Annotated in this window: 39 protein-coding genes and 1 pseudogene (1 of these 40 cut by a window edge); 18 read left to right on the top strand and 22 right to left on the bottom strand. The window is 61.2% G+C overall.

Features of this window, described 5'->3' with window-relative positions; genetic code table 11:
* Positions 1–202 precede the first annotated feature (202 nt).
* Together ercA and AC1RS8_RS07590 are read left to right on the top strand one after the other, a co-directional pair.
* Positions 203–1,366: an alcohol dehydrogenase-like regulatory protein ErcA gene (gene ercA, locus AC1RS8_RS07595; protein ID WP_057715188.1), complete on the top strand. Its 1,164-nt coding sequence runs from the start codon at positions 203–205 to the stop codon at positions 1,364–1,366.
* Complete coding sequence (locus AC1RS8_RS07590) at positions 1,350–3,086, top strand: PAS domain-containing hybrid sensor histidine kinase/response regulator (protein ID WP_489340486.1); 1,737 nt, start codon at positions 1,350–1,352, stop codon at positions 3,084–3,086. Before ercA ends, AC1RS8_RS07590 begins: the two co-directional genes overlap by 17 nt.
* Here the strand turns inward: AC1RS8_RS07590 and AC1RS8_RS07585 are convergent.
* Positions 3,062–3,952 (bottom strand): aldose 1-epimerase, encoded by an 891-nt coding sequence (locus AC1RS8_RS07585; RefSeq protein ID WP_489340487.1) that lies wholly within the window; start codon positions 3,950–3,952, stop codon positions 3,062–3,064. The genes AC1RS8_RS07590 and AC1RS8_RS07585 overlap by 25 nt on opposite strands.
* A 394-nt stretch (positions 3,953–4,346) precedes the next feature.
* On the opposite strand from AC1RS8_RS07585, the gene AC1RS8_RS07580 reads away from it, so the two are divergent.
* On the top strand, positions 4,347–4,967 hold the full coding sequence (locus AC1RS8_RS07580; RefSeq protein ID WP_008046717.1) for a TetR/AcrR family transcriptional regulator: 621 nt from the start codon (positions 4,347–4,349) through the stop codon (positions 4,965–4,967).
* Positions 4,968–5,109: 142 nt separating this feature from the next.
* On the opposite strand, the gene preA is transcribed toward AC1RS8_RS07580, so the two are convergent.
* The 3 genes from preA to hydA form a co-directional block, all read right to left on the bottom strand.
* Positions 5,110–6,384: an NAD-dependent dihydropyrimidine dehydrogenase subunit PreA gene (preA, locus tag AC1RS8_RS07575; protein WP_489340488.1), complete on the bottom strand. Its 1,275-nt coding sequence runs from the start codon at positions 6,382–6,384 to the stop codon at positions 5,110–5,112.
* A complete protein-coding gene (locus tag AC1RS8_RS07570; protein WP_489340489.1) occupies positions 6,385–7,752 on the bottom strand; it encodes an NAD(P)-dependent oxidoreductase in 1,368 nt (455 codons plus the stop codon).
* Positions 7,753–7,914: 162 nt separating this feature from the next.
* On the bottom strand, positions 7,915–9,354 hold the full coding sequence (hydA, locus tag AC1RS8_RS07565) for a dihydropyrimidinase (RefSeq protein WP_489340490.1): 1,440 nt from the start codon (positions 9,352–9,354) through the stop codon (positions 7,915–7,917).
* A 553-nt stretch (positions 9,355–9,907) separates the two neighbouring features.
* On the opposite strand from hydA, the gene AC1RS8_RS07560 reads away from it, so the two are divergent.
* The 7 genes and pseudogenes from AC1RS8_RS07560 (at position 9,908) to AC1RS8_RS07530 (ending at position 15,442) form a co-directional block, all read left to right on the top strand.
* Positions 9,908–11,392, top strand: a complete 1,485-nt coding sequence (locus AC1RS8_RS07560; protein WP_057715182.1) for an NCS1 family nucleobase:cation symporter-1 — start codon at positions 9,908–9,910, stop codon at positions 11,390–11,392.
* A 97-nt stretch (positions 11,393–11,489) separates the two neighbouring features.
* On the top strand, positions 11,490–12,773 hold the full coding sequence (locus tag AC1RS8_RS07555; protein ID WP_218498239.1) for a Zn-dependent hydrolase: 1,284 nt from the start codon (positions 11,490–11,492) through the stop codon (positions 12,771–12,773).
* A gap of 94 nt (positions 12,774–12,867) precedes the next feature.
* A complete protein-coding gene (locus AC1RS8_RS07550) occupies positions 12,868–13,302 on the top strand; it encodes a carboxymuconolactone decarboxylase family protein (protein WP_349733869.1) in 435 nt (144 codons plus the stop codon).
* Between the two features lie 3 nt (positions 13,303–13,305).
* Entirely contained in the window at positions 13,306–14,199 is an 894-nt protein-coding gene (gene sigJ, locus AC1RS8_RS07545) for an RNA polymerase sigma factor SigJ (RefSeq protein ID WP_489340491.1), read from the top strand.
* 143 nt (positions 14,200–14,342) lie between these two features.
* Positions 14,343–14,768, top strand: a pseudogene (locus AC1RS8_RS07540) (PAS domain-containing protein); the annotation flags it as partial.
* A 24-nt stretch (positions 14,769–14,792) separates the two neighbouring features.
* Entirely contained in the window at positions 14,793–14,960 is a 168-nt protein-coding gene (locus AC1RS8_RS07535; protein WP_371318495.1) for a response regulator transcription factor, read from the top strand.
* A 260-nt stretch (positions 14,961–15,220) separates the two neighbouring features.
* Positions 15,221–15,442 carry a hypothetical protein gene (locus AC1RS8_RS07530; RefSeq protein ID WP_489340492.1) on the top strand — a complete coding sequence of 74 codons (222 nt, stop codon included), beginning with the start codon at positions 15,221–15,223 and terminating at the stop codon, positions 15,440–15,442.
* Between the two features lie 144 nt (positions 15,443–15,586).
* On the opposite strand, the gene AC1RS8_RS07525 is transcribed toward AC1RS8_RS07530, so the two are convergent.
* The 5 genes from AC1RS8_RS07525 to AC1RS8_RS07505 form a co-directional block, all read right to left on the bottom strand.
* Positions 15,587–16,354 carry an SDR family oxidoreductase gene (locus AC1RS8_RS07525; protein WP_007976320.1) on the bottom strand — a complete coding sequence of 256 codons (768 nt, stop codon included), beginning with the start codon at positions 16,352–16,354 and terminating at the stop codon, positions 15,587–15,589.
* A gap of 137 nt (positions 16,355–16,491) precedes the next feature.
* Positions 16,492–17,559 (bottom strand): phosphotransferase family protein, encoded by a 1,068-nt coding sequence (locus AC1RS8_RS07520; protein WP_057715177.1) that lies wholly within the window; start codon positions 17,557–17,559, stop codon positions 16,492–16,494.
* A gap of 144 nt (positions 17,560–17,703) precedes the next feature.
* Positions 17,704–18,669 carry a 2-hydroxyacid dehydrogenase gene (locus AC1RS8_RS07515; RefSeq protein WP_489340493.1) on the bottom strand — a complete coding sequence of 322 codons (966 nt, stop codon included), beginning with the start codon at positions 18,667–18,669 and terminating at the stop codon, positions 17,704–17,706.
* Positions 18,670–18,851: 182 nt separating this feature from the next.
* Positions 18,852–19,439 (bottom strand): TetR/AcrR family transcriptional regulator, encoded by a 588-nt coding sequence (locus tag AC1RS8_RS07510; RefSeq protein ID WP_489340494.1) that lies wholly within the window; start codon positions 19,437–19,439, stop codon positions 18,852–18,854.
* A 28-nt stretch (positions 19,440–19,467) separates the two neighbouring features.
* Positions 19,468–19,851: a tautomerase family protein gene (locus AC1RS8_RS07505; RefSeq protein WP_340316213.1), complete on the bottom strand. Its 384-nt coding sequence runs from the start codon at positions 19,849–19,851 to the stop codon at positions 19,468–19,470.
* A 365-nt stretch (positions 19,852–20,216) separates the two neighbouring features.
* Between AC1RS8_RS07505 and AC1RS8_RS07500 the strand changes: the two genes are divergently transcribed.
* Complete coding sequence (locus AC1RS8_RS07500) at positions 20,217–21,497, top strand: serine/threonine transporter (protein ID WP_057715067.1); 1,281 nt, start codon at positions 20,217–20,219, stop codon at positions 21,495–21,497.
* 346 nt (positions 21,498–21,843) lie between these two features.
* Here AC1RS8_RS07500 and acnB read toward each other — a convergent pair whose 3' ends face one another.
* Complete coding sequence (acnB, locus tag AC1RS8_RS07495) at positions 21,844–24,444, bottom strand: bifunctional aconitate hydratase 2/2-methylisocitrate dehydratase (RefSeq protein WP_340316407.1); 2,601 nt, start codon at positions 24,442–24,444, stop codon at positions 21,844–21,846.
* A gap of 457 nt (positions 24,445–24,901) precedes the next feature.
* Here acnB and AC1RS8_RS07490 point away from each other — a divergent pair, with 457 nt between their 5' ends.
* Positions 24,902–25,372, top strand: a complete 471-nt coding sequence (locus tag AC1RS8_RS07490) for a DUF1289 domain-containing protein (RefSeq protein ID WP_057715064.1) — start codon at positions 24,902–24,904, stop codon at positions 25,370–25,372.
* Positions 25,373–25,475: 103 nt separating this feature from the next.
* Here the strand turns inward: AC1RS8_RS07490 and AC1RS8_RS07485 are convergent, their stop codons facing one another.
* Complete coding sequence (locus AC1RS8_RS07485) at positions 25,476–26,339, bottom strand: universal stress protein (RefSeq protein ID WP_057715063.1); 864 nt, start codon at positions 26,337–26,339, stop codon at positions 25,476–25,478.
* Positions 26,340–26,501: 162 nt separating this feature from the next.
* Between AC1RS8_RS07485 and AC1RS8_RS07480 the strand changes: the two genes are divergently transcribed.
* Positions 26,502–27,110, top strand: a complete 609-nt coding sequence (locus tag AC1RS8_RS07480) for a MiaE family protein (RefSeq protein ID WP_090454987.1) — start codon at positions 26,502–26,504, stop codon at positions 27,108–27,110.
* A 62-nt stretch (positions 27,111–27,172) separates the two neighbouring features.
* On the opposite strand, the gene AC1RS8_RS07475 is transcribed toward AC1RS8_RS07480, so the two are convergent.
* The gene (locus tag AC1RS8_RS07475; protein ID WP_489340495.1) at positions 27,173–29,422 is read right to left on the bottom strand and encodes a TonB-dependent siderophore receptor; all 2,250 of its coding nucleotides are present in this window, start codon (positions 29,420–29,422) and stop codon (positions 27,173–27,175) included.
* Positions 29,423–29,524: 102 nt separating this feature from the next.
* Positions 29,525–30,019: a GFA family protein gene (locus tag AC1RS8_RS07470; protein WP_489340496.1), complete on the bottom strand. Its 495-nt coding sequence runs from the start codon at positions 30,017–30,019 to the stop codon at positions 29,525–29,527.
* 423 nt (positions 30,020–30,442) lie between these two features.
* Between AC1RS8_RS07470 and AC1RS8_RS07465 the strand changes: the two genes are divergently transcribed.
* The 3 genes from AC1RS8_RS07465 to AC1RS8_RS07455 all read left to right on the top strand — a co-directional run bounded on the left by AC1RS8_RS07465 (position 30,443) and on the right by AC1RS8_RS07455 (position 33,652).
* Positions 30,443–31,327, top strand: a complete 885-nt coding sequence (locus AC1RS8_RS07465) for a LysR substrate-binding domain-containing protein (protein ID WP_090454991.1) — start codon at positions 30,443–30,445, stop codon at positions 31,325–31,327.
* A 100-nt stretch (positions 31,328–31,427) separates the two neighbouring features.
* Positions 31,428–32,552: an agmatine deiminase gene (aguA, locus tag AC1RS8_RS07460; RefSeq protein WP_489340498.1), complete on the top strand. Its 1,125-nt coding sequence runs from the start codon at positions 31,428–31,430 to the stop codon at positions 32,550–32,552.
* Between the two features lie 2 nt (positions 32,553–32,554).
* Positions 32,555–33,652, top strand: a complete 1,098-nt coding sequence (locus AC1RS8_RS07455) for an extracellular solute-binding protein (RefSeq protein ID WP_489340499.1) — start codon at positions 32,555–32,557, stop codon at positions 33,650–33,652.
* Positions 33,653–33,804: 152 nt separating this feature from the next.
* On the opposite strand, the gene AC1RS8_RS07450 is transcribed toward AC1RS8_RS07455, so the two are convergent.
* From AC1RS8_RS07450 to AC1RS8_RS07430, 5 genes are all read right to left on the bottom strand, one after another.
* Entirely contained in the window at positions 33,805–34,422 is a 618-nt protein-coding gene (locus tag AC1RS8_RS07450; RefSeq protein WP_489340500.1) for a DNA-3-methyladenine glycosylase family protein, read from the bottom strand.
* A gap of 4 nt (positions 34,423–34,426) precedes the next feature.
* On the bottom strand, positions 34,427–35,239 hold the full coding sequence (locus tag AC1RS8_RS07445; protein WP_489340501.1) for an isocitrate lyase/PEP mutase family protein: 813 nt from the start codon (positions 35,237–35,239) through the stop codon (positions 34,427–34,429).
* Between the two features lie 35 nt (positions 35,240–35,274).
* Positions 35,275–36,357: a bifunctional transcriptional activator/DNA repair enzyme AdaA gene (locus tag AC1RS8_RS07440; RefSeq protein WP_407516715.1), complete on the bottom strand. Its 1,083-nt coding sequence runs from the start codon at positions 36,355–36,357 to the stop codon at positions 35,275–35,277.
* Positions 36,358–36,546: 189 nt separating this feature from the next.
* Positions 36,547–37,167, bottom strand: coding sequence for a LysE family translocator (locus AC1RS8_RS07435; protein WP_489340502.1), 621 nt, complete (start codon positions 37,165–37,167; stop codon positions 36,547–36,549).
* Positions 37,168–37,258: 91 nt separating this feature from the next.
* Positions 37,259–38,176 carry a DMT family transporter gene (locus tag AC1RS8_RS07430; protein ID WP_489340503.1) on the bottom strand — a complete coding sequence of 306 codons (918 nt, stop codon included), beginning with the start codon at positions 38,174–38,176 and terminating at the stop codon, positions 37,259–37,261.
* Between the two features lie 88 nt (positions 38,177–38,264).
* On the opposite strand from AC1RS8_RS07430, the gene AC1RS8_RS07425 reads away from it, so the two are divergent.
* Together AC1RS8_RS07425 and AC1RS8_RS07420 are read left to right on the top strand one after the other, a co-directional pair.
* On the top strand, positions 38,265–39,596 hold the full coding sequence (locus AC1RS8_RS07425; RefSeq protein WP_150814638.1) for an aminotransferase-like domain-containing protein: 1,332 nt from the start codon (positions 38,265–38,267) through the stop codon (positions 39,594–39,596).
* Positions 39,597–39,687: 91 nt separating this feature from the next.
* Positions 39,688–40,275: a LysE family translocator gene (locus AC1RS8_RS07420; RefSeq protein WP_489340505.1), complete on the top strand. Its 588-nt coding sequence runs from the start codon at positions 39,688–39,690 to the stop codon at positions 40,273–40,275.
* Positions 40,276–40,470: 195 nt separating this feature from the next.
* Here the strand turns inward: AC1RS8_RS07420 and AC1RS8_RS07415 are convergent, their stop codons facing one another.
* The 4 genes from AC1RS8_RS07415 to AC1RS8_RS07400 form a co-directional block, all read right to left on the bottom strand.
* Positions 40,471–41,304 carry an AraC family transcriptional regulator gene (locus tag AC1RS8_RS07415; RefSeq protein ID WP_489340506.1) on the bottom strand — a complete coding sequence of 278 codons (834 nt, stop codon included), beginning with the start codon at positions 41,302–41,304 and terminating at the stop codon, positions 40,471–40,473.
* 33 nt (positions 41,305–41,337) lie between these two features.
* A complete protein-coding gene (locus AC1RS8_RS07410) occupies positions 41,338–41,841 on the bottom strand; it encodes a VOC family protein (protein ID WP_057715051.1) in 504 nt (167 codons plus the stop codon).
* Positions 41,842–41,944: 103 nt separating this feature from the next.
* Positions 41,945–44,434: a TonB-dependent siderophore receptor gene (locus AC1RS8_RS07405; protein ID WP_489340507.1), complete on the bottom strand. Its 2,490-nt coding sequence runs from the start codon at positions 44,432–44,434 to the stop codon at positions 41,945–41,947.
* 99 nt (positions 44,435–44,533) lie between these two features.
* Positions 44,534–44,725, bottom strand: partial view of a FecR domain-containing protein gene (locus tag AC1RS8_RS07400; protein ID WP_489340508.1) — the end only. 792 nt of this gene lie beyond the right edge of the window; the window shows 192 of its 984 coding nt (coding positions 793–984); its start codon lies off the right edge, out of view; its stop codon occupies positions 44,534–44,536.

The raw sequence follows: 44,725 nt of genomic DNA, 5'->3' as shown, positions 1-44,725 counted from the left end.
TATCTGTCGCCAATAGCCATGGAGCAAAAAGCGGCATAAACACCGTAACCGGTGTCCGGGATTACTTGACCAGTTCAAGCTCGCTCCCACAGGGGGCTGCGGCGTTCGCAGAATAGGGCGGATGACCTTGGTCTGATTGCATTCGCAGCTGGATGGTTTAGTGTGGTTTCTACCTTCCAAAACAATAAAAACAGGCTTTCCAATGAGCCAGAGTCTCAACCAGCTGCGCAAGTTCGTTTCCCCTGAAATCATCTTCGGTGCCGGTAGCCGGCACAGTGTCGGCAATTACGCCAAGACCTTTGGCGCACGCAAGGTGCTGGTGGTCAGCGATCCCGGCGTGATCGCCGCCGGCTGGGTCGCCGATGTCGAGGCCAGCCTGCAAGCGCTGGGCATCGAATACTGCCTGTACAGCGATGTCTCGCCCAACCCACGGGTCGAAGAGGTGATGCTCGGTGCCGAGATGTACCGGGAAAACCACTGCGACGTGATCGTCGCCGTCGGTGGTGGCAGCCCGATGGACTGCGGCAAAGGCATCGGCATCGTCGTCGCCCATGGTCGCAGCATTCTCGATTTCGAGGGCGTGGACACCATCCGCGTGCCCAGCCCGCCGCTGATCCTGATTCCGACCACCGCCGGCACCTCGGCCGATGTCTCGCAATTCGTGATCATTTCCAATCAGCAGGAGCGCATGAAGTTCTCCATCGTCAGCAAGGCCGTGGTGCCGGACGTTTCGCTGATCGACCCGGAAACCACCCTGAGCATGGACCCGTTCCTGTCGGCCTGTACCGGCATCGACGCGCTGGTGCATGCCATCGAAGCCTTCGTGTCCACCGGCCACGGGCCGTTGACCGACCCCCATGCGCTGGAGGCGATGCGCCTGATCAATGGCAATCTGGTGCAAATGATCGCCAACCCGACCGACATCGCCCTGCGCGAGAAGATCATGCTCGGCAGCATGCAGGCCGGGCTGGCGTTTTCCAACGCCATCCTGGGCGCCGTGCATGCCATGTCCCACAGCCTCGGCGGCTTTCTGGACCTGCCCCACGGCCTGTGCAACGCGGTGCTCGTCGAGCATGTGGTGGCCTTCAATTACAACTCGGCACCGGAGCGCTTCAAGGTGATCGCCGAGACCTTCGGCATCGACTGCCGAGGCCTGAATCACCGGCAGATCTGTGGGCGCCTGGTCGAACACCTGATCGCCCTCAAGCACGCCATCGGCTTTCACGAAACCCTCGGTTTGCATGGCGTCAGGACCTCGGATATTCCGTTCCTGTCGCAGCATGCGATGCACGATCCGTGCATCCTGACCAACCCGCGCGAATCCAGCCAGCGTGATGTCGAGGTCGTCTATGGCGAAGCCCTCTGACGAGCAACAACGCGCCCTGGCCGGGCTGCTGGGGCTGGGCAGCCATTCGGCGCGCAAGAGTCATTACCCGGAACTGGCCGCGCGCCTGGATGATCTGGAAGCCGAGCGTAACCGCTACAAGTGGCTGTTCGAAAACGCGGTGCACGGTATCTTCCAGGCCAGCCTGCACGATGGCATGCGTGCCGCCAACCCGGCGCTGGCACGCATGCTTGGCTATCAGGACCCGCAGGAGGTGCTGTTCTCCCTGACCGACCTGGCCGGCGCCCTGTTTGTCGACGGCGCGCAGGAGCTGGAAAACATCGGCGAGATCCTCAGGCACCAGCGCAGCCTGCACGGCTATGAAACCCGCTTGCGCCGCAAGGACGGCAGCCATCTCGATGTGTTGATGAACCTGCTGCTCAAACCTGGCCAGGAAGGGCTGGTGGAGGGGTTCGTTTCCGATATCACCGAGCGCAAACAGGCCCAGCAACGCCTGCAGCAACTCAATGACGAACTGGAGCTGCGCGTCGTCGCGCGCACCAATGAACTGCTCGAAGCCAACCGTAACCTTCAGCAGCAGATCACCCAGCGTAAACAGATCGCCAAGGCCTTGCGCGATGCCCGCGATGCCGCCGAGGCCGCCAATCACAGCAAGGACAAATACCTCGCCGCCGCCAGCCACGACCTGCTGCAACCGCTGAACGCCGCGCGGTTGCTGGTTTCGACCTTGCGCGAACGCCAATTGCCGGAAGCCGAACAGGTGCTGGTGGAGCGCACTCACCAGGCCCTGGAAGGGGCCGAAGACCTGCTGACGGATCTGCTCGACATTTCCCGGCTCGATCAGGCCGCGGTCAAGCCGGACATCGCGTCGTACCGCCTCGACGAACTGCTTGGGCCGCTGGTGTCGGAGTTCCAGTCCGTCGCCCAGGCGGCCGGCTTGAACCTGCGGGTGCGCATGGCCGATTACGCCATCAGCACCGACTTGCGCCTGATGACGCGGATCCTGCGCAACTTTCTCAGCAATGCCTGTCGCTACACCGATGAAGGCAGCATCCTGCTGGCGGTAAGGCGTCGGGGCGAGATGCTGCGCCTGGAGGTCTGGGACACCGGGCGTGGCATCGCCGCCGACCGGCTCGATTCGATCTTCCTCGAGTTCAACCAACTGGACGTCGGTCGCGCCGCCGACCGCAAGGGCGTGGGCCTGGGGCTGGCGATTGTCGAGCGCATCGCCAAGATCCTTGGCTATAGGATCGGCGTGTACTCGTTGCCGGGGCGGGGTTCGATGTTCAGCATCGAGGTGCCGATATCCGACGAGGTTCCGTTGCCCGTGAGCCAGGCGGTACCACAACCGGGTACCGGCAATCCGTTGCCGGGCCGCCGTTTACTGGTGATCGACAACGAAGTGAGCATTCTCGAAAGCATGGGCGCGTTGCTCGGGCAGTGGGGCTGCGACGTTCTGGTCGCCACCGATGAAGCGGCTGCGCTGGCGGCGCTAAGCGGACAGGCGCCGGAGCTGATTCTCGCGGACTATCACCTCGATCACGGGGTGGTCGGCTGTGATGTTGTGCGACATTTACGCGAGCATTTCCACCAGGACATTCCCGCGGTGATCATTACCGCCGACCGCACCGACCAATGTCGGCGTGCGTTGCAGCGGCTCAACGCACCCTTGCTGAACAAACCGGTGAAGCCTGGCAAGTTGCGAGCGGTATTGAGTCAACTGTTGGGAGCATCTGCCTGAAGCGGTCGATACTGCAGGGTGAAACCCAGTTCGGTGGATTGGCCCTGTTCCAGCAAACGCAACCCCGGCCGACCGGGCAGGTGGTGCGCGTTGACCGGATGGCTCACCGGTTCGATGCAGAAAAACTCCAGGCCCACGGGGCAGTACAGCAGGTAGTAATCGCTGCCGGTGGCCTGGCAGTCGAGCGTGTAACCAAGATCCGCTTGCTCGATCAGGCAGTGACCGTTCCATTCGCAGAAGCCGTTGTCCACCAGCAATTCGGGCAATGCCTTCAGATGCTGGAAATCCCACTCGAGCGGCAATGCGCTGAGTTCTGTCGGCAGTTTTGCCCTGTCGCACAACCACACATGCCGGGCGGGCGCCTGTAGTCGGGTGTTCTCGGTGCGCGGCAGATACGGATGCAATCCCAGGCCATGCCACGCAGCGTGCTCGGCCAGGTGGGTGACGTGCAGTTCGATGCTCAGCTTGCCCGCGCTCAAATGGAAACGTTGCCGGGCGCGATAAGCGAAGGGGGTTGTGCCGTCGAGCTGCAGGACCACTTCATTTTCCGACCGGGAAACCATGTCCCACGCCTGCTGCCAGGCGCTGCCGTGAATCGGCAGGGGATCGGTGAGGCTGTTGGGCGCCAGTGCCAGCCAGCCATCGGGGCAATCGAAACCGCCATCGGCGATGCGGTTGGACCAGGGGATCAAGGGAAAGCAGCCGAGTTTGCCGGGCAGGCCGGTGTTCAGGGCATGGGCATCACTGTGGCGCAACAAGGGCTGTCCGGTGCTGCGCACCGTCCAGTTGACGATGCTGGCGCCAAGCTCGGGCGCGAGGATGAGGCGGGTGAATTCGTCTTCGAGTTCGATCAGTGTTAGCGACATGTTGACCTGCTGTGTGATTTTCAAGGCTTGCACCGTTCCCTGTGGCGAGGGGGCTTGCCCCCGTTGGGTCGCGAAGCGGCCCCTACGACTTTCAGGCATATCGAGGCGTTTATATTTGCGTCTGCTGCGCAGCCTAACGGGGGGCAAGCCCCCTCGCCACAAAAGCTCGCTCCCACAAGGGATTGGATTGTCAGCTGGAAATCATCGGCGGCAGCGTGCCGAGCAGGGCCGCGACGGTCAGGGTTTTCTTGAGCAACATCGTGGGTACCTCAGGCAGTTTCCAAGTGCGCAGAGTTTAGCTATACGACAGCGGCAGTACGAAGTTTCGTTTTCCCCTGTCGCCGCGATCCAGAGCGGATGCTAGTCTTGCTCAACGTTGTTGTCGGGGATCCGCATGGGCAATCACAAGATCGAGATTCGTCGCAGTAACGTCGAAAAAATCCTGCTGGGGGCGGAAAAAGTCTTCGCTGAAAAGGGCTTTGGCAGCACCGCCATGGCCGACATCGCCGCTGAAGTACAACTGCCGCGCTCCAACCTGCACTACTACTTCAGCACCAAGACCGAGTTGTACAGCGCCGTGCTGTTCGACTTGCTGGAAGTCTGGAAGCAGGATGCGCTGTGCTTCGAGATGTTCGATGACCCGCGTGTGGTGCTCAGCAGCTACATCCGCGCCAAGATGAACCATTCCCGCAGCCGGCCCTATGGCTCGAAAGTCTGGGCCAACGAAATCATCCATGGCGCGCCGACCCTCGGCGAAGCGCTGGATGCGAGCCTGTACGACTGGGCCAAGATGAAGGAAGCGAAAATCCGCCAGTGGGTGGACGACAAACGCATCCTGCCGGTGGAGCCCTCGAGCCTGCTGTACATGATCTGGGCCTCGACCCAGCACTACGCCGACTTCGATCACCAGGTGAATATTCTCAACGACCATCAGCCGCTGTCGGACATGCAGTTCGAGAAAGCGGTGCAGACGGTGACCAGTGTGATTTTGCGGGGGATCGGGTTGGAGCCTTGAGATTTGTGCTGCAGTGGCCGGCCTCATCGCGAGCAAGCTCGCTCCCACAGGGATCATTGGTGTACTCAGGTTTGATGTACGACACAAATCCACTGTGGGAGCGAGCTTGCTCGCGATGGCGCCGGTTCAGACGCCGCAGATTTCAAGGACCGACGTGATACGGATTCCTCGGATCATGATTCCAGTCCAGGAACGGCTTGCCAGTCTCCACCGGCACCATCTCGATGCAGTCCTGCACCGGGCAGGTGATCTGGCACAGGTTGCAGCCCACACACTCCTCATCGATCACTTGATACTTGTGAGTGCCATCCGCTTGCTTGAGGCTGGCCACGGCCTGGTGCGAGGTGTCCTCACAAGCGATATGGCAGCGACCGCAACCGATACAAGCCTCCTGATCGATTTTCGCGATCACCTGGTAGTTGATGTCCAGGTACTTCCAGTCCGTGGTGTTGCCCACCGCGCGGCCGGAAAACTCCGAAATGCTGGCATAGCCCTGACTGTCCATCCAGCGTGACAAGCCGTCCTTCATGTCTTCGACAATCCGGAAGCCATGCAGCATCGCCGCCGTGCAGACCTGCACCGAGCCACTGCCGAGCGCGATGAATTCCGCCGCATCGCGCCAGTTGCCAATGCCGCCGATCCCGCTGATCGGCAGGCCCTGGGTCTGCGGGTCGCGGGCGATTTCGGCGACCATGTTCAAGGCAATCGGCTTGACGGCCGAGCCGCAGTAACCGCCGTGGGTGCTTTGGCTGCCGACCATGGGATTGGCGACCATGCGTTCGAGGTTAACGCTGGTGATCGAGTTGATGGTGTTGATCAACGACACCGCATCGGCACCACCACGGTGGGCCGCGCGGGCGGCGACACGGATGTCGGTGATGTTCGGCGTGAGCTTGACGATCACCGGCAGCGAGCAATAGGTCTTGCACCAGCGGGTGACCTGTTCCACGTATTCCGGCACCTGGCCGACCGCCGCGCCCATGCCGCGTTCCGGCATGCCGTGGGGGCAACCGAAGTTCAGCTCGATGCCGTCGGCGCCAGTGGCTTCCACCAGCGGCAGGATGTGTTTCCAGGATTCTTCGATGCAGGGCACCATCAAGGACACGATCAGCGCACGGTCCGGCCAGTCCTTTTTGACCTGGGTGATTTCCCGCAGGTTGATCTCCAGCGAGCGGTCAGTGATCAGCTCGATGTTGTTAAAGCCCAGCACCTCCCGGTTAGCCCCGAAGTGTGCCGAGTAGCGCGAAGACACGTTCACCGCCGCCGGGTCTTCACCCAGGGTTTTCCAGACTACGCCGCCCCAGCCGGCCTCGAAGGCGCGGACCACGTTGTAGGCCTTGTCGGTCGGCGGCGCGGAGGCCAGCCAGAATGGATTGGGTGCTTTGATGCCGGCGAAGACAATCGACAGATCGGCCATTTACGCAGCCTCCACGTTGAGCATCAGTTGAGCGTTGATCGCCTCGGCGGCGCGCTTGCCATGCTGCACGGCTTGCACGGTAAGGTCCTGATCGAGGCTGGTGCAGTCGCCGCCGGCATACACGCCGGGGATGCTGGTGCGCAGTTGCTCATCGACTTCGATGCGTTCGCCCTGACGCTTGAGTTCTCGGGCCAGCGGATCGCTGAGGGCGCTGCCGTCGAAGGTCTGGCCGATGGCCTTGAAGATCGCGTCGGCGGCCAGTTCGAAGGTTTCACCGGTGGTTTGCAGGCGGTCTTTCACCAGACGGGTGCGGGCGAAACGCATGCCGCGCACGCGGCCATGGTCATCGAGCAGCACTTCTTCGGGTTGAGCCCAGGTCATCAGCCGCACCTGATTGGCCTTGGCAATCTCCTGTTCGTGATGGGTGGCCCCCATGTCCTCGATGCCACGGCGGTACACCAGATTCACATCGTGGGCGCCGAGGCGGGCCATTTGCACCGCCATGTCGATGGCGGTGTTGCCTGCGCCGAGGACAATGCAGTGGTCGGCCAGGGGCAGTTGGCTCAGGTCATCGGCCTGGCGCAGTTCACGGATGTAGTCGGTGGCGGCGAGCAGGCCGGGCGCGTCTTCGTGGGCCAGCCCTAGCTGTTTGCTGGCATTGAGCCCGAGGCCGAGGAACACCGCATCGAACTGTTGATGCAGTTCACTGAGGGTCAGGTTCTCTCCGAGTTTCTGCCCGTGGCGGATTTCGATGCCGCCAATCTCCAACAGGAACTCAAGCTCCTTTTGCGCGTAGTCATCCACCAGTTTGTATTTGGCGATTCCGTACTCGTTGAGGCCGCCAGCCTTTTCCCGCGCCTCGAAAATCACCACGTCATGCCCGTGCATGGCACTGCGGTGGGCGCAAGACAAACCGGCCGGACCGGCACCCACCACGGCGATGCGTTTGCCGGTGGCGGCAGCACGCTGGAAGGGGTGCGTGCTGAAATGGGCGTTGTCCACGGCGTAACGTTGCAACAGGCCGATCATGACCGGCGCGCATTCGTGAGTGTTGTTGCGCACGCAGGCTTGCTGGCAAAGAATCTCCGTCGGGCACACCCGGGCGCAACTGCCGCCGAGGATGTTGGCCGAGAGGATTTTCTGCGCGGCGCCTTGCACGTTGTCCTGCGCAATGTTGCGGATGAACGAGGGAATGTCGATCTCGCTCGGACAGGCATTCACGCAGGGCGCGTCGTAGCAATACAGGCAGCGCGAGGCTTCCAGGTGCGCCTGGCGCTCGTTGAGCGGCGGCGCCAGATCGGTGAAGTGGCCGGCGAGGGCGGCCGCATTCTCAACGGGATGCGGGAGGTGGTCCAGGGTCTTGATCACGGTTTTGGCCTCACGGTTATTTGAGGTGCTGCCTCTGAATGGGCATTGTTTTTTGTGTTGTCTGTGCGGGCCTCATCGCGAGCAAGCTCGCTCCCACAGGGATCTCGGGTGTTCACAAAACCTGTGGGAGCGAGCTTGCTCGCGATAGGCCGAAGGCCGCTCTCAGCGTTTCACGGCAACCGGCTGATTCAACTCAGCCCGCTTGCTCAGCAAATCAAACACCGCCGGATACGCCGGTCGTTCGATGTAGCGCCCGGCCCCGCGTTCGGCCCGCAGGTCGCCGTCGGCCCAGACCACGCGGCCCTGGCTGATGGTGTGGCTGGGCACGCCGCGCACGGTCTTGCCTTCGAAGATGTTGAAGTCCACCTGCTGGTGGTGGGTCTTGGCGGAAATGGTGCGCGTGCCTTGCGGGTCCCACAGCACCAGGTCGGCATCGGCACCCACACGAATCGCGCCTTTGCGTGGGTAGAGGTTGAAGATCTTCGCCGTGTTGGTGGACGTCAGCGCGACGAATTGCTGCATCGAAAAGCGTCCGCTGTTCACGCCTTCATCCCACAACACCGCCATGCGGTCTTCGATGCCGGCGGTGCCGTTGGGGATCTTGCTGAAGTCGTCGCGGCCAGCGGCTTTTTGCTCGGCGCAGAAGCAGCAGTGGTCGGTGGCGGTGGTGTGCAGGTTGCCCGATTGCAGGCCATGCCAGAGCGCTTCCTGATGGCCGCGGGGGCGGAACGGCGGGCTCATCACGTAACCGGCGGCGGTTTGCCAGTCCGGATCGCGGTAGACGCTGTCGTCCAGCAGCAGGTGCCCGGCCAGTACTTCGCCGTAGACCGGCTGGCCCTTGCCCCGGGCGTAGGTGATTTCGTCCAGGGCTTCCTTGGTCGAGACGTGAACCAGGTACAGTGGCGTGCCTAGGGTTTCGGCGATGCGGATCGCCCGGCTCGCGGCCTCACCCTCAACCTGTGAAGGCCGCGACAGCGGATGCGCTTCCGGTCCGGTGATGCCCTGGGCCATCAGCTTGCGTTGCAGGTGATACACCAGTTCACCGTTTTCCGCGTGAACGGTCGGCACCGCGCCCAGTTCCAGGCAGCGTTCGAAACTCGCCACCAGGGTGTCATCGGCGGCCATGATCGCGTTCTTGTAGGCCATGAAATGCTTGAAGCTGTTGACGCCGTGCTGGCTGACCAGTTCGGCCATTTCCTCGCGGACCTGTTCGCTCCACCAGGTGATGGCGACGTGAAAGCCATAGTCCGACGCCGACTTCTCGGCCCAACCGCGCCACTGATGGAAGGCTTCGAGCAAGGATTGCTGCGGGTTGGGAATCACGAAGTCGATGATCGACGTGGTGCCGCCGGCCAGTCCGGCCGCCGTGCCGCTGTAGAAGTCTTCGCTGGCCACGGTGCCCATGAAGGGCAGTTGCATGTGGGTGTGCGGGTCGATGCCGCCGGGCATCAGGTATTGGCCGCTGCCGTCGAGCACTTCGGCGCCTGCAGGTACATCGAGATTTTCGCCGATGGCCTTGATCACGCCGTCTGCGCAATACACATCGGCGCGATAACTTTCATCATGGGTAACAAGGGTGGCGCCACGGATCAACAGAGACATTCCGAGTTCCTCGCAGGCAATGACCGGTTTATGCCGGTTCTAGATGTTCTATATACAAACAGCCCGGTCAGATTTATTCCTGTCAGTGCTGTCAGGATTAAACGCTAGCTGCAGTTATCCGAATCGGCAAGAATATTTTTTATAAGCTTATGCAGTAATTAACTAATTGATAATTAAAGATTAATTGCAAGAATCACCAAAATGGTGAGGCCGTTCACCATTTTGACGCACTTGACAGGATCGAAAAATAGTCAAGATTTCTTATGTGAAATCAGCTGTTTGAGTATGGTCTATGGTTGATGCGCAGCCATCGAAAAAAAGATCAACGCACCAGATTGAGTCCTGACTGTCAGGACAACTTGTCTGGCATTCGGCCTGAGTGGCATGACATGCAACTGAGGACTGCATCGTTGACTGCATAAAACTGATAAACATCAGTTGCTTACAGAGTGTTTATGGAACTGCCCGATGCGTAATCGGGGCACCCGGCACGTTTATTGATGCCGCCAGCCCCCGATGAGCAAAAAATAATTCAAAGAACAGTGGAGCGGCCATGCAACAGATCAGATCGCAAGTGACCGAGCGCGACGGCTTGTTCGAGCTTGAAGCCGGCAGCGATGTCCTCGACAGTCCCCGTTACAACCACGACATTGCACCGACCAAGGTGCGTGAACGCACCTGGAACAAATGGCACATCACCGCGCTGTGGGTAGGCATGGCGATCTGCGTTCCGACCTACACCCTTGGTGGTGTGCTGACCGCGTACTTCGGCCTGACCGTCGGTGAAGCGCTGCTGGCGATTCTGTTTGCCAACATCATCGTGCTGATTCCCCTGACGCTTAACGCCTTTCCCGGCACCAAATACGGTATTCCCTTTCCGGTGTTGCTGCGCTCGTCCTTCGGCGTGCTCGGCTCCAACATTCCGTGCCTGATCCGCGCCCTGGTGGCGTGTGGCTGGTTCGGCATCCAGACCATGTTCGGCGGGCTGGCGATTCACCTGTTCCTCGGCTCGGTGTTCGAGGGCTGGAAGTCCCTGGGCGGCACCGGTGAGGTCATCGGCTTCATGGTGTTCTGGGCGCTGAACCTGTGGGTGGTGATTCGCGGTGCCGAGTCGATTAAATGGCTGGAAACGCTCTCGGCACCGCTGTTAGTGCTGGTGGGGGTTGGGTTGTTGGTGTGGGCCATGCCCAACGTGTCGATGACCGAGTTGCTGGCGATCCCGGCCAAGCGCCCCGAAGGCGCGGGCGTGGCCAGTTACTTCGCGGCCGGGCTGACCGCGATGGTCGGGTTCTGGGCCACGCTGTCGCTGAACATCCCCGACTTCAGCCGCTATGCGAAAAGCCAGAAGGACCAGATCGTCGGGCAGATCATCGGCTTGCCACTGACCATGTTCCTGTTTGCCTCCCTGGGCGTGGTGATGACCGCCGCCTCGGTGAAGCTGGTGGGGGTGACGGTGTCCGACCCGGTGACCCTGATCGGCCATATCCAGAGTCCGGTCTGGGTGGCGCTGGCCATGGCGCTGATCATCATCGCCACGCTGTCGACCAACACCGCGGCCAACATCGTGTCGCCCACCAACGATTTCCAGAACATCGCACCCAAGGCGATCAACCGGACCAAAGCGGTAATCCTCACCGGGCTGGTCGGACTGGCGCTGATGGCCCATGAACTGCTGAAAAAGCTCGGCCTGATCGTTTCCGATCTCAGCCTGGAAACGGTCTATTCCAACTGGCTGCTCGGCTATTCCAGCCTGCTGGGGCCGATCGCCGGGATCATGGTGGTTGACTATTTCCTGATCAAGAAGCAGCAACTGGACCTCGCCGGCCTGTACCGCGATGACGTGTATCCGGCGTGGAACTGGAGCGGGTTCATCGCGTTTGGTGTGCCGGTGGTGCTGACGCTGCTGTCCCTGGGCAGCGACGCGTTCAGCTGGTTCTACAGCTATGGCTGGTTCACCGGCTCGGCGCTGGGTGGGATTATTTATTACGGGTTGAGTGTGATGCGGCCCAGCCCATCAATAGCTAAAACTGCGGTGTAAGGGAGGGGCCTCATCGCGGGCTTGCCCGCGATGGCGGCCTCAAGTTCACCAACGAATTGCCTGAAGAAACACACAAGAACAGCCTGAGGAAATCATCATGAACGCGGCCGTAGACGTTCTGCAGTCCAGCCATCAGCACATCAACCGCGACCGCCTGTGGCAATCGCTCATGGAACTGGCCAGGCTCGGCGCCACGGTCAAGGGCGGCGTGTGTCGCCTGGCCCTGACCGATCTGGATCGCCAGGCCCGGGACATCTTCGTCAAATGGTGTATCGATGCCGGCTGCACCGTCAGCATCGACGCCGTCGGCAACATCTTCGCCCGTCGCCCCGGGCGCAATCCCGACCTGCCACCAGTGATGACCGGCAGCCACATCGACACCCAGCCCACCGGCGGCAAGTTCGATGGCTGCTTCGGTGTGCTGGCCGGCGTCGAAGTGCTGCGTACCCTCAACGACCTCAACATCGAAACCGAAGCGCCGCTGGAAGTGGTGGTCTGGACCAACGAAGAAGGCTCGCGCTTCGCCCCGTGCATGATGGGTTCCGGCGTGTTCGCGGAAAAATTCACCCTCGAGGAAACCCTGGCCAAGGTCGATGCCGAGGGCGTGACGGTGGGGCAGGCACTGAATGCCATTGGTTACGCCGGGCCGCGCAAAGTCAGCGGCCACAAAGTCGGTGCCTACTTTGAAGCCCACATCGAGCAAGGCCCGATACTGGAAGACGAACGCAAGACCATAGGCGTGGTCATGGGCGCCCTCGGGCAGAAATGGTTTGACCTCAAACTGCGCGGCGTCGAAGCCCACGCCGGCCCGACCCCGATGCACCTGCGCAAGGACGCTCTGGTCGGCGCCGCGGTGATCGTCGGTGCGCTCAACCGCGCCGCCCTCAGCCATCAACCCCATGCCTGCGGCACCGTCGGTTGCCTGCAAGCCTATCCCGGCTCGCGCAACGTCATCCCCGGCGAAGTGCGCATGACCCTGGACTTCCGGCACCTGGAACCGGCGCGCCTGGACTCGATGATTGCCGAAGTGCGTGAAGTCATCGAAACCACCTGCGACGAACATGGCCTGACCTTCGAACTCACGCCAACGGCCGACTTCCCACCGCTGTACTTCGACAAGGGCTGCGTCGAAGCGGTACGCGGCGCCGCCCAAAGCCTGGGCCTGTCGCATATGGACATTGTCAGCGGCGCGGGCCACGACGCGATTTTCCTCGCCGAACTCGGCCCGGCCGGGATGATCTTCGTGCCCTGCGAAGGCGGCATCAGCCACAACGAAATCGAAAACGCCGCGCCGGATGACCTGGCGGCCGGGTGTGCGGTGCTGTTGCGGGCAATGCTGGCGGCTTCGGCGGCGATTGCGAAGGGAGAGTTGGCTGCTTGAACCGAGTGACGTGCGCTGAATGAATCAGCGCACGTCACAAACCCCAACCCTCAATCGTCATCCTGTTGAATCCCTCAATCAGTGGAGCAACACGATGTCGTCCAACACCCAAGCGGTCAACCTGCTGCAATCGATTCCACAGGTTTTCGAAAGCCTGACCCAGGTTCATGTCGTTCTCGATCATCATGACCTCAACCCCACCCTCAAGCATTTGATCCACTTGCGCGCCTCGCAGATCAACCAATGCGGTTTTTGCGTGAAAATGCACACCCGCGAAGCCCGGGAAGCCAATGAAACCAACGAGCGTCTGGATCGCCTGATCGTCTGGCGTCACGTCAGTGATTTCAGCGCTGCGGAGCGCGCCGCGCTGGCGTGGACCGAAGCCTTGACGATACTGGATGAAAAAACCGATTACGCCAGCCTGCGCGGTGAACTGAGGGCGTACTTCAATGACGAACAGATCGGCGCCTTGACGGCCGAGATCGGCATGATCAACCTGTGGAACCGCTTGCAGGTGTCGAGGCACTGATTGATGAACTGCGCTGAAAACGCCGCCACTGTGTTCGAACAGCGGCGGCCCTTTTTGCTTGGTCTGGCCTATCGCATTCTCGGTTCGCGCGTCGAAGCCGAGGATGCGGTGCAAGAGTTGTTCATCAAGTGGCTGGAGGCCGACCGGGCCTCCATCGCCACGCCGGCCGCCTGGCTTACCACCGCCTGCACCCGCCATTGCATTGACCTGCTACGGTCGGCGCACAAGTCCCGGGTAGATTACATCGGTACCTGGCTGCCGGAGCCGATCCACACGGCGCATCAGGACTCACCCGAGCACATGCATGAACTGGCTTCGTCGCTGTCCACCGCGTTCGTGTTGCTGCTGGAGCGGCTGACACCCAAGGAGCGTGCCGCGTACCTGCTGTACGAAATCTTCGACATGGATTACCCGCAGGTTGCCGATGCGGTCGGGGTGCAGGAAGCCGCTTGCCGCAAACTGGTGTCTCGGGCCAAGGCGAGTCTTGGCAGTGCCCAGGCCCGCTATCAACCGGAACCTGTGCGCCAAAACCAGTTGCTCAGTGCCTTCCACAACGCCATCACCAGTGGTTCCACGGCGAACTTGAGCGTGATGCTAAGCGAAGACGTCGAACTCTGCGCCGACAGCGGCGGCAAGGCTTCGGCGATCCGTGAAACGCTGTTTGGCATCGAAAGCGTGCTGGATTTCATTGGTCAGTCGTTGCACGCCTATTGGCAAACCTGTGAATGGCTGCCCGTTGAAATCAATGGTGCACAAGGCGTCATCATCAAGGCCGACGGTGTTATCACCGCGTCGATGACGTTTGCTTTCGATGAAACCGGGCGGGTGAATCGGGTTTTCATCATGCGTAATCCGGACAAGTTGGCGGGGCTTGACGCGTCCTTTAACGTGCAATAGTCAAAGGACCACCGGCCCTCCAGGCTTTTCGCTGACCAACTCCACCGCTTTCGCGAGCAAGCCCGCTCCCCCAAGGTTCGTTGCACTAACCAAAACTCCGGCGGTCGTATTCTTCACAGGGGCACCATACTTGTGGAGTCGAAATGAGCCAGCACGTCCTGACCTCTGAGGCCAATCGTCACCAGTTGCAGCAAATCATCGCCGGCTTGTCCGACGGGGTGATTCTGCTCGATCCCGACCAGAGCATCCTGTGGGCCAACGAGGCTGCGCTGGCCATGCACGGTGCCTCGCAGATCAGCGACCTGGGCAGCAACGCCAAGGCCTATGTCAAACGCTTCGCCCTGCGTTATCGCAACAATCACCTCGTGCCGGCCGACAGCTACCCGATCAGTCGGGTGGCCCGTGGCGAGACGTTCAGCGATGTGCTGGTGGAGGTGACATCGGCGGGGAACGAAGCGTACACCTGGGTCCATCGCGTGCGCAGCCTGGTATTGGTTGACGGCCGTGGCAAACCGGAGTCGCTGGTCTTGATCATGGACGATGTCACCGACCGGGCCAGCACTGGGCAACTAACCGCCCGTGAGCGCGATGTACTGGGTCTGATCTGCGAAGGCCTGGCCGACAAGGACATCGCCGCGCGCCTGAAACTGGCACCGAACACAGTGCGCAACCATGTGGCGACGGTGTACTCCAAGCTCAATGTGCACAGCCGCAGCGAGGCGATTGTCTGGGCGCGGGAGCGGGGGACTGTTCTCTGGTGAATCCCGGTCGAAGGGGCAGGGTTAACCTACAAACGCACTATCGGTCACCGCATTGATCGAAGAACTGCGTTACGAACTGGACAGCAATTCCTTGCAGCGCCCTGATTCGGTGATGTAAGAACTGTCAGCTTTTACGGGTACTGGTCACGGATTGGGCTATAAATGATTCGCAGATATTTATTTTTTTGACAGGTGCATGGATTTTGCGCGCCGGTTTTGTTGTCACAAAAATGTGTCTATCACTTATCGCGGGTCAACCTATGAAAACTCTTGGGAAACGCGTTATCTCACCCTTGTCGCTGGCATTCTGCGTGGCGATCCTCGGCGGCTGTGCCAGTCCGCCACCCCCTCCAGCGGTGACTCCACCCCCTCCTGAAACCACCTGCCAGGCCATGGATAAAACCGATGTCCTGGGCGATGTACGGGCTGAAGACGGGCAGGTGACCCGAGTCACCACCACGACTCGTTGCGTCACGCAGTAAGCCCGGACGCTGCGATGTGCAACAACCCCGACTGTGGGAGCGAGCTTGCTCGCGATAGCGGCGTATCAGTCGACATCGATGTTGAATCTGATACCGCCATCGCGAGCAAGCTCGCTCCCACAGGGATTTGTGCTGTTCAGACGATCAGGACAGGAAGCCGCCATCCACATTCAGCGAAACGCCGGTGGTGTAGCTGGAAGCATCGCTGGCCAGGTACAACACTGCGCCGGCCATTTCGCTTGGGTCAGCCACGCGCTTGAGCGGGATCTGTTGCAAAGCGGTGTTCAGGATGGCTTCGTTTTTCACCAGTGCCGAGGCGAACTTGGTGTCGGTCAGACCCGGCAGCAAGGCATTGCAGCGAATCCCGAATTGCGCACATTCCTTGGCAAAGACTTTGGTCATGTTGATCACGGCCGCCTTGGTCACCGAGTAGATGCCCTGGAAGATGCCCGGTGAAACACCGTTGATCGACGCCACGTTGATGATGCTGCCGCCGCCGTTTTCGCGCATCAGCTTGCCGGCTTCGACCGACATGAAGAAGTAGCCGCGGATGTTCACGTCGACGGTTTTCTGGAAGGCGCTGAGGTCGGTGTCCAGCACGTTGCAGAACTGCGGGTTGGTCGCGGCGTTGTTGACCAGGATGTCCAGGCGCCCGAACTGTTCCTTGATGCCGGCGAAGACCTGGCTGATCTGTTCCATCTCGCCGATGTGGCAGGCAATGGCGGTGGCCTTGCCGCCGGCGGCGATGATCGCGTCGGCGACGTGCTGGCAGCCTTCAAGCTTGCGGCTCGACACGATCACGTGGGCGCCTTGCTGGGCCAGTAGTTTGGCGATGGCTTCACCGATGCCACGGCTGGCGCCGGAGACGAAAGCGATCTTGCCGTCGAGGTCGAACAACTGAGTCTTGGACATGGGATTCCCTTATGAAAAGTCTTGTTATCGAGTCAAATGCCGTGTCGCGGCTAACGCTGTTCAGTTGAGGCCGGTCAGTGCGCGTTATCGTTCACGATCTTCGCGAGCGGGCTCGCTCCTACAGGGATCACATACGGTCAGAGGCTGGATTTCGAAATGACCTGCAAGCTCATCTGCTCCAGCAGCTTGTTCATGTGAATGAACTGCGCGAAGCGTTTGTCCTGGGTCTGGCCATGGTAGAAGCGGTAGTAGATCTGCTGCACGATGCCGGCCAGGCGGAACAGGCCGTAGGTGTAGTAGAAGTCGAAATTGTCGATGCGTATGCCCGAGCGTTCGGCGTAGTAATCGACGAACTCGCGGCGGGTGAGCATGCCCGGCGCGTGGCTCGGCTGGCGGCGCATCATCTGCACCGGCGCCGGATCATCGGCTTCGATCCAGTAGGCGAGGGTGTTGCCCAGGTCCATCAGCGGATCGCCCAGGGTGGTCAGTTCCCAGTCGAGCACGCCGATGATCTGCATCGGGTTGTTCGGGTCGAGGATCACGTTGTCGAAGCGGTAGTCGTTGTGCACGATGCTGGAGGTCGGATGGTCGGCCGGCATCTTGTCGTTGAGCCAGGCCTTGACCGCTTCCCATTGTGGCGCATCGGGGGTCAGGGCCTTTTCGTAGCGATCGCTCCAGCCTTTGATTTGTCGTGCCACGTAGCCTTCGGGTTTACCCAGGTCACCCAGGCCGTAGGCGTTGTAGTCGACGCGATGCAGTTCCACGAACTTGTCGATGAAACTCTTGCACAGGGCTTCGGTTTTCGCCGAATCCAGGCCCAGCTCCGGCGGCAGGTCCGAGCGCAGGATGATGCCGTTGACCCGTTCCATGACATAGAACTCGGCACCGATCACCGATTCGTCGGTGCAGTGCACGTAGGCTTTCGGGCAGTACGGAAAACCGTCGCGCAGTTGATTGAGGATGCGGAATTCACGGCCCATGTCGTGGGCCGACTTGGCCTTGTGGCCGAAGGGCGGGCGGCGCAGGACGAATTCCTGTTCGGGGTATTCCAGCAAGTAAGTGAGGTTTGAAGCGCCGCCCGGAAACTGGCTGATCCGTGGCAAGCCGCTGAGCCCCGGAATATGGGCCTTGAGGTACGGATCGATCAGGCCGGCATCGAGCTCTTCGCCGGTGCGGGTACGGGTGGACTGGTCAGTAAGCGCCATGCTTATCCCTTCTGCTTATTCTGGAGGCCTGAAACTATTGGCTAATCTAATGCGCACACTGCACACCTACAACCGCGAACGGCTCTTATAGGTGAGCGTGTTGCCGGCCAATCATTGTTTTTGATACAGCTGTTTGAATCGCCATCAATGGGCGAGCCGGCTCTCGGCCGACGGCAGTTCGATCGGCGTGAGCACCGGTTGGCCGGAGAAAAACGCCACGAGGTTCTTGCCCACCATTTCGACGGTGCCCTGGGTGGCTTCCGGGGATAGCCCGGCGACATGGGGGGTGAGGATCACGTTGCTCAGGGTCTTGAGTGCATCCGGCACCTTCGGTTCGGCGTCGAACACGTCGAGTGCGGCGCCAGCGATCCGGCGTTGTTCAAGGGCGCTGATCAGGTCGGTGGTGACGATCACGCTGGCGCGGGCGATGTTGACGATGAACCCGTTGGGACCCAGGGCATCAAGGACCGCTTTGTTGATCAGGTGTCTGGTCCCGAGACCACCGGGGGTCGCGACGATCAAAAAGTCTGAAGCACGGGCCAGTTCAGTGGGGGTGGAGCAGAAGGTGTAGGGCACATCGCTGCGATGCTGGCGATTGTGGTAACTCACCGCCATGTCGAAGCCATTGGCCGCGCGTTTGGCGATGGCCATGCCGACGGCGCCGAGGCCGAGGATGCCCAGGCGTTTGCCAGCGAGGGAAGGACGCATGATCTTCGGCCACTCGCCGCACCGTACCGAGGCATCACAGCGGGGTATGTCGCGCACCAGCGCCAGCAACAGCGCCATCGCATGGTCGGCGACGGACGAGGCGTTGACCCCGGCGCCATTGGTGACGGTGATGCCCCGGTTCGCTGCGGCCTGCAGGTCGACGTGTTCATAGCCGGCGCCAATCACGCAGATGATCTTGAGGTTGGGCAGGGCGGCGATTTCATCGGCATACAGCCCCAACGGGCCACGGGTGAGGACGGCGTCGATCTGCCCGGCGTGGCGGGCAATGGCTTCGGCGCGCTCGGCGGGCGTCGGGGCCAGGATCAGGTGAAAGCCCTGATGTTCGAGGATAGGCAGGTACTCATTGATGGTTTCAACCAGTACCAGAACGGTTACAGGCATGCTTGGCTCCCTGTGGGCATCGAAAAATCGGCTCGAACGTCACTTGAGATTGCTGATTTCAGGGCGGCTTGGCAACCACCAGCGATCGCAGTCCGTGGCAGCTCCTGCGCCATTGTGGACACTGCGCTGAGTGTAGGAGCTGGTAATGCCTGCGATCTTTTTATTGCGTGGGGGCGGGCGATTTACTTCGACGGCGTGAGGGCGGCCCGGGCAGCTTCGAGAATTTCATCCGATAGCGGGTCGCCTCGGGTGGCCCGGGACAGCATCAGCGCACCGAACATCAGCGAATACTGCACCAGCGCCTGCTGCCGTTTGCCGGCTTCGTCCTCTGCGTCCAGCAGCGAGCCAAGGGAATCGAGCAGGTTGTTCAGGCCCTGCAGATAGGTTTGGCGCAGTCCGCTCTCGGCGGCTTCATGGCACATGTCCCCGGCAAAGGCCACCACCGGGCAGCTGTCGCCCGGATTGTCCCGGCTTTCGTTGGACAGGTAGGTTTCGACCACGGCACGGCGGGCGGCGTCCTTGCCGTCATGCTCGGCCACCCGTCCTGACCAGCGTTGCGCGGCCTGCTCGAAAGCCCGGCCGCTGGCCTCTTGCGCCAGGGCTTCCCTGGATTCGAAGTGCCCGTAGAAGCCACCGTGGGTCAGGCCCGCGGCGGCCATCACATCGACCACACTGATCCCGTGCAAGCCGCGTTCACGAAACAGCCGGGTGGCGGCATCGACGATAGTCTCGCGGTTGAGGTCGGCTTGTTTGCGGGAAACTCGGGGCATGGGTCATTCTCGGTTTGCAGGTGGACTATCAGAGGGCGTATTGGGCAATCCCGTTGCCGAACGACCAGTTCTCTTTTTTCACTTCCACCAGATTGATGAAAACGTCTTCCAGGCGCACCGCCAGCTCTGCATTAAGGCTTTCGGCGATGGTTTTGTAGAGGTTTTTTTTCTGCTCCAGGGTTCGCCCTTCGTTGAGGGTGATCTGGATGACGACCAGGTTATCGGTGCGGTTGATGCCCAGATACTCGGGATCAAAGATGAAATGCTGCTCGTCGTGTTCGGCCAGGATCTGGAAGTTGTCGTGTTCAGGTACGCCAATGGTCTGGCGCATGGCGGCATAGATCAGTTGCCCGATGCGTCTGGCGTGGGTGGGGTCCCGGTGTTTTTGGATGTCGACGCGAACCAGTGGCATGGGCAGACTCCAGAAGGAATGCAGGTCGGTTAAAAATACATGATGGTAGACCTTTATCAAGCGGTGGATGCTGTCTGGCGATGAAACGTAGCCTCGAAAACACTGCAATTCCTTGTGGGAGCGAGCTTGCTCGCGATAGCGGTGTGTCTGGCAAGTAGATGTTGGATGTGCCGCAGCTATCGCGAGCAAGCTCGCTCCCACAGGGGACTTTCGTCTATCTGGTACCACCGTTCCTCACCTAAGTCTTTGCTTCTGCTCACTAATCCTCCAGAATCGCGCCCCTGTTTCGGCCGGGCGCCGCCTGTCGGGTATTCCGACGCGTCCTGGCCGGGTGGCAAGTGACCGGAATGTGGAGATCCCACCGGATGAATGATCAGGCCAATAGCGTTAACGAACGCTATGTAGACGCGACACCCGCGACGCTTACGAGCTGGAATCGCCAAGACACCACCTGGATGCTGGGGCTGTTTGGCACGGCGATTGGTGCCGGAACCCTGTTTTTGCCGATCAACGCAGGCCTGGGCGGTTTCTGGCCGCTGCTGATCCTGGCGTTGCTGGCGTTTCCGATGACGTTCTACGCACACCGCGGACTGACCCGTTTCGTGTTGTCCGGTCGCGAAGGCGCCGACATCACTGAAGTGGTGGAAGAACATTTCGGCATCAAGGCCGGCGCGCTGATCACGCTGTTGTACTTCTTCGCGATCTTCCCGATCCTGCTGATCTACAGCGTGGCGCTGACCAACACCGTGGGCAGTTTCCTTGAGCATCAATTGCACATCACGCCGCCACCGCGCGCCGTGTTGTCGCTGGTGCTGATCCTTGGCCTGCTGGCCGTGGTGCGCTGCGGCGAGCAAATGATCGTCAAGGCCATGAGCCTGATGGTTTACCCGTTCATCGTGGCGCTGCTGTTTCTGGCGGTGTACCTGATTCCTCACTGGAACGGCGGCATTCTCGCCACCGCGAGCCAAGTGCCTGCGCCGTCGGCGCTGCTGCACACCTTGTGGCTGGCGATTCCGGTGATGGTGTTCTCGTTCAACCACTCGCCGATCATCTCGGCGTTTGCGGTCGACCAGAAGCGTCGTTATGGCGAACACGCCGAGGAACGCAGCTCGCAGATCCTGTCCCGTGCCCATCTGTTGATGGTAGTGATGGTGCTGTTCTTCGTCTTCAGTTGCGTGCTGACCCTGTCGCCAGCGCAACTGGCTGAAGCCAAGGCGCAGAACCTGTCGATCCTGTCGTACCTGGCCAACCACTTCAGCAATCCGACCATTGCCTTCGCGGCGCCGTTGATTGCCTTCGTGGCCATTTCCAAGTCGTTCCTGGGGCACTACATCGGCGCCAGCGAAGGCCTCAAGGGCCTGATCGTCAAGAGCGGCAAGCGTCCGTCCGCCAAGGCCCTGGACCGTATGACCGCCGCGTTCATGCTGGTGGTGTGCTGGATCGTCGCCACGCTGAACCCGAGCATCCTCGGCATGATCGAAACCCTCGGTGGCCCGGTGATCGCGGCGATCCTGTTCCTGATGCCGATGTACGCCATCCGCAAGGTGCCGGCGATGGCACGCTATCGCGGTCAGGCGTCCAATGTCTTCGTGACGGCGGTGGGCCTGGTGGCGATTTCGGCGTTGGTCTATTCGCTGAGTGCGTGATTGCTGTTTGATTTGCTGAGTGAATGACGGCTGATCCGGTTTTCGGGTTGGCCGTTTTTTTTTGGAGGGGCTCGGGGGTATTCGGTCTGCCGCGGTCGGCTGTAGGAGCGAGCCTGCTCGCGAAAAACGCCGGGACACCGCGGGGATTCAGACAGCCTGCGTTATCGTTGACGACCATCGCGAGCAGGCTCGCTCCTACAGAGGTTCGGGGACCTCAGTCAGAGCCAGGTCGGCTCGCGGAACAGATAGCAGCCATTACTCCAGAAACGGATATGTACACAAAAAACAGCCATAAAAAAACGCCGCTCATCTCACGATGGGCGGCGTTTTTCATTGCGTTGCAACGTTAGGCTTGAACGACCGGGATGTTGGCGTTCGCAGCAGCTTCACGGAACTCGGCGATCTGGTCGAAGGACAGGTAGCGGTAGACATCGGCCGCCATGCTGTCGATCTTGCCAGCGTATTCCATGTACTCCTCGACGGTCGGCAGGCGACCCAGGATGGAAGCCACGGACGCCAGCTCGGCCGAAGCCAGGTAGACGTTCGCGCCGTCACCCAGACGGTTCGGGAAGTTACGGGTCGAAGTCGACACTACAGTCGAGTTCGGCTCTACACGTGCCTGGTTACCCATGCACAGCGAGCAGCCTGGCATTTCCATGCGAGCGCCGGCCTTGCCGTAGATGCCGTAGTAGCCTTCTTCGGTCAGCTGGTGAGCGTCCATCTTGGTCGGCGGCGACAGCCACAGACGGGTTGGCAGCTGACCCTTGACCTGTTCCAGCAACTTGCCGGCGGCGCGGAAGTGACCGATGTTGGTCATGCACGAGCCGATGAACACTTCGTCGATCTTCTCGCCAGCAACGCTGGAGAGCAGGCGAGCGTCGTCCGGGTCGTTCGGAGCGCACAGTACAGGCTCCTTGATGTCGGCCAGGTCGATCTCGATGACTTCAGCGTATTCGGCGTCTTTGTCCGCTTCCAGCAGCTCAGGGTTGGCCAGCCAGGCTTCCATTGCTTGGGCGCGACGTTCCAGAGTACGTGCATCGCCGTAGCCTTCGCCGATCATCCAGCGCAGCAGGGTGATGTTGGACTGCAGGTATTCGGCAATCGACTCTTTGGACAGCTGGATGGTGCAACCGGCAGCCGAGCGTTCAGCCGAGGCGTCAGACAGTTCGAACGCTTGCTCTACGGTCAGTTTAGGCAGACCTTCGATCTCCAGGATGCGACCGGAGAAGGCGTTCTTCTTGCCTTTCTTCTCTACGGTCAGCAGGCCAGCCTGGATCGCGTAGTAAGGAATGGCGTGAACCAGGTCACGCAGGGTGACGCCTGGCTGCAGTTCGCCTTTGAAGCGAACCAGGATCGACTCAGGCATGTCCAGCGGCATGACGCCAGTGGCTGCGGCGAACGCAACCAGGCCGGAACCGGCCGGGAACGAGATGCCGATCGGGAAACGGGTGTGGGAGTCACCACCGGTACCGACGGTGTCTGGCAGCAGCATGCGGTTCAGCCACGAGTGGATGATGCCGTCGCCCGGACGCAGGGAAACGCCGCCGCGGGTCATGATGAAGTCAGGCAGGGTGTGGTGTGTGGTCACGTCGATCGGCTTAGGGTAAGCCGCGGTGTGGCAGAAGGACTGCATCACCAGGTCGGTCGAGAAGCCCAGGCACGCCAGGTCTTTGAGTTCGTCACGGGTCATTGGACCGGTGGTGTCCTGGGAACCCACGGTGGTCATCTTCGGTTCGCAGTAGGTGCCCGGACGAACGCCGGTCACGCCGCAAGCCTTGCCGACCATTTTCTGCGCCAGGGTGAAACCCTTGGTGCTTTCAGCCGGAGCTTCAGGCTTCTTGAACAGGTTCGAAGGTGGCAGACCCAGCTCGGTGCGAGCCTTCTCGGTCAGGCCACGGCCGATGATCAGCGGGATACGGCCGCCAGCACGAACTTCGTCCAACAGCACCGGAGTCTTCATTTCGAAGGTGGTCAGGACTTCGTCGGTGCCGTGCTTGCAGACTTTGCCAGCATGCGGGTACAGGTCGATCACGTCGCCCATGTGCATGTTGGAAACGTCGAATTCGATTGGCAGTGCGCCGGCATCTTCCATGGTGTTGTAGAAGATCGGAGCGATTTTGCTGCCGAAGCAGAAACCGCCGGCACGCTTGTTCGGTACATAAGGAACGTCGTCGCCGAAGAACCACAGTACGGAGTTGGTGGCCGATTTACGCGAAGATCCGGTACCGACCACGTCACCGACGTAGGCGATAGGGAAACCGGCGTTGCGCATTTCTTCGATCTGCTTCATCGGACCGGTGACGCCTTGTGCGTCAGGCACGATGCCGTCGCGAGCCATTTTCAGCATAGCCAGGGCGTGCAGCGGGATGTCTGGACGGGACCAGGCATCAGGAGCAGGGGACAGGTCGTCGGTGTTGGTTTCCCCGGTGACCTTGAACACGCGCAGGCTGATCTTGTCGGCCAGGGTCGGGCGCTTCACGAACCACTCGCCGTCAGCCCAGGATTGCAGCACGCCTTGGGCGTGAACGTTACCGTTCTTGGCTTTTTCAGCGACGTCGTGGAAGGCGTCGAACATCAGCAGGGTGTGCTTGAGTTCTTCGGCCGCTACTGGAGCCAGTTCGGCGTCGTCCAGCAGGTTAACCAGAGTCACGATGTTGTAGCCGCCCTGCATGGTGCCGAGCAGTTCAACAGCGCGCTTCTTGTCGATCAGGGGGGATTTGGCTTCGCCTTTGGCGATGGCGGACAGGAAGCCGGCCTTTACATAGGCTGCTTCGTCCACTCCAGGCGGAACGCGATTGGTGATCAGGTCAACGAGGAATGCTTCTTCGCCAGCCGGGGGATTTTTCAGCAGCTCGACCAGGCCTGCAGTTTGTTCGGCGTTTAGCGGCTGGGGAACGATACCCAGTGCTGCGCGCTCTTCGATATGTTTGCGGTAGGCTTCAAGCACAGTTATTACCCTCATCAGTGGTCCCAAATGGGTGTCCGGGACGCTCATCCCGAAATTGCCGTACTCATGCGCTGCATGGCGTTGTGAGCCACTTAGCCAGAATTACCGACAATTCCTTACAGAAGCTGCTTTCAAAGTTTTACGCCTGCAGAACGGGAGCTGATGAGGGTTGGCGTTGGGCTTTTCCCCGCTGGAAAAACCCCTCGCCAACACCGCTCTGAAGGAACGACTGTGCTCGTGACGCTTTGAAAACAGCTTCTAACGGACATTGGCGCCTAAAAAGGCAGGCTGATTCTACGGCAAAAAAAAATTAAAGGTAAGTCAGTGTTTATTGGACTTTGGTGGTGGCGGTCACCAGAGCCCGATTCTCCACAGGCCCTGAACTTTGAGGGGTGATCAATGGCCGACAAAGGGCTAACATGCCGGCCTGTTCTGCTTTTTCGCGTTTTGCCTATCTATGCCCAATCAGACCATCAAGACTCCCTGCGTCGGCCTCTGCTCCACTGTTTACGGTGATCTGGTGTGCCGTGGCTGCAAGCGTTTCCACCACGAAGTGATCCACTGGAACGGTTACAACGAGGAAGAAAAGCGCGCGGTATGGCTGCGTCTTGAGCAGTTGCTGTCACAGGTGATGGCCGCCAAGGTGGAAATTTTCGATCCGGCACTGCTCCGAATGCAGCTGGAGCAGCGCAAGATCCGCTTCGTGCCCCATCAGTCGGAATATTGCTGGGCCTACCAGTTGATCGCGCGCGGTGCGCGGGTGATCAACAACCTGGAAGCCTACGGGATGGTGCTGCTGCCGGAGTTTCGCGAGTGGAACCTGCCGGAATTGCGCGACGCCATTGATCGGGAATTTTTCCTGCTCTCCGAAGCCCATTACCAGCGCTATATTGCGCCGGGGTTCCTGCAAGACGCCTTTGGCGGCTAAGAGCATCGCGAGCAGGCTCGCTCCCACATTGATCAGAGTCGTTCACAAATCCCCTGTGGGAGCGAGCTTGCTCGCGATGGCGTCCGGCCAAACAGCAAAAATCTCAATGCTTGTCCGCAATCTCCTCGAGATGATCCGCCACTTCCATCGGCTTGAGCACCAGCACATCGCTCTCGACCGCATCGAGCACCACTTCCGCCGTATTGCCGATCAACGCCCCTGACAACCCGCTGCGCGCTACGGTGCCGATCACTGTCACCGCTGCCTGCAGTTTGTGCACCATGAACGGAATCAGCACATCCGCCGGGCCTTCCTCGATGTGCAGGTGGTCATCGTCGATGTCGAATTCCGCCTGGAACGCCTTGCACTGTTCGCGATAGCGCGCCTGGATGGTTTCGCTCAGTTGAAACGTCGGGTCGGCCGCCGACAGCATCGGCGACGGGTGGGCGCTGATCACGTGCAGGCGGGCCTTGGCCAGGGTTGCGATGTCATAGCCATGATCGATGATGGTGTTGTGCAGGTGGCGATGTTCCTGGTCGGTGTTACCGACGTCGATGGCTGCCAGGATCACTTTGTCTTTCCATGAATCGGCGGTTTTCACCAGCAGCACCGGAGTCGGGCAGGACCGCAACAGCTTCCAGTCCTGCGGGGTCAGCAGGGCTTTTTTCAATGGGCTGTCGGGGAAGTGCTGCTTGACTACCAGGCCGCAACCTTCGGCTTGCTGCACATCGACGATGGTTTGGTGTTGGCTGTCGTTCCAGGCCTGCTCGGTGGTGACGCTGTAGCCGTCCTCCGTCAAAGCGGCCTTGAGCACACCCAACATGCCACTGTGATCATGCTTGGGGTCGCACACCAGCAGATGCAACTGCGCCTGGGTCACACCGGCGATCAACTTCGCCCGTTTGAGCGCCAGGCTTTCCGAGTGCTCGGGTTCGATGACCACCAGAATGCTGCGAATGGCTTGCATGAGCGGGATCTCCTGAAAATGAAAAAGCACGGCGTTGCACAACTATAGTTGCTGTCGGCGATTCGGGGACTTGATGCATATCAACGGTCGGCGACTGGTGGTCTGCGGGCAGGCCGGTATAATCGGCGCCCTTCGTTTTGAACCTATTTTTCCGTGAGCCCCATGATCCTTCCCGAAATTCACGAGTTCCTTGGCTGCCGCACCCCCGACGGCTGGATCCAGGCCGCGCTGGCCGATCAGGAAACCCTGCTGATCGACCACAAGAACTGCGAATTCAAGGCCGCCAGCACCGCGTTGAGCCTGATCGCCAAGTATCACTCCCACGTCGATCTGATCAACATGATGTCGCGCCTGGCCCGGGAAGAACTGGTGCACCACGAACAGGTCATGCGCCTGATGAAACGGCGCAAGATCGAACTGCGCCAGCTGTCCGCCGGGCGCTATGCGTCGGGGCTGCGCAAGGTGGTGCGCAGTCACGAGCCGGTGAAACTGGTGGACACCCTGGTGGTCGGCGCCTTCATCGAAGCCCGCAGTTGCGAGCGTTTCGAAGCGCTGGTGCCGCACCTGGACGAAGAACTGGGCAAGTTCTATTTCGGTCTGCTCAAGAGCGAGGCCAGGCATTTCCAGGGTTACCTGAAGCTGGCCTACCAATATGGGGACGCCAAGGACATCGCCCAGGTGATCGACAGGGTCCGTGCCGCCGAGCAGGAACTGATCGAATCCCCGGATGTGGAATTTCGCTTCCATAGCGGCATACCGGCTGCGGCATAAACACCGCTCCCACAGGTTCCGGTGTTAACTGACAGGTATCAGTTTTCTGGCAGGCGCTCAGCTTAGAAATCCCACTTGGTGGTCAACATCACGTTGCGTGGTTCGCCGTAGTACGTGGTGTCGAAGTTACCCAGGCCCGTCAGGTAGCGTTTGTCGAAGACGTTGTTGGCGTTGACGGTGAAGCTCAGGTTTTCGTTGAACTGGTAGCGGCTCATCAGGTCGACGAGGGTGTAGCCACCTTGCTTGATGCGGGTGTCGCCGCCCGTTGTCGGGCTGTAGATCTTGCCGTAGAACGCGCTCTGCCAGCTGATTCCACCACCGATGGTCACCTGGTCCAGTGCGCCGGGCAGGCGGTAGGTGGTGAACGTACGCACGACATGTTCCGGTTTGGAGGTCGCCAGCGGGAAGCCAAAGATGCGCTGTTCATCAGCGTCACGGGTGCGGGCGTAGGTATAGCCGGCCGACAGGTTCCAACCTTCGGCCGCTTCACCGGCCAGTTCCAGTTCCACACCCTTGGTGGTTGCGCCGTCGATGGCTTTGTAGATGCCTTCGTTGGTGACCGGGTTGGTTCCGATCGATTCGGCGAGGTTGTCTTGCTCGATGCGGAAGAAGGCCAGGCTGGCGTTCAGTCGCCCGTCGAAGTAAGCGGCTTTCAGGCCGGCTTCGTAACTGGCGCCCTCGACCGGTGCCAGGGTCGAACCGTTGGCGTCCTTGTAGGTTTGTGGCTGGTAGATGCTGGTGTAGCTGGCGTATGCAGAATAGGTGTCGTCCAGGTCATAAACCACACCGGCATAGGGCGTGACCACGCCATGTTCCTTGTAGCTGGCATGGGTGTCATCGAGTCCCGCACCCGGATAGTACGAATAATCCTCGTTGTACTTGAAGGTGCTCAGGCGGCTGCCGAGGATGATCGACAGATCGTCGGTCGCGTGCAGGCGCGTGGCCAGGTACAGGCCATTCTGGCTTTGGGTGCGTTCGTACTTGCCGTTTTTCGGGAAATTCTGTTCCGGCAGATTGCCGTTCCAGTCGTAGATGCTGCCCGGGACCAATTCGAAGGCGCTGGTGTCGTAGGTCGCGCCGGTCTGGCGCGAGTGGGAAGCCATGAAGCCAGCCACCAGTTCATGCTCGCGGCCTCCCAGGGTGAAGGGGCCGGTGACGTTCACGTCAGCGGTGTTTTGCACGCGATGACCTTCCCAGCGACCCCAGTACAGGAACATGCCTTCACCAGTGGCGCGGTCCGGGTTGCCGCCGCTGGCCGAGGCCAGGCGAGTGTCGTGGTCGGTGGTTTTCTGGTCGATGCTGGCCTTGAACTTCCAGTCGTTGGCCAGAGCCTGTTCCAGGGAGGCGAAGTAAGTGATGTCGTCGAAGTCGCGACGACTCCAGTCGGCGCCCGGGTTGAAGTGACGGGGGAAGTCGGTACGGCCTCCGTCCGAGAAGTACACCGGGTTGCCGGTCCAGGACGAGCCTCGCGGGGTGGTGCTTGACTTGTCGACGCCGAAGGTCAGCAGGGTGTCGGGTGTCAGATCGGCTTCGAGGATGCCGTAGAACAGGTCTTTCTTCTGGCTGTAATGATCCTGGTAGGAGTTCTTGTCGGAATAAGCGCCGACAAAGCGGCCACGCACACTGCCGGAGTCGTTCAGCGAACCGGAAATATCGCCGACGCTGCGATACGCGTCCCAGTAACCGACGGTGCCGCTGATCGACGCCTTGAATTCCTTGGTCGGCTTCTTGCGGATCAGGTTGACGGTGGCGGACGGGTCGCCCGAACCGGTCATCAGGCCGGTCGCACCCTTGACGATTTCGATGCGGTCCAGGCTGGACGCGTCGTCGCCGTTGTTAGGGTTTTCACCGTAGACACCGTCATACGGAATGTTCACGCCGTCGTACTGGAAGTTGGTGATGGCAAAGCCTCGGGCGGAAAACTCGGTGCGGTCACTGTCGTACTTCTGCGTCGAAATGCCGGGGGTGTTGCGTAGCGCGTCGCCGATGCTCTGCACACCGCGGTCGTCCATCTGCTGACGGGTAATGACGGTCACCGATTGCGGCGTTTCGCGGATCGACAGGGGCAGGCCGGTGGCCGTGGATGTTGAACCGGTGGTGTAGGAGTGGGTGCCTTCGGTGGTAGCGCCCAGCGCCTGGCCGGAAATGGTCGTTGCGCCCAGTTGCAGTACGCCGTCGTCTCGGGCCGAGTTCTTTTCGGCATCGGTTTCAGCGGCGTGGACAACGGGTACAAGGCTCAGCAGGGCGGCAGGCAGGGCCAGCGCCAGAGGGCACAAGGCAAAACGGAAATGGGCGACAAACGGGTGCGACATGGGGATCCCTTTGCATCGAATCGATCGGTAGTTGAAGTGCTTCTGAGGGGTTGACCGAACGAAAAACGCAAAGGGGAACTGCCGTATGAAAAAAACTGATAATTATTCTCGGCAGACCAGGCCGAGACGCTCATGCCACTGGGCGATGGACTCCACGGGGTACAGATCGAACTGTTGATCCCCGGGCTGCGCCTGCACCTCCACCCACGGCGCTTTTGAACCGAGCATCAGGTGCGTGTGCTCCGGCGGCACCGGCAGCGGCGTGTCGATGGCCGAGGCGAAGGGGTGAATCAACTCAGGCCACTCCGGGCTGAATAGCCACAGAGCCGTTGCGCAGACCGAGCAGAAATGCCGCTCGGCCGTGCTGCTGTGGGCGCGCTTGTCACCGTCCTCCTTGAGTCGCGCATGGTAGATCGCGATGTACTTGCGCCCGCGAACCTTGAGGCTGGCGGCATCGCCCCCGAGGTTGATCGCATAGCCGCCTCCGCCCTGTGTCTTGCGGCAGATCGAGCAGTAGCAACGCTGGTAAGGGTAGGGGTGGGCGCTGGTCAAACTGAACGACACCGCGCCGCAATGGCAGGAACCTTCGAGATGCATGGGAGCCTCCGGCTGACTTGAGCGTACCCTGAACAGCCTAGACCGTAAGGGCTACTCGACCGGCACCAGAATCGCGTCGCCGGTCGCCACCAGTTTCAGCGCGGGTGACTTCAAAGCCGGCCCAGCGGTTGAAGGCCGAGGTTGAGTTGATCTGTTTGAGTGTGTTGAGCATGGCGAATCCCTCCGGTTGAGGGTTCAACATGCGCCGGGTTCGGGGGAGTGTCATCGTTGATCAGTCGGCGTGATAGGGCGGTGGATTTATGGTGAATATACTGGCCCCATCGCGAGCAAGCTCGCTCCCACATTTGGAATGCAATCCCCTGTGGGAGCGGGCTTGCTCGCGATGAACGATAACGCGGTCCCACTGGACGCCCACTCAAGGCCAAGTCAGCATGTCCCCCTCGAAACCGGGACATGACCCCCATGCGACGCTTACCCTCCCTGGCAGCCCTGCGAACCTTCGAATGCGCCGCCCGTCACGCCCATTTCGGTCGGGCGGCGGCCGAGTTGTGTGTCACCGACAGCGCGGTCAGCCACCAGATTCGCCAACTCGAAGAACAACTCGGTGTGCCGCTGTTCGTGCGCGAGGGCCGGCAGATTCGCCCGACCCTGGCCGCCGGGCGCCTGATGCAAAGTTTGCAGCAGGCTTTCGAACTGATCGGTGATGCCTGCGATGAACTGCGCGACCCTTCATCCCTGGCGGTATTGCGTCTGGCGGTCACCGCCGAGCTGGCGCAAAAGTGGCTGATGAGCCGTCTCACGGATTTCTACGCGCGTTACCCGCACATCACCTTGCATCTGTACGAACAGCCGATCGACGCCACGGCGCCCGGGGAAGACATCGACCTGGCGATCACCTACGGCACCGGCCCGGTGGACAGCACCGCGTATTTCGTCCGGCCGCTGCCTGCGTTGCAGTTCTTCCCGGTGTGCAGCCCCGGCCTGTTCAACCAGGGCACACTGAAAACCCCGAAGGACCTGGCCCGCCACTGTCTGCTGCACGACGACCAGGACGGCAAGACCTGGACCGCGTGGCTTACCAGCCATGCCGGTGACCAGCGCCCTGATCGTCAATTGTATTTCGCCCACGCCGGGCTGGCACTGGAGGCCGCGGCCCAAGGGCAGGGCGTGGCCATGGGCGACAACTTGACGGCCCAGGAAGATTTGCTCAGCGGGCGGCTGGTACGGCCGTTCACCTCGAGCATGACCGCGCTGGGCCAATATGCGCTGGTGTGCGAGCGGCTGCGGCTGGAGCGTCCGGCGGTGGCGCAAATGCTGGAATGGTTCAACGATCAGTTGCTCGATTGATGAGTTGAATTCAAGTATTCCGAAATAATCATCGTTGGCGAGCCAGTCGCTGTCGCCCTTAGCCTGTGATCATTCCAATCCCCGCTGAAGAGGTTTGACCATGGCCCGTTTGCTCGACACCACTCCCAAACAGGACGGTTTCCGTCTGCCCGGCGAATTCGAAGCCAAGTCCGGTTGCTGGCTCGGCTGGCCGGAGCGTACCGACGTCTGGCGCAACGGTGCCAAGCCGGCGCAGAAAGTCTGGGTGCAGATCGTCACCGCCATTTCCATGAGCGAACCGGTCACCGTGTGCGCCTCGGCGGCACAGTTCGCCACCGCGCGCCGCCAGTTGCCGCCGCAAGTACGCGTGGTCGAAATGACCTGCAACGACACCTGGTTCCGCGACAGCGGCCCGTGTTTTGTGGTCAATGACCAGCGTGGCGAAGTGCGCGGCGTCGACTTCGAATTCAACGCCTACGGCGGCCTCGACGGCGGCTTGTACTATCCGTGGGACAAGGACGACCAGATCGCCGGCAAGATCCTCGAAATCGAACGCTTCGACCGCTATCGCGCACCGTTGATCGCCGAACTGGGCGGCATCCAGAGCGACGGCCAGGGCAGCATCCTGACCACTGAGCAATGCCTGCTGAACCGCAATCGCAACCAGCACCTGGGCAAGGACGAAGTCACCCGCCGCCTGACCGATTACCTCGGCGCCGAGCAGGTGATCTGGCTGCCGCGGGGCTGCAAGTTCGATGAAACCGACGGCCACGTCGACGACCTCGCGTGCTTCGTGCGCCCCGGTGAAGTGGTGTTGCAATGGACCGACAACCGCGACGACCCGCAATGGGAAATCTATCAGGAGGCCTACGACATCCTGCGCAGCACCCGCGACAGTCGTGGCCGCGAGTTGATCGTGCACAAGCTGCCGCAGCCGGATGTGCTGGAGTGGACCGCCGAAGAAGCCGAAGGCCTGGACCGGCAGGACAGCACCCATACCCGCCAGGCCGGGACGAAAATCTGCGCGTCGTACATCAACTACTACGCCGGTAACAGCTCCATCGTGGTGCCGCTGTTTGGTGATCGCAACGACAAAGTGGCGCTGGCGACCCTGGCCGAGCTGTTCCCGCAACACAGCATCGTCGGCATCGAAAACTCCCGGGAAATCCTCCTCGGTGGCGGCAACGTCGCGTGCATCACCATGCCGCAGTACGCCGCCACGACCTCCAGCAAAAAGGGAGCGTGATCGTGGGCCTGCACAAACTGACTCAAGCAATACTGCTGGTGCTTGCACCCCTGTGTGTGCAGGCTGCCGACACCGCCAAACCGGTGGTCAACCTGTACATCTGGGGCGAGTACCTGGCCCCGGACACCTTGAAGAATTTTGAAGCGAAAACCGGCATCCATGTGGTGGTCGACCACTTCGACTCACTGGAAACCGTCGAGACCAAGCTGCTCACCGGCCGCAGTGGCTACGATCTGGTGCTGACGGCGGGGCAGCATCTGTCCCGGGCCATCGAGAGTGGCGCGGTGCAGACGGTCGACAAGCAGCAACTGCCGCACTTTGCCGGCGTCGGCGAGGAGTTCCGCCAGCACATGGCGGTGTTCGACCCGGGCAACCGCTATGCCGGGATCTACGCCTGGGGCACCACGGGTGTGGGGTATCAGGAACAGGCTGTCAAACAGCGCCTGCCCGACGCGCCGACCGACAGTTGGGCGATGCTGTTCGATCCGGCCGTGGTCTCGAAATTCGCCGATTGCGGGGTCAGCTTGCTCAACGATCCCAACGAAGTGTTTGCGGCGGTCATGAAGTACATGGGCCTGGACATCAACCGCCAGAACCTCGATGACCTGAAGTTGGCCGAGCAGCAACTGGCGAAGATTCGTCCGTACATCCGCTACTTCGACAACGACCTGAACATCAGCGACCTGGCCAACGGCAACACCTGCGTGGCGATGTCGTGGAACGGCAACGTGGCCATCGCGGCGGGCCAGGCCGAGGCGGCGGGCAAGCCGTATTCGCTGAAGTACCGGATTCCGAAGGAGGGCACGTTGATCTGGTTCGATGCCATGGTCATTCCCAAGGACGCGACGCATCCGCAGGCCGGCCTGGCGTTGATGGATTACCTGATGACCCCGCAAGTGATCGCGCCGATCACCGACACCATCCACTACGCCAATGCGATTACGGCGGCGGACGGCTTGATCGACCCGGCGATTCGCAACGATCCGGGGACGTATCCGCCGGCCGCGGTCCGGGCTTCGCTGTACAGCAAGAATGACAATGGCAAGGCGTTCAACCGGGCGTTGATCAGGGCGTTCAGCCGGTTGAAGTCGGGGTTGTGACTGGTTTTGGATGATGTGGTGTCGCTACTGACGCCATCGTCGGATCGCCGCCCGGAGCAAGCTCGCTCCCACAGGTTTTGTGTCTGCCAAAGATTTTATGTACACAGAGTCCAAGTGGGAGCGAGCTTGCTCGCGATGAACGATAACGCGGTCTACCGCCCGGGCACCCGCCACAAATACCAGGAGGCCACCGTCCGGTACGGACTCCACCCCAACCCGATCTCGATCATCTGCTTGCGTGTCGGCTGCACCTCCAGGCCCTTGAGTCGCCTATAGCCCTCACGCACGCCAAAGTCATCGGCCGGCAGGATATCCGGCCGCTCCAGGCTGTAGATCAGCAGCATCTCCACGGTCCAGCGGCCCACGCCGCGCAACGTGATCAGGCGCTCGATCAGTGCTTCATCGTCCATGGCCAGCGCCGTGGCGTAATCGGGCACCACGCCGTCCAGCGACGCCTGGGCGATACCCTGAATGGTCGCGATCTTGCTCGCGGAAAATCCGCAACTGCGCAGTCGGTCGAAATCGGTCGCGACGATCTGTTCAGGCTTGGGAAACGCACCCGAACCGAACAGTGCCAGCAGCCGGCCGACAATCGCATCGCCGGCCTTGGCGTGCAGTTGCTGATAGGCAATCGCCCGCACCAGCGACTCATAGGGATCACGGGCCGCATGCGGCTGGTGCAGGCACGGGCCGACGGCGTCGATGTGGCGGCGCCAGTCGTCATCGATGGCCGCCAGGAACTCACTGGCCGCCTGATAGCCGTCGGCCATGGGCTCAGGCTTTCCCGGACGGTTTCAAGAGGGCGTTCACTTCGCCATAGGTAAGGGCCTTCAGGTCGTGGGTATCGAACTTGCCGGTTTGCAGAAAGCTTTTGGCAATGCCGGCCATGGCACCGTAGAGGAATTCGGCGATGCCTGAACCTGCGGACAGGCGGCGCACACCAAGTTCTGTGAGCACTTCGGGCGACGGCAGGCCCGGGAAGCCAAGCACATTCAGCGGCAGCGAGGTGCCGTGGCACAGCGCCTTGATCTCGTACTCCGCGGTAACGCCCGCCGCAAACAGGCCATTGGCACCGGCCGCCTGATACAGCTTGGCGCGCTCGAGGGTTTCGGCGACGCGATCTTCGGCAGGCACCAGACCCCGAAGATAAACATCGGTGCGCGCATTGATGAACAGGTTCACGTTACGTCGATCGGCCACCTGGCGCGCGGTTTCAATCTTGCGTACCAGTAATTCCGGCGGCGAGGAGCCGTCCTCGATATTGATTCCGACAGCGCCGGCGGCGATCACGGCGTCAACCACTGTTGCCACCCGTTCCAGGTCATCGGAATAACCGGCTTCGATGTCCACGGTCAGTGGCACCGAAATGACCCGGGCAATCGACTCGACCGTCGAGACCAGACGCTCAAGGGGCAGGGTGTTGCCGTCCGGATAGCCATGTACCCAGGCCACCGCCGCACTGCTGGTGGCGACGGCCTTGTTGCCCAGTTGCTCCACCAGCCGCGCACCGGCGGCATCGGCGACGTTGGTGAGGATCAGCAAACCCTCGTGATGCAGTTGGTGCAGTTGATTGTCGAGCCTGTCCATCGAGTTTCCTTCCTTATGAAAAAACTGTGGGGGGATCAGAACGCCAGCTGCTCCGTGAGCTGCACCGCTGCGTTTTCCAGCCTGAGCAGAAACGCCTTGCGCGGCTGGCCTCCAGCGTAGCCGGTCAACGAGCCGTCGGCGCCGATCACCCGGTGGCAGGGCACGACAATCGATAAGCGGTTATGCCCGTTGGCCAGGCCCACCGCCCGACTGGCACCGGGCTTGCCCAGAATCGCTGCAATGGCGCCGTAGGTGGTGGTCCGGCCGTAAGGGATCTTCGCCAGTTCAGCCCAGACCCGGCGGGAAAACTCGCTACCGGGCATGTGCAAGGCCACGCTGAACTCAGTGAGCGTACCGGCGAAATACGCGGACAACTGCTCTTCGATCTGCTGCAAATGCGCGTTGTGCCCCGGTGCCACGGCATAACCGAAACGGTTTTGCAGCGCCTGGACCGAAGGGTTCAGCGAGGCCTGATCGAGAAACTCCAGCAGCACCAGCCCACGCCGTTCGGCCATGGCGATCATCGGCCCCAGGGGGGTGGTCAGGCGCGTGAACAGCAGCGGCTCGCTGTTGGCCGCCCGGCCCGGGGTGATGTGAAAGGATTTTTGAAAGGCATCGCGAAAACCGCTCAGGGACTCGTAGCCGGAATCGAAGGCGACTTCATCGATGGAGTCGCCCTGTTTGATCCCGCCCAGCGCCATGCCCAGGCGCCGGGTGCGCAGCCAGGCGTGGAAGGTCATGCCGAAGTGCTGCTTGAACCAGCGACGCAGTTTCAGTGGTTCGATGCCTTCAGCCAGTAGCCGGGCGTCGGTCCAGCGCTGTTCCGGGTCGGCGTCTACCGACTTGAACAGTTTCTGCACCCAGTCCGGCGCGCTGGCGGCGGTGTCCAGCGGTTTGCAGCGCTTGCAGGCGCGATAGCCCGCCGCCAGGCATTGTTCGGCGCTGGCAAAGAACTCGACGTTCTCAGGCTTCGGGCTGCGGGCGGTGCAACCGGGACGGCAGAAGATGCCTGTGGTCTTGACCGCCGTGAAAAACACCCCCTCGTAGGAGGTGTCTCGTTCGAGCATGGCGCGAACCATCTCGGCACGGGGCGGTAGAAGCGTTTTTTGTAGGTTCATGAGCGCAGCATAGATCGCGTCATGGGCGACCTCCACCGGAAAATCGACAGCGATTTTCGCTCCTTTGAACACTGCGAGTCAATGTGGGAGCGAGCTTGCTCGCGATGGCGGTATATCAGGCAGCATCAATGTTGAATGTGAGACAGCAATCGCGAGCAAGCCCGCTCCCACATGGGAAAAATATCTACTTCAGGCGCGTCTGGCCATCAGAAGTACCGAAGCCGCCGCCGACAACAACCCGGCGCAGCAGCGGTTGAACATCCGCTTGCCCGATGGCCTGGCGAACCAGCGGCGCATGTGCAGGCCCATGTAGGCGTAAGCGCCGATGGCGACCCATTCCAGCACCAGAAACAGCGCGCCCAGCACCACGAACTGCGGCGCAATGGCGTGGGTCGAGTCGACGAATTGCGGCAGGAACGCGGTGAAAATCAGGATGGCCTTGGGGTTGCCGGCCGCGACCAGGAATTCCTGTCGGGCCAGCGCCAGCGTGCCCACGGGCGCGGAGGTGACCACGTTTTCCACACCCGGATCTGCGCGCCACAATTGCCAGGCGAGGTAGAACAGGTAAGCCGCGCCGAGGATCTTGATGGCGTAGAACAGCAGCACGGAGGTTTGCAACACCACCGCCAGCCCCGCCGAGGCCAGGGCAATCATCCCGGCGAACGCCAACAACCGGCCGATACCGGCCACGCACGCGGTGCGGTAGCCATAGCGGGTCGAATTGCTGACCGACAACAGGTTGTTGGGGCCTGGCGCCATGTTGAGGGCAAAACAGGCCGGCAGAAACAGGGTGAGGGTGGCGAGGTCCATGGTGGGCTCCTGTAGCAAGAGCGCTATTTTTATCACGGCTCACCCTTGGCCAGACCCATACAGTCATGGGCGCAAACCACCGTACACGGGGTTATTTCGCGAACTTTTTCGCCCCGGCGACGCAGAGGATCACGGCGACGGTGACACCCAGCATGCCGAGGCTGACATGCTCATGCAGCAGGGTGGCGGCCAGGGTCAGCCCGAAAAACGGCTGAAGCAGCTGCAATTGCCCGACGGCGGCGATGCCCCCTTGGGCCAGGCCGCGATACCAGAACACGAAACCGATCAGCATGCTGAACAGCGAGACGTAAGCCAGGCTGAACCAGGCCGGCGTGCTGATGCCGGTGAACGAAGCCGGCATGCGCATCCAGCTGAGCACGGCCACGACCGGCAGCGACAGCACCAGCGCCCAGCTAATCACCTGCCAGCCACCGAGGGTGCGCGACAGTTTCGCGCCTTCGGCATAACCCAGGCCGCAGGCGAGGATGGCCAGCAGCATCAGGATGTCGCCTTGGGGGGAGGCGGTCAGCCCTTGGGGGGAGGCGGTCAGCCCTTGGGACAGGGCAAACCCGACCACCAGCAGGCTGCCCAGCACCGAGAAAATCCAGAACGCCGCCCTTGGCCGCTCGCCGCCGCGCAGAACGCCAAACACCGCTGTTGCCAGGGGCAACAGGCCGACGAAGACAATGGAGTGCGCGGAAGTCACGTATTGCAGCGCCAGCGCGGTCAACAGGGGAAAGCCGATGACCACGCCCAGGGCGACGATCATCAACGGAATCAGTTGCTGGCGCGCCGGGCGTTTTTCCTTGAATAACCACAGCAGGCACAGCGCCAGGACCGCCGCGATGGTCGCGCGCGCAACCGTCAGGAACACGGGGTCAAACTCCAGCACCGCCACCCGTGTCGCCGGCAGCGAGCCGCTGAAGATCACCACGCCGATCAGGCCGTTGATCCAGCCGCTGGTGCTGTTTTCCAGCGTCCGGGGTTGCAGGTTCGAGGTCCGTTCCATTTGGCTCACGCTCATTGTTGATTGCACGAAACTCATCCTATGAGCGACTATCGATACAATCAAAAAATTGTCATGGATACATCTCGACATGCCTCGATCCCGCTACAAGACCCTGGTAGATGCCTTTGCCGCCGACATCCGCTCCGGGCATCTGCCGCCCGGTACGCGCCTGCCGACTCACCGGCAACTGGCAACCGAGCACGGTCTGGCACTGGTCACCGCCAGCCGGGTGTATGCCGAGCTGGAGGGTATGGGCCTGGTCAGCGGCGAAACCGGACGCGGGACCTTTGTCAGGGAGACCTCGCTGCCGCCGGGGCAGGGCATCTCGCAGCACGTGGTGGCAGCGGGGATGATCGACCTGAATTTCAACTACCCGTCATTGCCCGGTCAGGCCGACCTGTTGCGCACTGCCTTGCGTCAACTGGCGTTGTCCGGGGACCTTGAATCCCTCCTGCGCTATCAGCCTCACGCGGGACGCCTGCACGAACGGGCCTCCGTCGCGCGCCATCTGCTTGATCGGGGGCTGAGCGTGCCGGCTGAACAGGTGTTGATCGTCAGCGGCGCCCAGCATGGCCTGGCGGTGGCGATGATGTCGCTGCTCAAGCCTGGTGATGTGATCGCCGCCGATGCGCTGACCTATCCCGGTTTCAAGACGCTGGCCGAAACCCTGCATCTGGAAGTCTTGCCCATTCCGGTCACGGATACCGGGCCTGATCTGCCCGCACTGGAAAAACTCTGCCGCAGCCGGTCGGTACGGGCCGTGTACTCGATGCCGACTTTGCACAACCCTTTGGGCTGGGTGATGGACCTGGATCTGCGCGAGCAGTTGGTGGCGATTGCGCGCCGACATGACCTGACGATCATCGAGGACGCCGCCTACGCGTTCCTGGCTGAAAACGTACCGCCACCGTTGGCCGAGCTGGCGCCGGAGAGGACGGTGTACGTGTCCGGTCTGTCGAAGAATGTCGCCACCGGGCTGCGCGTCGGTTTCATCGCCGCACCGGCGCAATGGGTCGCAGCGTTCGAGCGCACGATCATGGCGACCACCTGGAACACTCCCGGCGTTGTGACCGCCATCGCCACGGCCTGGCTCGACGATGGCACCGTCAGCCAACTGGAATCGCAAAAGCGTGCAGACGCCCGGGCCCGGCAAGCCCTGGCCCGCGAGATGCTGGCAGGGCTCAGGACCATCAGTCATCCCAATTCCTACTTCATCTGGCTGCCGTTGGCGGAGGACGCCCGGGCCGACCAGATCGCCATGGCACTGATGCGCGAGCAGGTGTCGGTGTCGCCGGCCGAGCCTTTTGCGATTTCGGCCCACGTGCCGCACGCGATACGCCTGGCGTTGGGTTCGGTGGACATGGACTCGTTGCGCACTGCCTTGAGCAAAGTGAAAAACATCGTCAGCTATTACTCGTAGCGAGGCCGGGAAGGGTAGTTTTCTTCAATACGCGAACCGGTGGGGTCTTTACCTTGAGGGCCTTGTTCAACTCGATGGAAGAAGGTGTGCAATGAGTCTGATGATGTCCATGGCAGCGTTTGCGCTGGTCGCGTCCATCACGCCGGGGCCGGTCAACATTGTGGCGTTGAGTTCCGGCGCGCGGTTTGGCTTCCGGGCCAGCCAGCGTCACGTGGCCGGGGCCACCCTGGGGTTTGTTTTGCTGTTGGTGCTGATGGGGTTGGGGCTGCATGAGTTGTTGCAACGATGGCCGGCACTGACGCAGGGGGTGCAATGGGCAGGCGTGGCGTTTCTGTTGTACATGGCCTTCAAGCTGGCGGCCGACAATGGGCAGGTGCAAGCCAGTGAATCGGCGCAGGCGCCGTCGATGCTGTATGGCGCCATCATGCAATGGCTCAACCCGAAAGCCTGGCTGGCCTGCGTGGCCGGCATGGGCGCGTTTGTCGCCGATGGCGAGGCACGACTGGTTTGGCAATTCGCCGCGATTTACCTGGTGATCTGCTATGCGTCGGTCGGCTGCTGGGCGTATGCCGGGACATTTCTGCGCGGCTTCCTGAACAACCCGGCCGGAATGCGCCTGTTCAATCGCACCATGGCGCTGCTGCTGGTGGTGAGCGCGGTGTACCTGTTGCTGCCGTAACGGCAGTCACTGCAGGTTTTGTGGCGAGAGAGCACTTTGTGGCGAGGGGGCTTGCCCCCGTTCGGCGGCGCAGCCGTCGTAAATCCTGCATGCAATGTATGTCTGAAAGAACGTCGGGGGCCGCTTCGCAGCCCAACGGGGGCAAGCCCCCTCGCCACAGGGGAGAGTCAGGCTCAAGAGCATCTTTGTGTTGCCTCAGCCCCGATACTGCCCCGGTGTCGCCGCCAGGTGCTGTTTGAATGCCCGTTGAAAATGCGCCTGATCGGCGAACCCCGCTTCCAGTGCCACGTCTGCAATCAGTTTGCCGCTGCGCAATTGATCTTGGGCGAACTGGATGCGCCGGTTCACCAGGAACGCGTGGGGCGTCATGCCGTAATGCTGTTTGAAGGCGCGGATCAGGTAGGACGGTGACAGTTGCGCCGCCTCGCATATGTCTTCGAGCTTGAGGATTTGCGTGCAGTGGTCGCGGATGTAATCGGCAGCACGCTCCAGCTTGAAATTGGGTTCGCGCAGCGGCTGATCGACCGGGTTGAACCGGAGCTGAACCTCGGTAAAGAACTCCACGGCCACGCTGTGTTTGCGCAGCACGTCTTGCTGTGGATCGACCAGTACCTCATACAAGCCCGCGAGGCCGGCAAACAGGTTGGCGTCCCGGGTATGGGTCACTGAAAAGCGGCGAAACGCCGCGTCATCGCTGAACCCGAGCTGATGCTGCAAATCGGTCAGCCACGGCGTATCGACGTACAGCATCAGGTACGACCAGGGTTGGTCTTCGATCGGGTTGCAGGCGTGGACGTCACCGGGGTTCATCAGCACGACAGTGCCGACGCTGACTTCGAACGCCGACTGCTCATGGAGATAGGTGCTGCGCCCGGCGGTGATCGCTCCGATGGAAAAGTGCTCGTGGGCATGCCGTGTGTAGCAGGCTTCGCGCCCGTCGGCGATGGAGCGGGCTTCGATGAAAGGCAGGGCATCATCGCGCCAGAAGCGCGGGGCCCTGTCGGCGTTCTTGGCAACGGCGTGCTTCATGCTCGCTCCTCGGCAGGTCAGTGCCCGAGTGTATTAGCTCTCGCCGTCAAAGGCTCGTTGCAGTTCGGCGATATCGAGTTTTTTCATCTGCATCATCGCCTGCATGGCTCGTTGGGATTTTTTCGTGTCCGGGTCTTTGATCATGTCCATCATCGCAACGGGGACGATCTGCCATGACAGCCCGAACTTGTCCTTGAGCCAGCCGCATTGCTGGGCCTCGGGCGCGCCGCCGGCCGACAGGCGGCCCCAGTAATGGTCGACTTCTTCCTGGGTCTGGCAATTGACCTGAAACGAAACCGCTTCACTGAACGTGAACATCGGCCCGCCGTTGAGACCGGTGAAGCTCTGCCCGTCGAGTTCGAAGCTGACGGTCATGACCGAACCTTCGGGCCGGCCGTGGAATTCGAATCCGGCGTGGCCGTAATGGGTGATGGCGGTGATTTTCGAATGGTCGAAGATCGAGCAATAGAACTTTGCCGCCTCTTCGGCCTGATTGTCGAACCACAGGCAGGGCGTGAGTTTTTGAACACGTTGCATGGCGGGCACTCCTCGGCAGGTTATGCATGCTGGATTACAGCGTAGCCAGCCTGAGTTCGTTCGGCAGTACCGTAGATCGCCAAACACCCGTTTCAGGCCACGATCAGAACGCCCATCGGGTGGTCAGTTGTACGGCGCGCGGTTCGCCATAAAACCCGGTGCCAAAGTTGCCAAGCCCGGTGTAGTAGGTTTTATCGAACAGGTTCTTCACGTTCAGTGTGGTGCTCAGGTGCTCGTTGAAGCGATAGCGCGCCATCGCGTCCACCAGGGCGTAACCGGGCTGGGTGATCGTCGTGTACTGACCGAAGTTCACCGTATCGGCGGGGTCGGGACGGAACACATTGCCAAAGAATTCGCTTTGCCAGTTCACGCCTGCACCGACGGTGAGCCTGTCCCAGGGTCCAGGCAGGCGGTAGGTGCTGAATACTCGCACCACCTGTTCCGGTGCAGTGGTTTGCAGCACCGAACCGTAGACGTAATCACCCTTGGCATCGCGGGTGTGGTTATAGGTGTAGCCGGCCGACAGGTTCCAGCCGTCCCGCAACTCGCCGGCCAGTTCGATCTCGAAGCCTTTGGTGGTGGCGCCCTGGACGGCACGGTACACCGACTCGGTATCAACGCCGCTGACATACTCGGCGATGTTGTCCTGTTCGATGCGGTACAGGGCGAACCTGGCGTTCAGGCGTCCATCGAAGTATTCAGCCTTGATGCCCGCCTCAAGACTTTTGCCTTGTACCGGATCGAGCAGTCGCCGGTTGGCGTCCTTGCTCATTTGCGGCTGATAGATGCTGGTGTAGCTGGTGTACACCGAGTAAGTGTCGTCGAGGTCGTAGACCAGTCCGGCGTAAGGCGTGACGACACCGCTTTGACGATAGCTGTCGCGCAGGTCGGCGGTGTGCGGGTCGCTGTAATCCAGGTTGTCGTGCCCCGAGAAGTCGCTGACACGCGTACCGAGGATCAGCGCCAGGTCATCGACGGGCTTGAGCCGGGTGGCCAGGTAGGCGCCGGTCTGGCGCTGGACAATGTCGTCGGTGCCCACCCGTGGGATCCCGGGTTTCGCAAACTCGCCGCGCCAGTCGAAGATGCTGCCGTCCACTGGCGGGTACACCGAACCGTACACCGGTATGTCCTGACGCGTGTTCATTGACATGAAACCGACGATCAGTTCGTGATCGCCACCCCATAGGGTGAATGGACCGGTCAGGTTGACGTCGATGTTGTCCTGAACCTGGTCGCCCTCGAACTTGCCCATGTACATGAACATGCCGTTACCGCTGACCGGGTCCGGGTTGCCGCCACTGGCGGAGGCGAGGAAGGTATCGTGCTGGCGGTGTTTGCGGTCGTAACTGACCTTGAGTGCCCAATCGTTGGTCAGTTGCTGCTGCACGGAGGCGAACACCGTCTGGTTGGTGAAGTCGCGACGGCTCCAGTCGGTGGCCGGGTTGAAGGAACGGGAGAAATCGGTGCGCGAGCCGTCGCTGTAGTACATCGGGAAACCGGTCCAGCTGGCGCCCCGGGAACGGGTGTCTTGCTGGTCGATACCGACGGTGACAAGGGTATCCGGGGTCAAGTCGGCTTCGACAATGCCGTAGGCGATGTCCTTGGTGCTGCGGTAGTGATCGGTGTAGGCGCTGCGGTCCTGGTGGACCCCGACCAGACGCCCGCGGACATTTGCGCTGGCGCTCAGCGGGCCGGAAATATCGCCTTCGCTGCGATAGTTGTCCCATGAGCCGACGGTGCCGGTGACCGAGGCTTTGAATGTCGGGGTCGGGCGCTTGCGAATCAGATTGACGGTTGCCGAGGGATCACCCGCCCCGGTCATCAGGCCGGTCGCGCCTTTGATGATCTCAACGCGGTCGTAGGGTGCCATGTCGGTGCTCGAGGTGCCGTAGTCGTAGACACCGTCGTAGTCGGTATTGACGCCGTCGTACTGGAAATTGGTGATCGGCAAGCCACGACTGGAAAATTCCCAGCGTTCGCTGTCGTAGTTTTGCACGCTGATGCCAGGAGTGCGGCGCAGGACATCGACGATGCTGGTGGCCCCTTGGTCGTCCATGAGTTGGCGGGTGATGACCGTGACCGATTGCGGCGTTTCGCGCAGGGACAGCGGCAGACCAGTGGCTGAAGACGTCGAGCCGACGGTGTAGGCGCGGGAGTCTTCGCTGATCGTCCCGGGTGCCTGCCCGGAAATGTTCGTCGCACCCAGTTCCAGTGCCTCTTGTGTCAAGGCTGTGGCCTGCAGCACGTAGCTGCCGGTGCCCTGGTGTTGCGCTTGCAGGCCACTGCCTTGCAGCAGTCGTTGCAACGCTTGCTGCTGGCTGTAGACACCGTCAAGACCAGGGCTGCGTTTGCCGGCCGCGAGGTCATTGTGTCCGGCGAGAAAAATCCCGGCCTGTTCGGCAAAGCGGTTGAGGACGCTCACCAGCGATCCGGCAGCGATGGTGTAATGGCGTGCCTGGCTGCCGGGTTGTTCGCTGTTGACGAGGGGGGCGGCTTGAGTTCGCGACACGTCCAGGCCCGGCAAGACAACCGCCAGAGCCAGCATCAGCGGATGCAAGGCGAAGCGGGTGCGGGTAACGGTGGCGCGCGGCATGGGGTTCCCGGGAGTCGGATCAATCGGCAATCGAGGTGCTTGAAGGGTTAACCGGACGAAAAAGGCAAAAGGGAACCGGCGCGACAGAAAAAACCTTCATCAGGCTTTTGGGCCGACGTTGACCCACCAGTCCAGCGGCTTCTGCACCCGTACCGGCAATGCCGCTTCCAGCAGGCGCAAGGCCTGATCGGTGTCCTTGAGCGGGAACGAACCCATGACCGGCAGCCTGGCCACCGCCGGGTCGCAGCCCAGATGCCCGTGACGGTATTGGCTCAACTCCTGGAGCAATTG

This window comes from Pseudomonas sp. GW821-FHT12A04 (assembly GCF_058807755.1).
Note: the sequence above shows the minus strand (reverse complement) of the source record. Positions and strands in the feature narration are given on the sequence as shown.

What these genes read in the sequence shown, in the direction of transcription:
- AC1RS8_RS07425 (WP_150814638.1), top strand. Translation starts at nt 38,265, where the DNA reads ATGCCTCGATCCCGCTACAAGACCCTGGTAGATGCCTTTGCCGCCGAC.
- AC1RS8_RS07420 (WP_489340505.1), top strand. Translation starts at nt 39,688, where the DNA reads ATGAGTCTGATGATGTCCATGGCAGCGTTTGCGCTGGTCGCGTCCATC.
- AC1RS8_RS07580 (WP_008046717.1), top strand. Translation starts at nt 4,347, where the DNA reads ATGGGCAATCACAAGATCGAGATTCGTCGCAGTAACGTCGAAAAAATC.
- AC1RS8_RS07450 (WP_489340500.1), bottom strand. Translation starts at nt 34,422, where the DNA reads ATGGCCGACGGCTATCAGGCGGCCAGTGAGTTCCTGGCGGCCATCGAT.
- AC1RS8_RS07410 (WP_057715051.1), bottom strand. Translation starts at nt 41,841, where the DNA reads ATGCAACGTGTTCAAAAACTCACGCCCTGCCTGTGGTTCGACAATCAG.
- AC1RS8_RS07505 (WP_340316213.1), bottom strand. Translation starts at nt 19,851, where the DNA reads ATGCCACTGGTTCGCGTCGACATCCAAAAACACCGGGACCCCACCCAC.
- AC1RS8_RS07470 (WP_489340496.1), bottom strand. Translation starts at nt 30,019, where the DNA reads ATGCATCTCGAAGGTTCCTGCCATTGCGGCGCGGTGTCGTTCAGTTTG.
- ercA (WP_057715188.1), top strand. Translation starts at nt 203, where the DNA reads ATGAGCCAGAGTCTCAACCAGCTGCGCAAGTTCGTTTCCCCTGAAATC.
- AC1RS8_RS07440 (WP_407516715.1), bottom strand. Translation starts at nt 36,357, where the DNA reads ATGAACCTACAAAAAACGCTTCTACCGCCCCGTGCCGAGATGGTTCGC.
- sigJ (WP_489340491.1), top strand. Translation starts at nt 13,306, where the DNA reads ATGAACTGCGCTGAAAACGCCGCCACTGTGTTCGAACAGCGGCGGCCC.
- AC1RS8_RS07520 (WP_057715177.1), bottom strand. Translation starts at nt 17,559, where the DNA reads ATGGCGCTTACTGACCAGTCCACCCGTACCCGCACCGGCGAAGAGCTC.
- AC1RS8_RS07585 (WP_489340487.1), bottom strand. Translation starts at nt 3,952, where the DNA reads ATGTCGCTAACACTGATCGAACTCGAAGACGAATTCACCCGCCTCATC.
- AC1RS8_RS07515 (WP_489340493.1), bottom strand. Translation starts at nt 18,669, where the DNA reads ATGCCTGTAACCGTTCTGGTACTGGTTGAAACCATCAATGAGTACCTG.
- aguA (WP_489340498.1), top strand. Translation starts at nt 31,428, where the DNA reads ATGGCCCGTTTGCTCGACACCACTCCCAAACAGGACGGTTTCCGTCTG.
- AC1RS8_RS07550 (WP_349733869.1), top strand. Translation starts at nt 12,868, where the DNA reads ATGTCGTCCAACACCCAAGCGGTCAACCTGCTGCAATCGATTCCACAG.
- AC1RS8_RS07475 (WP_489340495.1), bottom strand. Translation starts at nt 29,422, where the DNA reads ATGTCGCACCCGTTTGTCGCCCATTTCCGTTTTGCCTTGTGCCCTCTG.
- preA (WP_489340488.1), bottom strand. Translation starts at nt 6,384, where the DNA reads ATGGCCGATCTGTCGATTGTCTTCGCCGGCATCAAAGCACCCAATCCA.
- AC1RS8_RS07435 (WP_489340502.1), bottom strand. Translation starts at nt 37,167, where the DNA reads ATGGACCTCGCCACCCTCACCCTGTTTCTGCCGGCCTGTTTTGCCCTC.
- AC1RS8_RS07530 (WP_489340492.1), top strand. Translation starts at nt 15,221, where the DNA reads ATGAAAACTCTTGGGAAACGCGTTATCTCACCCTTGTCGCTGGCATTC.
- AC1RS8_RS07405 (WP_489340507.1), bottom strand. Translation starts at nt 44,434, where the DNA reads ATGCCGCGCGCCACCGTTACCCGCACCCGCTTCGCCTTGCATCCGCTG.
- AC1RS8_RS07590 (WP_489340486.1), top strand. Translation starts at nt 1,350, where the DNA reads ATGGCGAAGCCCTCTGACGAGCAACAACGCGCCCTGGCCGGGCTGCTG.
- AC1RS8_RS07445 (WP_489340501.1), bottom strand. Translation starts at nt 35,239, where the DNA reads ATGGACAGGCTCGACAATCAACTGCACCAACTGCATCACGAGGGTTTG.
- AC1RS8_RS07500 (WP_057715067.1), top strand. Translation starts at nt 20,217, where the DNA reads ATGAATGATCAGGCCAATAGCGTTAACGAACGCTATGTAGACGCGACA.
- AC1RS8_RS07510 (WP_489340494.1), bottom strand. Translation starts at nt 19,439, where the DNA reads ATGCCCCGAGTTTCCCGCAAACAAGCCGACCTCAACCGCGAGACTATC.
- AC1RS8_RS07555 (WP_218498239.1), top strand. Translation starts at nt 11,490, where the DNA reads ATGAACGCGGCCGTAGACGTTCTGCAGTCCAGCCATCAGCACATCAAC.
- AC1RS8_RS07480 (WP_090454987.1), top strand. Translation starts at nt 26,502, where the DNA reads ATGATCCTTCCCGAAATTCACGAGTTCCTTGGCTGCCGCACCCCCGAC.
- AC1RS8_RS07560 (WP_057715182.1), top strand. Translation starts at nt 9,908, where the DNA reads ATGCAACAGATCAGATCGCAAGTGACCGAGCGCGACGGCTTGTTCGAG.
- AC1RS8_RS07430 (WP_489340503.1), bottom strand. Translation starts at nt 38,176, where the DNA reads ATGGAACGGACCTCGAACCTGCAACCCCGGACGCTGGAAAACAGCACC.
- hydA (WP_489340490.1), bottom strand. Translation starts at nt 9,354, where the DNA reads ATGTCTCTGTTGATCCGTGGCGCCACCCTTGTTACCCATGATGAAAGT.
- AC1RS8_RS07465 (WP_090454991.1), top strand. Translation starts at nt 30,443, where the DNA reads ATGCGACGCTTACCCTCCCTGGCAGCCCTGCGAACCTTCGAATGCGCC.
- AC1RS8_RS07490 (WP_057715064.1), top strand. Translation starts at nt 24,902, where the DNA reads ATGCCCAATCAGACCATCAAGACTCCCTGCGTCGGCCTCTGCTCCACT.
- AC1RS8_RS07485 (WP_057715063.1), bottom strand. Translation starts at nt 26,339, where the DNA reads ATGCAAGCCATTCGCAGCATTCTGGTGGTCATCGAACCCGAGCACTCG.
- AC1RS8_RS07525 (WP_007976320.1), bottom strand. Translation starts at nt 16,354, where the DNA reads ATGTCCAAGACTCAGTTGTTCGACCTCGACGGCAAGATCGCTTTCGTC.
- AC1RS8_RS07415 (WP_489340506.1), bottom strand. Translation starts at nt 41,304, where the DNA reads ATGAAGCACGCCGTTGCCAAGAACGCCGACAGGGCCCCGCGCTTCTGG.